This window comes from Vibrio sp. 1580 (genome assembly GCF_033340055.1).
In genome coordinates this window covers 346,029-403,699 of the sequence record NZ_JAWOVT010000001.1, presented here as the reverse complement: position 1 = coordinate 403,699, position 57,671 = coordinate 346,029, and the positions used below count along the sequence as shown (strand labels likewise).

The window sequence follows — 57,671 nt, the reverse complement described above, 5'->3', positions numbered from 1 at the left end:
ACTTTATCTATTCGAGGCGAGTTAATGAATAATGAAGCTCAAGAAGTAAATGATTCAGGTTTAGACAGTCGTAAGTCAACCAAACCTTGGTTAAGGTTAACTAGGCACATAGTAGGACAATATATCACTTGTTTGGTTTTTTTTAGCTCTAGCACAGTATCCAACCCAATTGGAGCATTGGCAGAAATATTGGGGAGCGCATTTGGGGCAGCTTTGATCATTTGGGGCATTGGTAGTCTTGTGGTTGGTCTTGTGACGTTATTTTTCACCAATTGGTCAAAGCATAAAAAAGTCTCAATATTTGTTATTACTTCATGGGGATTATTATTTTTACTTGTTGTGGCTCAAGGAGCACACAACAACCCAGCATATAAATCTTGATCACACTTTATTACACCAATTTCTAAATTAGAGGTTAACCACTAGTAAACCTAAGTTTTTAGACATGCCTCTACTGTGAAAAGCATGAAACTCAACTACTTAGGAATAATTGCCAATAGAGTAAACTAAATCAATGATATATACAGTAACTGAACATAAACATCGCTTCTCTGCATGGGCAGCTTCTAGAGCGTCAAGTGTTAAAGGGGCTAGGTTTACGGTAGAACAAGGTAAGCAACTTATCGAGTCTATAGGTCTAGACACACTGGTTGACGATCCAGATAAACTACCAGCAAGAGAAGACATCAATAAACAGCACCGCCAATGGCGTGAACAGCTTATTGCTGAAGCGAGTAAAATAGGGTTGACTTTTACTCATGGGGTCGCAGCCAAATTAATCAACATGTACTTAAAATCGGCTTTGGTTTGCGGGGGATATGATTCGCACGTAAAGGTCGCCGACTTGCACCCTCCCATAGATGCCGTGTTGTTGAAAGCTTTACGCCGAAGCAATACCGGAGGACTGAAGTCTCGCTGGAAAGAGGCTGAGCTTGCAAAGTGGTCTAAATTTTCCTCAGATCAATATGAACAAGTGATCCAATCAATCAGAGAAGTAATGGGCAGCCGCGCGCTATGGGAAATTGAAGAGTTTTGGCAAGGGCACCAGTAATGAATGAACTAAGGCGCTTTTGTCCCTGAGGAACGATAGAAATCCCTATAGGCCACTTCTAAGTCTTGATTATGGACTGTTGACATCCCCCATTCGAAGAGTACTCTTGTAATGGGGCGTCCGCCTTACTTGCGTATGAGTAAAAACAGACATTTCAATAAATGATTATCTATTAATGAATTAATTTAATGACCTTTGGCTGATTAATATCGACTCAAAAGGTTTAAACGTGCGCCCGGAGTCGATCTAAAAGTCGGAGCATTAATCATGTTAGATAAGCAACTCGTACATGCCTTTCATCAATCATTAAAAAATTACTTACCGGATCTTAAATTAGGTCAATCCAGAGAAGTGGTTGCATCTTTTTATGGATTTAAATCTGCGGCTAGCTTGATTAAGGCTGGTTTCGTGCTATCTAAGTATGACCTTGATAGCCGACAAGCAGATTTTTATGACGATGAATTTAACCAACACAATGAAACACCATTATTATTCACCAACGAAAAAAACGTTCGACATCGCCTTAGAAGGCTGTCTAAAGCTGTACTAGCAGATGCAAGATTAGAAGAGCAAGTCCTTCTACATATACGTAATAACCTGTTTCTAAAGAACTGTAAGTTCTACAGTTGGAATGAGATCGAACCATGGATGGTAGATAGTTTAGGTGAGAAACTAGTTGAAAAATTGAGCCATGAAGGTAATGCAGCCGCTGCGTATTCATATGCTGTTCATCACTTCGATGGGATTGAAATAGACGATAATGCAGGCCCGCACGAGGACTACTGGTATAAGAAGTACATTTCTGGCGAAGTCTTGGAAGGGGGCGCTCTCCGCTTTGCAAAAGAATACGAAGAAAAACTATCTGTTCAATCCGAGTATCTATCACTACTAAAAAGAGCGGCTGAGCTAGGAAGTAAAGAAGCAATGATGCAACTCGCTGAAAACACTGATGACGTAGAGGTAATTCGAGAGTTGGCTAAACAAGGTTACTACCCAGCAATTGAGTTTGCTTATGAAGTCTATAGTGACACTCAATATGAGGAATTGCTTGCATTTAGCGGAAATACAGCAGCTATTCTTAATCTCATGGAAAAATACGAACATTCCTCAAAAGAAAGTGAACAATATAAACTCGTTTTTTTGAACGAGCTAGCCAACCTTTATGGTTATTACCCGACCCAATCGATTGCTGATAATGATGAAGATTATGGGCCAGTATTCATCCTTTATGCAGGCATATCTCTTCCTAAAGTAAGCAAAGAATTGGAGCAGAAAGCGAAGACAGAAGCTCAAAAGTTTTTCAACCAACATAACTACTAGTTAATGGCAAAAGCAGCTTTCGAACTTTGTACGGGGGCTGCTTTATCCCCTAAGGCAGCACATTCGAAATATAAACATTTAGGCTACAGACTCTAAGGCGCTTTTGTCCCTGAGTAAGACTACACACCGATTAAGAGAAAAGAGGACACGTTCTCATTGATAGCGAGTTCAATGAGTGTTGCCAATGTGTTTTTTTCATTAAATAGACTTTCAGTAAATTTAGGGTGAGCGAAAGCGTTCACCCAGATTTTAAGGTGAGTCGAAAAACAATATTTAACAGGAGTTTATGTTAGCGCTTGTATCGTGCTGGATACTTATGAACCCACACACGTAATATCTGTGGGTTGCATCCAAAGGTTACAAATTCGACAGCTTTCGATCAAGATGGATACCAGTAACCGACTGTATCGCAAGCAGGGCAGTGATACCTAGAACCCGCCCAAGCATCTTCGACAACCTCACCACTACCAAGACAAACTGCAGCGTCCGCCCAACTATCAGTTTCGATTACTTCCGTGTCGCAATGGTCGCAAAAAACAACGTCACCATCATTCACTTTGTAAGAGCAATAAATATTTTTCATGGAGCTATCGTCTTTATAATACCCGTCAAGTTCATTGAAATTACCGTCGAAGTATTCATCGTGGCGATCTGGTATCGCTACCCACTTTCTAATGCTTTTGCTCATTGAACTTCACCCTTTATGTAGCAACGAAGGCAGGCTCCAGTGTCCCAAATGCTACGCGCATCGCTTGTGTAATCGTAAAAATCAGTACGGCACTCGCGACACGTTACACAGTCTGGCTCTGGTTCTGCGTTGTAATAGTCATGTGCATTGAACGTTTTTTCTTTTTCTTCCCAGATTTTTTTCTTCGCTTCGAATAATTCCATTATTTTTTCACGTTCTTCGTCTTCGGTAAATTGGCTACGCTCCGAGAGATCTAATGCATAATATTCAGCAAGGGCACCCCGCTGCGCAACATGCTTAACCAATCCTTTGATTAGATTGTTAGTATCAATTTCCTCACAAAAAACTGACTCAATCACATCAATGACTTTCTGCTGAAGTTGACCTTCGAGGTAAGCCCACATTTCGCTCACACTTTCGACTTTCTCAATTCCAGTGCCCTGAATTAAACGGCTTGAAAAAGCCTCGTTCGTACTGCCACCGCCAAGCAAACCCTTGATGATAATTTTTTCGTAATGTTCCATTTTTTTATAACTCATGGTGATTTCTTCACTGTGCGGAAGTATTTGGTTGTAATACTTACGCTCACTTTCTCAGCTATGTCGAATAATGGTTCAGCAATGTCAACGTAATTCTTATCAATTACTCACTGGTACTGAAGCGATAGTCACAGAGATTAGTAGGTATGGGAAGTGGCAAAATAATGGCATACAAGTCGCGAGTTGATTTCAACTCATTGATTTTATGCTTTTTGTGTGTTTTTTCTTCAGTCTAAAGTGTGATCTTTGTCATTAAAATACTTGTTGTCAGCTATTCCAATATATTGGTTACTTTCGGTACATCAATTACGGGCTAGGTGCTAACTCCGCTTTATAACTGGGTTGTTAGATGCTAATTCTGAGTTAGAAGGGATAGATTAATGCTAATTCCGATCTAAGAGCGCGGGTGAAATACAAATTCCGATCTGGAATGATGAGCTAAATACTAATTCTGATCTCAAGGTCTTGGATTGATAGTTTTGAGGTTAAGGGTACGGCCACCTTTAGCCACGTTATCCAAGCGTTCTTCATAGTTAGCATGAATCTTGCCTTTCGCTGATCATTTTTTAATCCAGTATTTAATTGTTAACCAAACTCTCTATTGATTAATATATAAGCATCCTTAACAAAAAATAACAGCTTTTGAGCTGAACACCGTTTCTCATCATTTGATAAATTGTTTTCTTGATTATTTAGATTATTGTGCTCTAAACTAAACTAGTTCGGTACATCATTGGCCTCATGTGCGTGATAACAAGCATGAGGCTGTTGATTTTGTTTTCCCAAAGCTCTAATTGCATTGAGCTTCTGCTACTAGCTTCAGTAACTTAGCAGCCAGATCCGCAGAGTTGTCCTGCTTGTACACGGTAATGCTATCGCAATACTGTACTACGACATTGCCGTTCTCGCCCATAATCACAGAGGCTAGCGCCTTCTCCTGTAGGATTGTTTGCATAAATCTGATGGAGCCTTCTTCAAATTCTTCTTGTTGTTTATCATCATTCATAACTTTACCTGTTCGATAGCTCGGATTTGACGTAATAGTTGTGGTGTTACCCCCTTATTCGATGGGCTTTTTAGATGGAGGTTTCGAAGATGATTCAATTCCCAATAAAACAAATCTCCACAACTGCGCCACTCACTGACACGAGCTATCTCAACGTGTTTTCGTATGCGTGCAATATGGTTGTTGCTCCCCATTCGCAATACACCAGTCCAGTCGATATCGGGCGCTATGGATGCCTTATTGAATATCTGCATATTGATAAGCAGGTCTCGGGCTCCTCTAGGCTCTACTGGATAAATTAACATTCCTACCGATAGGGCTGCTCTTTCTAGCAATTTTGCTGACAGGGTATCGTGTGGTATCGACTCCATGACATCTAGGGTGGTTTTATAGTGACCGGATCGGTATGCATTGCGAACTGATTCATTGTTATTGATATAACGCTCTGAGTATAAGAGAGAAAAAGCGTTTATATATAAAACCCTCATAAATTACCTCCTATTCGATAATATAGTCCTACTGTGTAAATAAATTTACTTCGTTATTTTTTATTCATAATCGTATGCACTAATATAAATAAAAGTATTATTTTTACCCTATAAAACAATATGTTGTCATTTTTATCTGATTCTGTATACTCATGTTTGCCACTCATGGCAATGGTGCGTCTGCTGTAAAAATGAGGGTACCTATTTGGTAATAATGAATCCATGCTGGGGTATGCCGTATCAACAAAATCAGACGCGTTCGGTAAATTAGCCAGCTATAAGGTGATTATGTTAACCAATGCATATGCCTCTTTCTCTGAGGTATCGACCAAGATTCTATCTGATCTTTTTAAGACGGAATTTCGTACTATCCCACTAGAAAATAGGCGATGTTCTCTAAATCAAGGATTTCAGCAACTTGCTAGAAACGCTGGATTCAATTGTTACCAGTCCATGCAAAAACAAGAGTCGGCACTGATCAGGACTGAAGAGCTAATTGAGGCGCTCAAATTTGCAGGACTAAGTGACGAGTTAGCAAGCAACGCGCGTTATTCTAGACTCCTAAAATGTGATGTATTCTGTGGCTCTGACCAGCAGTTAAGTGCTGCCGTTGATCCTGATGGCATAGTATTAAATACTCCATTCCTATCAAAATCATCACCATATATTCCAGATTTTGAGTTTTATGCTCTTAATGTTCATGGTACAGATGGCATATGGATGACCTTGAATGAATGGGATAATTTTGTTGAAGATCTGGAAGATAATTTAGATTTTAATGGTGACCTCGAATATCAGATTGAGGAAATCTGGAACAAAAACACTCCTGACAGTTGTGGAGAGTTGTTTCTGAGTTCCAATCCAGATTGGGATGAGTTAGCCGATTGCACAGAGGGAATGCTGCGAGCTAGAGTGTTAGAACATGCGGGGCATACGCCACTTGATTTATTGTATGACTATTTCAGTTCCGAACGTCGTGCATAGCTGATGTTTAAGGAGAGTGACTTACCTGACTCACTCTCTGTCACAGAATGCGTTTATTATAATAGTGACCTATTCCAACCTGACTGGGCACTTCATCAAGCGACATGTTGCTTGATGAAGTGAACTGGGCTTAAATAACTAAGCGCACTGAGCCTACTCGTAAGAATAAAATCAACCTCAATGAACTCGAAGACCGTTTGGCGCATCTCATCTTTGGTCATGATCGGCTCGTATTGGATCTCTTTAACTTTCACACAATGGAAAAAGCTCTCAATACAGCCAGTCTCCCAGCAGTTTCCTTTTCTAACCACGTGCTACTTTAAATTATAATTCGTTATTCAGCCTCGATAGTCTTTTGAGTAATATGGGTTATTTCGAACACTATGAACAAGCCTACTCAGGGGAGCCTCGACGGAACTGGGCCATAGATAGTACATCACAGGCTAGCGTAGCCATCATCCACGTATCCATAGACCAACCGATCACTTGTCGTGAGTAAAGATCAAAGATGACAGTCAAGTACAGCTAACCTTCGCTTGTGGCAAAATATCTGATATCACCCGTCCATTTTTGATTCTGAGCCGTGCGGTAACGACTAGAGACAACTGGTGCTAAGCGACGGACATTTTATGTTTGCTGCAATAGTTTTGCATTAAGGCTATTACCATTCTCTGCCAATTCTTTACGGATGCACCTTTAACTATCTCGGCCTTTGCTGTTGTTGAAAGCTTTTCCGTCCTTTGTATCCGTTTCCTCGCACTGGAAGGCTATTCTGATGAATAGCACTTTTAGAGTTTATCTTGGTTTTTATGACACTATCGACATGAATATGTATAGTACTCAATGATACAATTTGTGATCTTTCCCAAAGAAAGTTGATTGTTTTTAGTTTGATAAAAAGGGCTGGCCAAGCGGCGAGCTAGGGGATTTGCTCAAGCTATGTTTAGCGCTCAAAATTGAAGGCTTAGATAGTGTCGTGAAGCCTTTGAAGCGCATGTAATTAGCTACAGAAACGCCCACTCTTGATGAAAAGACTTATTATGAATTTTGATATCGATGCACTGAAACACCACCAATTGGTCGAAGATGGTAAATTAGAGGGATGTTACATTCATCAGCCAGCTCAAGGTAGCCAGCAAGATGACAAAGCTGTTTTGGCAGAGCGCCAAGCGTTGGAAAAGTTGGGATATAAGGTAATACAGGTTAAAGCTAAAGGCGGGACAACAACGTTTGCCGAGGCGATGCAAAAGCTAGCGAAGGAAACTGGTCACCTGCCTAAGGAGTAAGTGAGTGTAACCTGCCACAGCCTTACAAGTTCTCCCACCAGACTATTTTTTCATTCAAAAGAGCCAGACCGTTAGGCTGACTCTTTTTTGCCCCAAATGAGCTGAAATCAATTTCGAAGTGGATAATAGAGTTCAAGATTTTAAAATATTTAATCTAATGGAAGGCAAGACCACACTCCTACGGTTATTGACAACATAAGGGGGGGAGAATGTCTATTCCTTTGCTTTAAATGTATTTAAAAATCAATCGTTCAACTTGTGCCATACAAGCTTTTTATCGTCTTCCTCAACCACAAGATTTTAGGATTCTGGTTATTGCGCTTGTGCCAAATCATGGTAAATGGAATCAGTAGCTTGTGCTGATAATCTTCGGCAATGGGGATAGGCAACGCTATTAAGTTGGGGTGAAGCTGTTCGCAGTATCGCTGACAATATTTTGGTGCTGTGGTTAACATTTGATGGTCGGGCTTTTCTGCAACAAATAAAGCTTGCTCGAAACTCGCCATCGTTAGGCTAACGTTTCGAGTATATCCCTGTTCTGCCAAGATCTCATCCAATGCCCAACTGTCATTTTTCTCCCATGCTACATTGATGTGGGCATAGCTTAAGAAAGTATCCAAATTCCACTCTTGCTTGAGCGCAGGATGATCTTTGCGGACATACACCATAGGTAAATCCGAAAACAGCACTTCGAAATTAATAAAATACGGGAGCAGTTCTAACGACTCTTTGGAGCGAGGATGGCTTTCACGGCCAGTAAAACCAATATCCACTTCACCGCTGGTAATGGCGTCTAACGAGTCGTAATCCCAGTTATGGAACTTTACCGTTGAGTCTGGATAAAAATCATGGATTCGTTTGGTCAGTTCATCCGCCATGATGAGTGACAATGGCGACTCTACTCCAAGATGAAATTTAACTCCGCTTGGAACATCATCACCTCGGTGTGAAACAATCAGGTTACCGATCTGCATCCAGTCTGACAAAAGCACTTGCACGTTTGTCGCGAGATTTGTTGGCTTTAGGCCTTGCGGCGTATTCACAAAAAGCGGGTCATCAAACCAAGCGCGCAATTTGCCTAAAGACTTACTCACGGTTGAGGGAGTTACATTAAGTTTTTTCGCCGTTTTAGTAACACTCTGCTCTTGCAGTAGCAATTGCAGAGTGAGCAGTAAATTAAGATCAAGTCGGGCAAGAGATTTCTTCATGAGGCTCACTAACGTTATGATTTGGAAATAATAATATGATGGAGAGTCCAATAACGCCACTAGCAACCAACGCTATCATTAACATCATCACGGCCGACACACCTAACGTCGCCATCAACCAAATGTAAAGTGCAGACCAAGAAACCTGACCTATGCCAAGCATAGAGCTTGCAAGTCCAGCTTTGCGTGAGAACTGGCTTAACGCTTGACTCATCGCCACACCAAACCCCATTGGAAAACTCATGCTGAGCAGAGTGAATCCTACCATATAAAGTGTCGGACTATCGCTATTCAAGTGAGCCGCGAGAATAACGATAGCCGACAGAAAATTGGTCATTTGTGCAGCGAACATCAATGTGGTTTGTTTGAAGCAAGAAAGAGCAAATGGAACTGAAAACGATGTCGTCATACCTACCATCGCGAGTAGTGCCATCGTTGTTGAATATTCGCCTCGAGTAAAACCAATTGAATCCATTATTATCATTGGTGACGTATTTATATAAGAGAGAATAGCTGTGACGCCTAAAGATGTATAAATAACGCGCGATATGAAAAAGCGGTTAGATAGTGATTCGTCGGAAGCTTCACTCACATTTAAAGTTGTGCGCTTGGTTTTAGGCAAGGTTTCTTTCAAGACAAAGCAAGCAATTAAACCTATCACAACACCCATTATCGCCATGGCAGTGAATAACACGGGCCACGGAAACTTGATCATAATCAGATTGCCGATCACGGGGGCAAGTACTGGAATAGAGCAGATATTTCCATTGAGCATCGATAGAACCTTAGCTCGCTCTGGGTCCCCTAGAGTGTCACGCAAAATGGCAAAGGCCACTACATAGCAACATGCGGCACCTACGCCTTGGAAAAAGCGCATTATTAGGAAGCTATTACTGGTCTCAGCAGAGCCCGCGAACATTGATGCAAGGGTAAAAATCACTGCACCGCAAATGGCAACAGGTTTGCGTCCTAAACAATCAGCAGTTCGCCCAACAAAAACCATAGTCGATGCTAGACCAGCGAGGTAAATAGAAAAAGCAATATGAAGTTGTGATTCGCTGGCAGACAGGTCATGGGCGATTTGTGGTAAAGCAACCAAGTAGAGATCTATTGCCGTAGGATAAAGCAACACAAAGGCGAAGCTACATATCAGATATCGGGATAAATTAATTTTTTCCATTACTACCTCGTGAAGGAATTGGGCTTACGAGGATGATATGCAACATTACTCATCTTGGCGCGTTACCTTTCTGACAACAGGTATTTCCATATACGACATCAGTAACGATTGTGGCTATAGCAGTCAAATTTGCCCTAAGAAGAACCGTGGTATTGGGAGAAAGTAATCTATACAACCGAGTCCACTACATTAGTTAAATAGACAACGATGGACATTAGTGACCTGGAGTTTTCTCAAGCTATATTAAGCTCTCAAAACCGCAGAGCTTAAATAGTGTGGTTAAGCCTTTGATTCGGGTGTGGCCTGCCTTTGTAATCTCTTTCCCCAAAATACAATGTGTTTTGCTTTACAGGAGTCAGAATGCCTGGCTCCTTTTCCCTTTGCTTGTCGCGAACGCTACCATCTTGGTCGTAGAGTATTGGTTATCGAAACCATTAACTCATGTTAGTGAAAGGAAATTCCTGAACTCTATAGTGCTTCTTTCACCAATCTTCTGTTTGGGCCATTATCTCTAACATCCAGACGCGAAATAGCATAAGATACACGGCCTTTACTAGCACTGAGCCACTCATCGTAATGACAGATAAAACACAGCAAGCGACATTTGCCGATCTTGGCCTGATTCCAACATTAGTCGAGCGACTAGAAGCGTTGGAATACAGCCAACCGACGCCCATTCAATCCCGTTCTATTCCTGATATCCTTGAAGGGAAAGATATTATTGGTGGTGCCAATACGGGGTCTGGTAAAACCGCTGCTTTTTCGCTGCCAATCTTGCAAAAAATTGTTCAGCAAGACGAATCAAACAAACGCCGTGGCAACTTCGTTTCCCACCTGATTTTAGTACCAACTCGTGAGTTGGCATCACAGGTGGCATATAACGTCAAATCTTACTCATACCATCTCAGAGATAAGATCAAAACGGTTGCCGTATTTGGTGGTGTATCGGTGAACCCACAAATGCTAGCGCTTCGCGGTGGCTGTGACATTATCGTAGCTACGCCGGGTCGATTACTTGATCTGGTATCCAGTAACGCGATTAAGTTGAACCAAGTAGAAACGCTCGTCCTTGACGAAGCCGACCGAATGTTGAGCCTCGGATTTACCGAAGAACTGAATAAGATTCTTGCGTTACTACCAGAGAAGAAACAGACGCTGTTATTTTCTGCTACTTTCCCTGATAAAGTCACGACGCTGGCTCAGCAGTTGCTCCGCGACCCTGTTGAAGTTCAGTTGCAGAGCGCAGAAGCCAGCACTTTGGTGCAGCGCGTGTTTAGTGTAAATAAAGGTGAGAAGACGGCGGTACTCGCGCACTTAATCAAACAGCATCAGTGGCGACAGACTTTGATTTTTGTGAATGCTAAGAATGCCTGTAATCATTTAGCTCAAAAGTTGTCAAAACGCGGTATTACCGCTGAAGTTTTCCATGGTGATAAAGGGCAGGGCGCTCGTACTCGTGTCCTTGACGGTTTTAAGTCTGGCGAGATTCAAGTTCTTATTGCCACCGATATCGCAGCACGCGGCCTTGATATAGAAAAACTTCCAGTGGTGATTAACTTCGATCTTCCGCGTAGCCCTGCTGATTATATGCATCGAATCGGTCGTAGTGGTCGTGCTGGTGAAGTAGGTTTAGGGTTATCTCTTATCGATTACGACGACTACCACCATTTCAAAGTGATAGAAAAGAAAAATAAGTTCCAACTTGAACGCGAGCAGGTAGTCGGTTTTGAAGTGGAAGACGATCAGAGTGAAGCCTACTTTTTACCAATGAAGCCGCGAGCGAAGCCGGCAGGTACGGGTAAAAAGAAGAAAAAGCGTAATCAATAGAAAACGTAAACTACATGTGAGTTTACTTACGGGAGTTGTTAGAGAAAAGGAATGCTCACTAGCTTGAGTCTTCGCTTCTAGCCATTCCTTTAAAGAACAATAGAGCCCTGCTGGAGCTACCAGTAGGGCTCTATTGCTTTTCAAGATAGTGTTATTGGCGACGAGCAGGGCGTCCGCGAGGTGAACGCTTTTTAAATGCAGACGCTGCTTTGGCTTGTGACTTAAGAATAGAGTCAACGGTTAGCGGCATTGGCTCTTTAGGTTCAAGGCCATGAGGGAAGGTACGAGCTCTTGGTGGTAAGTTGTATTCTTCTTCGCTCGCGCGTGGCATGCGCTTAAAGCGATAAAGGTAAAAGTTTTCTAATTTTTCTCTCGCCCATTCGGTTTTCTTTAAATACTTCACGCTACTTGCAATCGAAGGCTTAGTGTTAAAGCAATTAAAACGCATTGCTGTATCTAGAATGTCCCAGCCGTAAAAATCCACTAACTCTTGCAACATAGTCTCTAGCTTTAATCCGTGCAGTGGATTGTTCTGTTGCAGCTCGATTCTCTCTTCGTCAGTCATCATTTTTAAGGGCCTTACTCATTAAAGGGCGGAGTTTAACAAAGTATACAATGTAGAGATATCGATAGTTACTTTGCGATGGATGCGAGCACAGTGCTCTCTACCTTGAAAGTATAAATCGGAATTGGCCGCTCTACTTGGCTCTCTGCTCAAAAATGACTCTTAAAAGTTCAAGCGTCCCAGCTCGATGTTAAATTATTGTGTAATAAGTGAGATTTTTGTTGTTCTTTTACTAATGTCTAATATTCCTACCCATAGCAACACATGCTTAATAAGCTCAAAATCAAAATTGGTTCATGCCGCTTTCTTAGTATGGCCTAGAAGTTTGATGTGGGTGTTGTCTCGTATTGGTCGAAGGCCTGTCTACCAAGCGAAACTCTAGTTGACGTAGTTCAACGTTGAAACATAAAAGGATGACTCAATGTCTGACAAAAGTAAGACTTTTTACAGGGATGTGCGCAAAAAACCGCATGAATTTGAAAACCGAGAAGACTTTCTAAATCATGATTTAACCGTCATGAGTTTCCGTCGCTGGGGAATTCATTTGCCCTCACGTGATTACAGTATTGAAATCGAAGACTGGGTACCGGCATTAGCAGCAACCATTGGTAAAGTGGTTATGGTCACTGCCATGGTTTCCGCTTTTGCTGCTCAGTTTGGTTTATCTCCGGAATTCATTGCAGAAAACGTGCGTTACGAATTACTTATCGCTGGAGCCCTGTTCGTCATCCTGTTTTCTGCCATCCTAAACCCGAATGCAAACTTAGCGGGAACCCATGGCCCAATGATACCGCTGATTCCTATGATTGCAGCTGCAGGAGGGCACCCTCTCGCGCTAGGTTTGATGGTATGTGTTTTTGGGTTAATTCTCGCCTTAACCAAAGGTGGCTCTAAACTCATGACTCTGACTGGTATCGGGGTTCGAGGAGGGTTGTTGATCTACCTTGGTGCCGTTGGGTTGCTCGGGCAAATTAATAAGACGGAAGCGTGGGCTGCAAGTACGGACCAAGGTTACATTTCGTTTGTGGTCATAGGCCTAACCGTTATGGTTTACGCTTACTTAGCCAAGATCAATAAACGTTGGCTCGCTATCCCATTGTGCTCTGCACTCGCGGGTATTGTTGCTTATTTGATGGGCGCTGAGTTTGCCTTTACCACAGAACCGGGCCTGCCTAATTTCAGTCCATTCTACTGGTGGGGTGAAGATACAGGCTGGCAGCTAGGCTGGCCAACCCTAGAGCACTTTATTGCCGTGACTCCATTTGCTCTACTGGCAGTCGCTATGTGGTCCCCTGATTATCTCGGCCATCGTGTGTTTCAAGAACTTAACTACCCAAAAGAAGCGAAAGGTGTACTCATGGATGTCGACGACACGATGGTCGGAGCATCTGTTCGTCAGGGGGTTGGTTCACTCTTAGGGGGCGGAAACCTAGCTTCTTCTTGGGGAACGTACATGATTCCTGCCGCAATTGCCAAGCGTCCTATTCCAGGTGGCGCTCTGTTGACGGGTTTCATGTGTATTGCGGCGGCGGTAATTGGCTACCCAATGGATCTAGCAATGTGGGAACCTGTTCTGCGCGTTGCTTTGATTGTGGGTGTATTCTTACCACTCCTTGAAGCGGGTATGCAGATGATCCATAAGCATAAAGATTCACTCAGTGCAGGTATCTGTATTTTTGCCTGTGCATTCGTTAATCCAGTCTTCGGTTGGGCAATCACGATGCTGTTGGATAACCTCGGGCTTATCGGCGACCATGAGCGTGCTAACGAACTATCGCGCAAAGATAAATATCTGATTCCTGGCACTGCGTTTATCGTTTGTGCAGGCTCCCTTGCTATTGTTGGTCAGCTTCCAGGCATTCCAGCTCTTATCGGTTAATCGAATTATGCTCTAAAGGTATAGTGAGAGCAGTGAGTAAAGGGACTTGCTTCTTAAAATAGTAGACAAAAACAAAAAGCTACCTAGTACCAGGTAGCTTTTTGCATGTAGGGTTAGGCTACGGAGTTAGGCTATATGAGTGATTCAATGCCGTATTTTGCGCCGTAGTGTTCAACGACAAAATCAATGTCTTTGTCACCACGGCCTGATAAGTTGATCAAAATCGAGCCGGTTTCTCCTTGCTGTGCGAGTTTAATTGCGTAAGCGACAGCGTGTGAGGATTCAATAGCAGGGATTATTCCCTCTTCACGAGACAGCTCAAAGAAGGCATCAATCGCTTCGTCATCACTGATTGAGCCGTAATTGACACGGCCAATGTCTTTTAAGTAACTATGCTGAGGCCCAACCGATGGGTAATCCAAGCCACTTGCTACAGAGTACACTTCCTGAGGTTCGCCTTGCGCATCTTTAAGCATGTAAGACTTAAATCCGTGCATGATACCTGGCTCACCGAGTGTGAGTGTTGCAGCATGCTCGCCAACCTTTTGCAAAGAGCGGCCCGCAGGTTCAACGCCGTGAATGGCGACTTGTTCATCCTCTAAGAAAGCAGTAAATAGCCCCATCGCGTTAGAACCACCTCCAACGCATGCGACGAGATTATTGGGTAACTTGCCGGTCATTTCTTTGAATTGAACTCGTGCTTCGTTACCGATAATTGATTGGAAATCTCGTACCATTTTAGGGAATGGGTGAGGGCCAACGACAGAGCCTATCGCATAAAGTTGTGTATCAGGATCTTTCAGATAAGCTTCGAATGCAGAATCTACCGCTTCTTTGAGGGTTTTGCGCCCATGAGTGGCAGGAATGACATTAGCACCAAGGATTCTCATGCGGACGACATTCGGATGCTCTTTGGCGATATCAACTTCACCCATGTAAATATCGCATTTCAAGCCAACCAATGCCGCGGCTGTAGCAAGCGCAACACCGTGTTGCCCTGCGCCAGTTTCAGCAATCAGTTTCTTCTTACCCATCTTTTTAGCGAGAATGGCTTCCCCTAAGCAGTGGTTAATTTTATGTGCGCCTGTATGGTTTAAGTCTTCGCGCTTTAGGTAGATGTCTGCTCCGTATTTTTTAGACAAGTTTTCCGCATGGAAGATTGGGCTAGGTCGTCCAACAAAGTGCTTATATAGGCGAGCGAGTTCCGCTTTAAATTCAGGATCTTTGCTGCATTCCTCATAAGCTGCGTTGATGTCATGCATGATTTGTTCAAGCTCAGGTGGAACAAAGCTACCACCGTATTCACCAAAGTATCCTTCTTCGTTGGGCATAGTGAGATCAAACGAGTTTTTCATTATTTACATCCTAGTTAACGAAAGTATTGATACTTTATACCCAAAATTTGGAAGAGGTTGTGTGATCAGTTGCTTAAATAACAATTGTAGATCTAGTGAACTAGTTAAAAAGTACAGCTTGGGTAGGGGATAATAGTTGGGATGTAGAATCAGGTGGTTTGAATAGGTGCAAAAAAGCCTCGAGAGATCCTAGGCTGTCATAAGAACCTCTCGAGGCAAACAGAGTGCTGGAAATACACTCTGCGATGGTGTCTGGAAACAAAAATTAGATTCGTTTCCTTTGTCAGATGTTAGGGTTTTAGAATGAGTCGATGTCAGCGAAATGTCACAAGTTAATTGCGGTATTAAAAGCTTATTTTTTATTTTTGATTAATGGATTAGAAAGTAACCTAAAACAGGCTAACCTACCGAGTGTTCCGCGTCTTTTAAGTTGAACATGATCTTTCTTTGTCTCGAATCGGCGTCTTTAACCAACACGTGCACTTTGGTCCCTAAAGTAAACGTGGCGCTCTGGCTGGAAATTTTTTGTTTGACTACATCAAATTCGAACTCACCATTTTGGAAAGTTGATAAAGGAATGAGACCTTCGGTTCGGTTCCTCTAACTCAACAAATACCCCGAAGTGTGTGACTCCACACGCTGTCCCTATGAAGTGTTGTCCGATAAATGGCTTCATGTAATGACATTTCAGTGCAAACTCAATCTCTCAGCTAGGGATTATGTGCTCGTAGTTATTAGAATTTATTGATTGAGCAGATATATTTAATTTCATTTTTTCTCTTATATTCGCCAATCGCTTTTATTTTATAAACTTTATTTTTATGAGCAAAGCATGAGGCGAAGTGATTCAGATATGAATGAGATTAATTTAGTTCCAAACTGGAATTGCAAGGTAGACTGTGTGATTACCTAAAGATGTATACCAAAGTGACTTTATTGAAAGTGATTAATGATGGTGTGGGAGAGGTAAGTGATTTGGGTATATAAACTCAGATAGAGAATAGTAAGGGCAGTAATAAGTGGAAGGGGATTGTGGCACCAACAACATTGATGCCACACAAAGAATTACAGTGCAGTTACTTCAGCTGCTTGTAAACCTTTGTTACCTTGTTCAACAACGAACGATACTTTTTGGCCTTCAGTAAGAGTTTTGAAGCCTTCAGAAACAATAGAACGGAAGTGAACGAATACGTCATCACCGCCATTGTCTTGAGAAATAAAACCAAAACCTTTAGTTTCGTTGAACCATTTTACTGAACCAGTTAATTTATTAGACATAGATACCTCTATATTTGATTGTTTTAAATATTGAATTTTTAGCTAATATCAAGTGCTACTATATGATTTTAGAGATAACTATTTTGTCGCAGGAACGTAAACGAGGAATTCGATGTGGAACTGAGAGAAACTTTGATCTTTAATTACATTAATAGCTCTTTCCGTAAGAGCTGATGTGCAGTATACCGACAAAATTAATAAAGGCTAGCCTTTTCTTTTTTATTTTTTGAGTACACCAAGCGCATTGCTTTCAAAGCATACGCTTGGTGTATAAGACGGCGTGATGTTATAGGTGGCGTCGAGCGCTTAGTGTTTTCTGGTTGGGCCGTTACGAACGATGTCTTTACCATTGTCATATACGTGCTGCGAAACCCAGCGGCCAAGGAGCAATTGGTGCTTTTCTCCTAATACGGCAACAAATGGACGGCCATCGGTATTAGAGGTGGCTAGCGCAACGCCAGTGACACCTTCAAGACCCAGAGCGCCGCTTTCTACTAAATGCAGAAATGCCTCCAACTCTTCAATCGTTTCGATTACATGGTTATCAATATTCATTGTATTCAATCTCTTCGAATTGCATTGCGGTCGCGTACTCTACCTAAGTTAAGCGTGGAAACCAAGCTTCTACGTGCGTCATGTAATGAGAGAACCTTGCCCTGCCACTAATCATCGATAGTTAGTCTCGATAGTCCGGAACTTGTCTAGATTCAATAAAGTGAAAACCCTCGCTGGTTAGACATGAGTCACATAATGTTGTCTGGTTTATCTCATCAATACTTTTGCTATTGGATGGGGTGAAGGGGAGTGCAATAATTTGTAAAACTCTTTTCCTAAAGGCTGTTATGAAGAAAGTCCTGATTACCGGTTTTGAACCTTTTGGTGGTGACGCCATTAACCCCGCCTTAGAAGCGGTCAAGCAATTAGAGGCTGTGGCCATAAAAGGCGGTGTGATAGTTACTTGCCCAGTCCCCGTAGTTCGATATGACTCGGTGAAAGTCGTTATTGAAGCAATAGAAGCGCACCAGCCAGACTGTGTGATTACTGTAGGGCAAGCGGCTGGACGTGGCGCGATCACCCCAGAGCGTGTCGCAATTAATGTGGATGATTTTCGTATTCCAGATAACGCTGGTCATCAGCCGATTGATGAACCCGTAGTGGCGGACGGCCCAGATGCTTACTTCTCGACACTGCCGATAAAGCGTATTGTTCAAACGCTGCAAAAGCAGGGGATACCTAGCCAGATTTCTAACAGTGCCGGAACATTTGTATGTAACCACCTTTTTTATGGCATCCAACATTATCTAAAAGACAAACCTGTTCGTCATGGGTTTGTTCATATCCCATTATTGCCAGAACAAGCAGTAGATGGCAGTCAGCCTTCCATGTCTCTGGAGATGATAGTCGAAGGGCTAAGGCTGGTGGCTCAAGTTTGTATTGCCAATGAAAACGACATATTGGTCAGCGGCGGGTCGATTTGCTAGTAAGTGTTTTACAGTCCACTAAGTGTATGAAAGCTAGTAATAAGTTCATCGTTTGATGTTGCAATAAATGTTAGCTTTGTCAAATTTCACAAGTAGCGAAAGGAGTAGCATTGAATAGTCAGGTTGGATGTTGTTCAAACTGGCACTCCCCTAATACAGGAGGTATTAGGGGCTACCCTTACGAAAGGCGAGTTATCATGAAAAGCAACAAAAGTAAGTCTATCGCACTTATCTCTGTCGTTGTTTTCGCATTGGCTATCGCTGCGCTTAAATTCGAAAACACACTCGGAGTTCTTCCCATCGTAGTCGCTATTATCGCGTTTTTTTCCTGCGTCATTTACACCAGTATGTATCTTTCTGATATGAAGCGTTCAGAGTTGATAAGTCACTCTGATCATTCTCAAAAAATGTGTACCCACGCATCACGCAATGAGCTTGATGAGCGCGATAAAAAGCGTTGAAGCGAGTCACATTCTCCGTATACTTTGCTGGAGCATTAATGCACTAACGTGTCGGAGATAAGCATGTCAAATCGAGTACCAACCAACATACTGACCGGATTTTTGGGTGTCGGTAAAACGACCACGATTTTAAATCTACTGAAGAACAAACCGGAAAACGAAAACTGGGCGGTTTTGGTCAATGAATTTGGTGAGATTGGCATCGACGGTGCATTGATGACCGACCAAGGTGCGCTGATTAAAGAAGTGCCGGGTGGTTGTATGTGTTGCACGGCGGGCGTGCCAATGTCGGTCGGTATTACCGCATTACTGCGCCAAGAACCGGACCGTTTATTGATTGAGCCGACAGGCCTTGGCCATCCAAAACAAGTTATCGCGACGCTTACCTCAGAACAGTATGAACCTTACGTTGATCTAAAAGCGACGATCGCTCTGGTTGATCCGCGTAACTTAAGTGATGAAAAGTACCTTTCTAACCAAAATTTCGTGGACCAGTTAGATAGCGCAGATGTGGTTATAGGCAGTAAGGTTGACCTTTGTACCAGTCACGACATTGATGTGTTTAATGACTGGGTGACGGACCAATCTCCCTCAAAAGTATTCAGTAAGCTTATTCATGATGGTGAGTTACCGATAGAAGTCTTGGATATCGAACGGGTTTACGGCAGCGCTTCTTCCCATATCGAGTCACATCATCATGACCATGCTCACCAAGAGCCTCAATTCCAGTTGCCGCCAGGTGAAGCCTTTGTGCGTAAAGAGAACAAAGGGCAAGGGTATTTTAGTTGCGGGTGGTTGTTTGGGGCAGAGTACACGTTTGATTTTGATAAACTCTTCTCAATGCTTTCGGACTTAACGGCTGAACGTGTTAAAGCGGTGGTCAACACGGATCAGGGGTGTTACGCGTTTAATGTTGCCAACCGAGTCGTGTCGGTGAATGAAATCAGCTTAGAAGGGTTTGAATCACGATTAGAAGTGATAGATTCTCAGCTGTTGCCATGGGATGAACTTGAGCAAATTCTCCTTCAGTTGTCTGGCATCAAGCGTTAAATCGAACAAATGTTAAACGGAAACGCTGAGCCAGCAATCTGTCTGCGTTCGCCGTTTTTGCTTTTGTAGCGTTTCAATGAGAAAAGTGAGATAAATCACTCAAATTCGGGTATAGTGCACGGCTAAATTTTTAAAGCTATTTTTAGTGGTTTGTTTAAGGAATACGCTCAATGTCATTTTCATCTCAAGGTTTTGCGCCAGAAGTGGTTAAAGCACTGGCAGAATGCGGTTATGAAAAGTTAACGCCAATTCAACAGAAGGCGATTCCAATGGCTCGCAAAGGCCATGATATTTTCGCTACAGCACAAACAGGTACTGGTAAAACGGCTGCGTTTTCTCTGCCTATGATTCAGCAGTTGTTAGACAGTAACCGTAGCGCTTCTCGTAAGACTGCTCGTGCACTTATCTTGGCTCCAACTCGCGAGCTTGCTGAACAAATTGCTGACAACATCAAAGCTTACACGAAGTACACCAATCTGTCGGTGGCGGCGATTTTCGGTGGTCGTAAAATGTCTTCTCAGGTTGCGGCACTGGAAAATGGTGTTGATATCCTTGTGGCTACACCTGGTCGATTGGAAGAACACATCGAACAAGGTAATGTCTCGGTGGCACACTTAGAGTTTTTGGTGTTTGATGAAGCAGACCGTATCTTGGATATGGGCTTTATTCATGCAGTTCGTAAGATCATGCTGGATGTGGATACAGACCCACAAATCATGATGTTTTCGGCAACGACTTCAAGCCAGCTAAATCTGTTAGCGAAAGACATTCTGCGTAAACCAAAACGTATCGAAGTAGAGCGTGCAAATACTACGGCACAAACAGTTGTTCACGTGCTATATCCAGTTGATCAAGAGCGAAAAACGGAACTGCTTTCAGAGCTAATTGGTCGCAAAAACTGGAAACAAGTGTTGGTATTTGTGAACTACAAAGAGACCGCAAACGAAGTGGTAAAAGAGCTGAAACTTGATGGTATCAAAGCGGTGGTTTGTCATGGTGACCGTGCTCAAAGCGCTCGTCGTCGTGCGCTAGAAGAGTTCAAGTCTGGCAAAGCACGTGTCATGGTGGCTACCGATGTCGCTGCTCGAGGTCTAGATATTGAAGACTTACCTCACGTTGTGAACTATGACATGCCTTTCCTAGCGGAAGATTACGTTCACCGAATTGGTCGTACGGGTCGTGCAGGTAAACAAGGTCATGCTGTTTCATTTGTAAACCGAGATGAAGAGCTCACGGTGGTTCAGGTTGAAAATCTAATCCAGCAACGCATTCGCCGTATTGAGCTTGCAGGCTATGAACCAAAACAGCGTGAATCTTACATTGAAAAGCTGCACTCAAAACCAGCATTCAAGAATCGTCAAGGTCGTCGTAATAATCCGAACCAGTCGGCAACAGACCAAGGGTCGGCAGAGCGTCGTCTTGCTATGGTGAAGCGCCTGAAAGCGCGTCGTGGCGCAAAGTAAATTACATCAGTTTGTGATGAAAAGAGCCCCTCAATTGAGGGGCTCTTTTTGTTTGCCGTTTCGCGTTAATTTAGGCCAAGCATATTGGGTTCACCACGATAAATAATGCGATCGTTTCCTCGGTGAATACCAAACGTAACAATGACGGGTGGGTTTTCCTCTTCACTTGTAGAGCTATCCCAATCGTATTTCAGCCAAGGGATGCGATTACCTGAGCCGTCTAAATCCAGGTGGAATTGTATTTGCTCGCGTGCTGAGTCAATTTGGCTTGCAACGATATCGGTCATCCTGCCAACATGCATTGTCCCAACTCCAAAAAGCATGGCGTTGTTTGCAGGCGCATTCGACCAAATTGGCGTGCTGAAGTAATATTCACCATTCGCCGTTGTTGAGCTGTCATCGAAGTTAGTCATAAATCGACCGTTTTGCCAAGTTTCTACAGCAAGTGGCACTTTGATCACCATGCCTTGGTTGCCACCTACATCTTGAAAGTTCAAACGACCGAATCGAATGTCTGGTTGTTTTGTGAGTACTTCGATATCGTCGAAGAAGTTTACCTCATCAACGGCTTTAGTCGTGACTATACCTATTTTGCTGCTGTCACTGTTAGTCCCTTTATTAAATGGGCCATCAGGGTATTGTTTATCTGTCGTGTTCTTTTTCCAACATGGGCTATTGTTACAAGTCGCATTGGTCGAGGGCCTCTCTATAACAAACGTTCCAACACTCGCGCTACCCAGTAGTTTCCAGTCTACCTTCTTAGGCTTAGGCGGCAAAAACCGATCGGAGTATGAGCTTAGCTCGCCTAAATCGAAATGTTGTTGAAGGTTAGACGAAAAGTGGACGTAATTCTTCACGTTTTCCTTATTCGCATTGAGTGCGACAACATCGTAAGTGACTTTCTCAAAAGGTTGATTCATGTAAGCAAAAGTTTGGCCATGTGGGTAGTGCCATTCTTGGTCTTGCACTTGAAAATATTTTGGGTAAAAACGACCGATGTAACGATAGCTTTCGTTAACAGTCATACCTAGATATTTACTTTCTAGGTTTGCTTTTACTCTCAAGCTCCCGACTTCTTCCCAATATAATCCATTAAAGACGAATTGATCATTCTTGGCTGAATTATGCGCCTGAGCCAGTGAGTCACTACTTTTTAGCAATTTTGAGGTTTGGTTCGCTGTCTCTGATGGCGTATGTTGCTCACTCGACAAGACAACCGATGCTGCTGGAGCGTCATCAAGCATAAAATTACGGGTGATAGAGGCATCACAATAACGTGCTGATTCAACAGAACCACTTACAGAGCCGTCAGTTTGCCAAATGATCGGCTTCACTGTTAGAGAGAAAAGTTCTCCGGCGGCAATAAACCCATCTCCTTGTTCAGAGGTGCCAGAAGGCAAAGCACGTTGGTTGTCACAGATAGCGAATGTCCATGGTCGCGAGTGCACATTAAATGTCCCTTTCACTTCCACTTTGCCTTCTTCAGGGCACTCTTCAAATCCCTCACATTCAAAATGATCGGACAATGTCACTTCAAATATGCCGGACTCGTTCGTGACAAGACCATGTTCAGACAAGCCGTCTTTAAATTCCGCTGAATAGCTAAAGTTTCCTTCACTTCCTCCTAATGGTTGAACCAATGGATGAAAAACCTTAGGAGTACCATTGTAGTTGCTTGCGACTACAGGTTCGCCGGTGGAAGCACAAGCAAGCAATCGCGTATGCACGTTTTCTGGTTTACCTGCAATAACGCGTATTTCATTTAAAGTGGCGCTTTTCGTCTTTGAGTAGGCCTCAAACATAAATGGCGTAAACATAAAGCTAACCGTTTGATGCTTGCTGGTGTCTTCTGCCATAGTGAAAGTCAGCGTGTAGTTAGTACCTAACGCGATGGTATCAATATCGTTCGGGACCATTCGAACAACGAGCTCACCATTGTCGTCAGACATAAATTGGTTTGCTTTTAATGTCTGCTGACCTTTGATCACCTCTAAAGTGAACAAGTCAGGGTGTGATAGGGCTGCACTGACTTCTGCGCTTACAACTTCTCCATTATTGGTTGTCATTGCTGTAAATTGCGGAAGATCGTCGCCGCACATCAGTGCCATGTCGTCCGATGGTGTGACGCTGAGGTCGAAGTCGTTCTCTGATGGAGGCGTAATTTTACATTCAGGGATATAAGAAGGAATAGGGCAAGTTGTTGGTGTTTGATTTGCGTAACTACAATTGGGTTCATCAATGCCACAATAGTGGTTGAAATTTGAACTTGATTCTAGGGTGGCTGTCACACTACCACAAATAGAAGTATTGGAGTTATTAATTGAAAAATGCATTGCCGAAATAGCTTGCTTATTCGCATATATTTTGGTCGTGCCAAAACCTGTATCTACAGTATGTCCCTGAGATGTCAAAGAACCAAAAACTGTCGTATTATTAAGATTTATCCCCGATAGAGCATTAATGTTGCCCACAACTATTGGTGTATTAGAAAGCGACGATTCCAGTTGATTAATTTCTACTTTTGTTCCTTTTGATTTGATATCACCGCAGAACATACCAGATTCGATGTACACGTCACTTTGAGCAATGATGTTGCCATTAAGGACGTTGTGCTCTCCGTGAAACTCGACAGAACGGCCATTTCCACCAACACCATTGGTTTCTATATCTCCTTCGATTTCACTATCAGTTATTTTTATAGAACCTAAAGCAGAGACATTACCTAGTACGTAGCTATTACCATTAATTTTTAACCAAGTTCCTTTAGCTTTGATGTTTATAGGGCTTTCCTTTGAGCCTATGACATTCTGCCCACGGAGTGTTATGGAACCATGAGCGGTTAAAGACGATGAGCTTTGACTACTATTTATAATTTGATCGCCTTTCGGGAGAACAATATTTGTAGTGCAATCGTAAGTAGAACCCGTTACATGAATGGTTCCGTTTTTACAAAAGGCAACATTAGTGTTTGACTTGATATCTGCTAAGTCATAAGTGGTGGCGTGTGAGGTTAGCGGTAAAAAAAGAACCGCAGTGAAAATACTGCAAAGACGCATCATCAAATGTCCTAATGAGTGGAACAAGATGGCATCAAGCGAGCGTGAGCAAATGCTCACTGAAATTGGAATAGCTGCGGTACTTTTTGTTTTGAAGCCGCTTAGTTATTGAACTTTGGTTATTTTTTATTTCGTATGTCATTCCAAAGTTTAGCGGCCTTATTACAACGTAAGTGTCAGGTTAGTTCAAGAGGTAAGTGTGATGTGTGTCGCTTTATATGTGTAACTATTTGTTAGTTAAGGATAATGAGTAAGCATGTTGGTTCAGAATCAGGAAGGACGCGATCCTGATTCTGAATGTTTATAACGCTAGGCAGCGTGAACGATGAGTGGAGCCATCTGATATAACTCTTCTAGTATGGCTTTCGTTTGTCTCGAATAGACCAAGCAATCTCGATCGCCAACGAGCTGAATTGCTCTCACTTTACCTGCAACCAGACATTGCCTAATCGTGCGTAGAACCATTTGGATATCAATTTCTGACGCGCCATCAAGGCTGTTTTTGGTTTTTAGAGATCCAAGGTCGATACTAATGATTATTTGGTCGCAGTGGTCTAGGTAATTGCCGATCTGTTGCTTAACGTTATTGCGATGACGAAAAGAAAACTCTTTCTCGGTCACCCAATCACAACCTTGATCTTCCGCGTATTCCCACGTTTCCTGCTTCGTCTCTTGCTCACTGACGCCAGCAAAAAACAATCGTACGTTTTGATAGCGAGAAAGAGCAAAATGGAATGCAGAGCCTAAGCGTGGCTCAAGTGTCGGTTTCAAGTTCATGTTATGCCCGATATTTACGACACCCACTTCGTCTCGATAGGATACGACCACAGGTAACATGGACAAGATTGCCTCGGTACAGTTAGTGACTAAAACCGGAATTGAGTGACGAGAAAGCGAAAGACTTAACGCTTCCTGAAACTCGCCATTCTCCAGTTTGTCGTGGTTGAAGTGCCCATAGTTTTCAGCGGTTTCATGATCATGTTGTTGGTAAAGCCAATCACTAGCATTTTCCAAACTTTGATCAGCTAATTCAAACGCGCCCTTAGACATGGGTGGCAAATACTCACACACTGTCATAAAAGAAAAAGGGTAATGCTGCGGCTGTTTCACGGTGTGATGGAGTTTATAGCGTTTGAAAAAGCTTAACATGATGAATTACCTTTCTGGTGGTAGTGCCCTTGCCGCTTGCAGTACATGTAAAATAATGCGCTGCTTATCCTTTTCGACTCGGTGGGCCGGAGCCATCACTGAGACTGCGCCAATCAGTTTGCTTCCTTTCATTACCGGTGCGCTAATACCTGAAACACCCGGGTCAATCTCAGAAGTACTGACGGCATATCCGTGTTTACGGATGGTTGTGAGCTCTTTTTCCCACTCGTCGCGTCGGTGATCTTGATTAAAATATCTCAAGATTTTCTCGCATCGACTTTGAGGCATAAAAGCGAGCATCACTTTAGATGAGGCACCGCGCAGCAGAGGTTGACTTTGACCCTGGACGAAGCTGCAACGCAGCGCCTGCATACTTTCTTTCTGTCTGACACAAAGCGCACGATAACCCGCTGGTACCATATAAGCGGCCATTTCCCCGGTTTGTTGTACCAACCTAGCCAGTATGGTTTCGACCATGTCGAGCCCATGTTGCGCGGTCTCATAGCTGTGCATGAGTAATAATGCCGCCGGACCAACGACAAATGTCTTGTCGTGAACGCTTTCTTCGATCAAGTTCCACTCTTTAAGCAGTTTTAAGTGTCGGTAAAGGCTGCTTAAAGGAACGTTCAATTGCTCGCTTAGCGTTTTCGCAGAAACTGGGAACGGACTAACTGCAACTTGCATTAACAACTGCAGTGATTTTTCGTTTACCTGGTTAGCATTAGCTTTGTTTGTCGTCATGAGAGTGTTGTAACGTGTTGTAGGAGTTACGACAAATATAATTCTTAATCACTGAGAAAAGAAAAATAATTTTAATGGGTAATTCTTACATGATGAGAAACAGACCGGTAAAGACTTTCGCAAGTACCGATAGACATAACATGGTGTCGAATTAAAGTCTCAGGTTTGAGGCGCTTGATACTAAATTGGAACAGGAGTGAATAAGACATTGTTTAGTTTGCGGTATTACTCAGCGTTTCGCATACTGAGTTAATCCAAACAAATAATGTTAAAAAACGTGAGTTGCTAGCGGGTATCGGAATCGAGGTACCATCTCAGTAAATCGGTTTTATAAAAGGTTACTTTTATATGCTGAATAAGGCGATTTTTAAAAAAGCCATCATTTTCCTTCTGCCTATTCCCTTGGTTATTGGAGAGGTTTTGTATTTAGCTCGTGAAAGCGTGCAAAACAATCTCAATCATTTATTAGAAAAAAATGTGCAAATTGCAGATGAAATTTTATTCCAAATAGAGACAGAAAACCGCACGGCGCTGCTACACCCTGAACGATGTGAAGAGCTCCAGCAAAGCTTAATGTTTGAACGAGATATTGAAGAAATGCTCATTGTGAAAGAGGGAGTCATTACTTGTTCTTCGAAATTGGGAAGTATCTCTAAACCGTTAGCTGAGCACATCGCCTTTCCCAAGGGACAAACGCTAGCGCTTGGTAGTGTTGATAGCTTGTACGATCAGTTCTTGCTAGTGGTAACGGAAGGAGAGCGGGGTTATCAAGCCGTAACGATTATCGATCATGACTACTTTAATGCGACAATAGGGTTTAACAACGATTTACGCCTAAAACGCTCTGCGCTGTTTATCCATGATCAAGTTTCACCAGAAGGAGCATTAAGAGCGGGAAGTAATCCTATCGGTATCAAATCGTCGCAAATGTTTGAGTATGAAGCTTTGAGTGAAGCCAGCGATCTTTTCGTCAAACAGAGAACACTTTCCTATTTTTTGTACTCAATTCCAATTATTTTCGTGATCTACCTTTGCTTGTATGCGTTGAATAAGTTTATTGATCCTCATCGCAATTTGATACTGGATCTTAAAAGAGCGATAAAAAGAGGAGAGTTGACCCTGTATTACCAACCGCAAGTTAACGTTGATACCGGTCAGTTATTCGGGTTTGAAGCGCTAGTGCGATGGGAGCATCAAAGTAAGGGGTTCATTTCTCCGGATGAGTTTGTCCCTGCGGCAGAGCAAAGTGGATTGGTTTTTTTACTTACTGATTTCGTTCTGGATAAAGCGGCAGAGGACTTCAGTAAATTAGGCTTTGATCTGCCTGTCCACCTTGGTATTAACGTGCCGCCTGGCTATTTAGTCGGACCAAACGCGATCAGAAAAATTCAATTGCTCGACAGACAGTTGAGCCGAAACAAAGTCTCATTAGGGGTAGAGATAACGGAGCGTCAGCTCATTGATTCAGAGGCGAGAAAATGCATTGCAGCGCTGCGAGTGCATGGTATTGATGTGCTGATCGATGATTTTGGAACTGGCCAAACCTCGTTGGCATTTCTACAGCACATGCGCATAGATTACTTAAAAATCGATAAGTGCTTTGTCGAAACCATTGGTATTCCTAGCCTTAGTGCTTCTGTCTTAAAAGCGATGGTTCACTTCGCGGAAGAATTACAAGTACAATTGATCGCTGAAGGCGTGGAAACCATAGCGCAAGCTGAACACTTAAAGCAGATGGGAGTGAGATACCATCAGGGATACCTGTACTCCAAACCATTACCTTATGAGCAGCTTGCGCAGCGAAGTCATTATGATTGGTAGACGTTAGCTCTATAACACTGAGCATTTTCATCAAACACAAACTCTAACTCATTTTTGATGCTATCTAAGCGGTCTTCTTGGTAGTGAGACACATACAATAGTTGGCTTAAATTCTCTCTAGCGATGAGTTCAAGTGTGTTCTTAACTAACCGTCTACCCAAAAAATCTAACCCTTGATACGGCTCGTCCAAAATCAATAATGTGGGTTGTTTCACGATGGCTCTTGCAATCAGTAACAGTCGCTGCTGACCGTACTCTAATTGCTTAAATGAGGTTTTTTTGTACTGGCTCATATGTAAGATATCGAGCCACTCGTTTGCAATATCCATTTCTTTGCGAGTTGGCTGGTTATACAACCCAATCGAATCGTAAAATCCTGACAAAATGACTTCTAATGCGCTGCAATTGACTCGATATTGGAGGTGTAGCGCTGAAGACACCATACCGATATGCTGCTTAATTTCCCAGATTGTCTCGCCAGTACCACGCTTTTTACCAAAAATATCAATGTCATTGCTGTAGCATTGCGGATGATCGCCAAAGATCAATCCAAGTAAGGTACTCTTTCCACAACCATTTGGACCTTTGACCTGCCAATGTTGGCTCTTGTCTATGCGCCAGTTCAAGTCAGTAAAAATCTTCTTATCGGTGTATTCGACAGCCCCATTCTTTAGTTCAAATATTGGGTTGTTGAATGGCGTCGAGTGCTGATGCTGACGTATCAAGCTCATCATTTCTTCACTCTGTTGCTTTGACTGAGATTTAATTTGTCCAATGATTGGATGATTATCCCAACTGGACTTATCCATTGTACTATCAAGTTTTCCTGCACTGAAAAGCGCGATGCTATTGATCCACTCAGGCATGTCAGATTCGCGAGAGAAGGTTATGAGTAGTTGCACATTTTGAGAAAGCGAGTGTAAATAGCGAGCGAGAGCAGCTCGGTGCGCAATATCTAAGCCAGTAAATGGATTATCGAGTAATACTAAGTCAGGTTGTGTGGCTAAAGCTCGGGCGAGCATTACTCTTCTGGTTTCTCCGGTAGAGAGAACACGGAAGCCACTATCTCTAAGATGACTTAGGTCGAGATCATTAACTAGCTGTTCAGTTAAGTTAGTGTCTTGGCTCTGTTCTAGGATTAATGAATAAACAGTGCTCCCTTGGTCGATACGATCAAGAAAATCCGTATCATCCTTTTCTAATTCTCTTTCCAGTAATCGCTGTTGCTCTGATAACGACACTTGCGCAACGGACAGCCCATTTAGCTCAATTTCCCCACTATCTGGTGACATTTCATCACAAATAAGGTCTCCAAGCAGAGAGCCAATATCTCCATCCGCGCTGAATATCCCCCAAGACTGCTGAGTGTTAATTTTCCAATCGTCAATAAACAAGTGTGTCGTGTTTCTCTTAGCTGCAAGCTGACGAAAGTGAATAGTCATTGTGTTTGTCTTCCTTGTTTTCGTTTTAGTGGATTACTTATAACAATTTACGAACTCAGTACGGAAGCGCTTTTGTGTATTAATTTTGAACAGTGCTCAGTCTTGTGCATATCAACGAAGCCTTGTATTAGAGGATAAAAATGCGACTAGAGTCATTAAGTAACAAGTAAGCTTGTCAATAATTTTGTTTTATTTTTGAATCAACCTATCATTATGCATGTAAATGTTATGCTGATAAATTCATATTTGCCGTTTGTTAATTAATCAATGTAAGGACACATGTTTATGAGTGAAACGGAATACGATTACCCTTCGAGTTACAGCCTAGTTTCCATTACCGATACCTCCAGTTACATCAAATATGCCAGTGAAAACTTTAATGAAGTCGCGGGGTTTGATGAAGGGGAGCTTATCGGTAAACCCCACAATGTTGTGCGTCATCCTGATATGCCAAAACAGGCTTTTAAAGATTTATGGACTCACCTGAAAACTGGCAAACACTGGATGGGAATGGTCAAAAATCGACGTAAAAACGGCGGCTATTATTGGGTTGACGCGTTTGCTTCTCCTATAAAATCTAATGGTGAAGTTGTGGAATACCAATCAGTGAGATTTAAACCTGAGCGTATACACATCCAGCGAGCGGAAAAAGCGTATTCGAAGCTTCGAAATAATCGTAAGCCGTGGAAAATGTATCTTCCTCGTACACGTTTGTGGATGAGATCGGCCTTCTTCCTTTTAATTTCAAACCTTCTTGGCTTACTCATTCTACAAATGAATCAATCACCAGTGATAGCGTTTGGCGTTGTTGCGTTACTTTCCGTTTTCTCTATTTATGTATTAACCAGACCAGTTGAGAAGCTCGCTAAACAGGCTAGGCAAGACTTCAACAATCCACTCATGGAATATATTTATTGCGGAAGAATCAACGATCTGGCTGAGATTGAGCTGGGTATGAAGATGCGTAAGCAATTTGCCAATGCGCTATTGGGGCGCGTTGGCGTGTCTGTAAAAGACTCTTGCGAAAAAACGCGCGCAAGTGCTAACAGTGCTGCGACAAATAGCCAGCAAGTGACGGAGAACTTAAGCGCACAGAAAGTGGAGATTGACTCGGTCGCAACAGCGGTCAATGAGATGCAAGCCTCTTCATCTGAGATATCAAATAATGCTCAAGCGACCGCCGAGGCTACGTTAGAAGCGCAAAATACGATGATAGACAGCCGTAGCGTTATCGATAATGTTAACCAATCGGTTTTAGAGTTGGTGGGTGAGCTCGGCGAAATATCTAAAGTGGTCATACGTTTGAACCAACAAACCGAGCAAATTGGAACCGTTGTTGAAGTCATCAATGGTATTGCCGAACAAACTAATTTATTAGCGTTGAACGCTGCAATTGAAGCCGCGAGGGCAGGCGAACAAGGCAGAGGGTTTGCCGTTGTAGCAGATGAAGTGAGAACCTTAGCTAAAAGAACTCAGGAATCGACAACAGAGATTAAATCGGCCATTGAAGGAATTCAAAATGGGAGCAAATCAGCGGTTTCTGCGTTAGAGAAAGGTAACGAAATGTCGACCGGAACGGTAACATTGTTAGGTACTGCTTTGGATAGCATTCAACAACTGGAATCCCTTGTTCAAGACGTTGTCGAACGAAACCAACAAATTGCGGTCGCGATAGAAGAGCAGGTTTATGTAACGGATGAAATAAATGAAAACATCCAGTCGCTTAATTTAAAGTACAGTGAATCGTATGAACTGATGACTGAAACGAATCATATGAACACCAAAGTGCAAAATTGCACCAATGACCTGTCTGAAATGATTAAAAAGTTTGCTTAAACTTTAGAAAATCGAAGTTAAAAGCCCGCTAAACATTAGCGGGCTTTTAACTGGAATATAGTGAAGTGCCGGATTCGTTTACGAGCGAGGATTTCTAAATCTCGTTTTTTAAGAGCTAAAACGACGAAAGCTCGCAATAAATGCGAGCTCTCTAAATAAGTGGCGGAGAGATAGGGATTTGAACCCTAGATACGCTATTAACGTATGCCGGTTTTCAAGACCGGTGCTTTCAACCACTCAGCCATCTCTCCGTTGTGGGCGGTATAATAAGGAGCATAGTCCGACTTGTAAAGTGCTGAATTATAATAGAAGTACTGTTTGCTTGTTTTATGATCACTGATGTGATGTTGGACAGTTTGAAAGCGGAGTGAAAAAGGGACAAAAAGTACCAATTTATAGAGTTTTTACTTTATATTGGCGCACGTCAATAAAATGGTGTTTTATTGTTATCTTGCTGATATATAAGACATAACATGCTTTTAGGGTACATGTGTTCGCCCGAAAGTATTTGCAAGACTTTGTGAACTAATTCAAAATTAACTGGTATAGCCAGTTGTGCTTAGAATTCTTAAGGGTGTTTATGAAGGTCACAAATCTATTTAAAGACAAAGTTGATGCGATTTCTGCTCATCAATCCGAGTTTATGAATTGGATGTCTCCAACGTTACGCGATTATTGGAGTGACTTTTTGGGGAAAGCTCAAAATAGCTTTCTTTTCTCAAAAGTTCGTGATCACCAGCAGCCAGCCGTCAACGAAGAAGTTGCACCTCAACCTGCACCGATCGTAATGGCACCAGAGGCTCAAAAGCTTTATGACGAGTTAAGTGAAAAAATTGGCGAAGTTATTCACACTGGTGATTGGGTTCATGTGTCTCAAGAACGTATTAACCAATTTGGTGCGGTAACGGAAGACATGCAATGGATTCATACTGATCCAGAGCGTGCTTCAACTGAATCTCCATTTAAGACAACTATCGCTCATGGCTTTTTAACATTAGCATTGCTGCCTAAACTGACGGATTCAGTTGATCCAGAAAAGCCAATGTTCCCAACAGCTAAAATGGTAGTTAACTTGGGTTTAAACCAAGTTCGTTTCCCTTACCCTGTCAAAGCAGGCAATAATGTTCGTGCAGTCAGCACGTTAACAAAAGTAACGCCAATCAAAAAAGGTTTGGAGATTGAGCGCGAAATTAAAGTGGAAATTGAAGGTATTCGCCGACCTGGTGCGGTTGTGGTCTCTGTAATTCAACTGCATTTCTAATTCCGAAACCGGATAGAACACGACATAGGAAAAGAGAGCATCAAGGTGCTCTCTTTTTTATTTTTACTGATTAAAGTTTTTTACTGGCGTATAACCGTAATCTGCAATCGCTTTTTGTCCCTGCTCTGAACGAAGGAAAGCGATAAAACCTTTACCTGCATCGCTAATCTTATCTACTTTGTATAGCACTAGGAATGGTCGCGCCAACTTGTACTTATGATTGCTAATGTTTGTCGAGGTTGGGTCAATACCATCTAACTGAATCGCCTTGATCGAGCGATCTACTGACCCTACAGAGATAAAACCAATGGCGCGAGTGTTATGGTTAACAATGGTTTTTACCATGCTGTTACTGTTTACAACCAAGTTGTTTGGGCTGATATCCGAGACAAGGCGATCATTAACGATTTTGGTCAGTCCCAGCAAGCTTTCGAAGCTGTAACGTGAACCTGAAGACGCTTCTCTAGTAACCACCGCGATAGGCTGATCTGCGCCCCCGACCTCTTTCCAATTCTTAATTTTACCTTTGTAAATATCAAATAGTTGTTGCTGAGAAAGGTTTTCTACAGAGTTGGTACGGTTTACAACAACAGCGAGGCCATCATAAGCGATAGGGTATACATTGAGATCTTCACCTTTTTCGCTTTCAGTCAGATAGCGAGAGCTCATGCCTATTTCGGCTACTCCTTTATTGACCATGGTGATACCAGCACTCGAACCAATGCCCTGAACAGCAACGTAATCGTCTGGGTGTGTTTTGTTGTATTCCTCAGCAAGTACATCCATCACACGAGCAACCGACGTTGAACCTGAGATGTTGATTTCTTTTGCAATGGTAGGGAGGGAGACTGCTATGGCCAATAACGTCGCCACAGTAAAACGTAACATATTAAACTCCATATACGGGATAAAGCAGAGTTTATGATATTGCGTTCAGGTTACACTTTTGTGAACTGTTAGCGCTAAACAAAGGAATTGTTTCTAGTCAAGAGGTGATGGAGCTAGCGTTTCCAAGTGGATTGAGATGATAATCTGGGCAAATGATAATATAGCTATCTTATACTTGAGTTAGGTAGATAACTACCATCGGTGATGATGTAAAGGTTATATACTAGGATCGACAGCTCTAACTATCATCCATCGGGAGAACGTTGATGTCAGTGTCCCAAATGGCGACAAGTCGTCTATACAAATCAGTTCAATCGCTCTGCTCTGCGCGTAATGCTAACTTGCCTGTCGAACAGGGCAAGTGCCTCTATGAGCTAGTAGAAAATGGCGTTGAGCTTCATCGGGCGCATTTTCTCCTCGACTCCCAGCATAGCGAGTATACTTCTCCCGTCGCGAAGATCATGTTTGATGAGGACAACCAACTTTGGTATTTCTATGTTCCCACATATCACAACGAGCTGTTAAGGTGGGTGCCTTATAAGCCACTTCCATTTAGCCGAATGCTTGAGGACTTACTCAACGAATTGGAGCGTGATCCTCAAGCGTGTTTTTGGGAATAGGGTGAGCCCAACGGATGCGAATGCCGACATGATTTATACTTTAGGCTTAACGACTTGGTTTCTAAAGTCTTTGGGGGTCATGTTGTAAACGGATTTAAATGCTGTACTGAAATGCGCTGCACTTTTAAAACCAGACTCAAACGCTATTTCTGTTATTGATTTTTCTGACTTGCGCAGTTGGGTTGCTGCGAAGTTTATCCGTTTCACCTTTAATATCTGAGAAAACGAAAGATCATCTGCGGCGAGGCGACGTTTTAAGGTTGCGATGGACATGCTCATATGAGCCGCTAAGCCTTCTAGCGTGATGTCTTTTTCAATATTACCCTCAATGTACTTAATGGCTTTTTGAGAGTCGCTCAGGCTACTTGCGTCATCTATGATAGATAGGATGTTTGGCTCTACCTCAACCATCAACGACAGCAATGCCATTGCGATATGGCTTTGTGTGTAGTCTGGAGCGTTGCGACTCGCTAACTTAACCAACATGTCCTTCAATTGTGCTACTTCGCCACTGGATTGCGTTGAAAAAGGATAGAAGCGCCTTTCTTCCGTTTTGGAACGTAGCATCGGGTGCGCTTTCTTAAAGTCACAGAATATATTTGGATTGAAGACTAAAGCCAGTGCTTTAAAGCCTCCGTCACTAGAGACGGCTTCTGCATTGCTCAGATCTGCGGAGTTATAGAGTGTGAAATCTCCGGCTTTAAGTTCAAATTGCTCACCATTAGGTTGATGAACTAATAGGGCACCTTCTTCAACAATATATAACCCATTATGTGTTGCAGTGTAACGCTCACTTTTGCGCGCAGTGAAGTGATTAAAGCGAATGATCTCAATGTTCGGCATACTCGTTCTTATCGTTTTACATAACAAATAAAAAAAGGCGCTCAATAGAGCGCCTTTTAACTTCATTCGGTATTATTCACTTACAGTCTGTTCTGTTTGTGCTGCTGGTTGTTCAGCGAATACCTGGGTTGGCTTTGCAACTAAACTGCGGTTTTCTTGGTTTACGTCCGTAAGGACAATTTCCAATGTATCCCCAAGTTTGTATACGACCTCTTTATCGATAGAGATGGTACCGTTGTCGCCATTGCACTCAATTCTTTCTTTATTATCAAGAATTAGTGCACCAGGAATAAAGGCTGCTGCGCCATTTTCGAGAAGTCGGACACGTGCGCCTGCACGATTAATATCGAAAATCTCACCTGTGAAACAAGTTTTCTTACTCGGCTCATCAGCAAGCGTGCGTGCATATAGCCAATCTGAGACATTTCGCTCAGCGATTTTATGATGTTTACGATGTAGAGCTAGCTCTTCGCCTACTTGGTCATCTGGTTTTTGTACGGGTTCTTTACCAAGGATGACGGCCTTCAACATACGGTGGTTGATCATATCACCGTATTTACGAATTGGTGATGTCCAAGTTGCATAGATGTCTAAACCCATTGCGTAATGAGGCAGAGGCTGATTACCCACCTCACTGTATGCTTGGAACTTACGAATGCGGTTATCTAGATAAGACGTTTCTTGAGCTGCCAACCAGCGGCGCAACGCAGCAAAGCCTTCTAGCGTAGCAATAGACTCCGCTGTGAACTCCAACTGGCCTTCTGGATTGACAAGTTGAACCACTTCTTCAATCTTCTCGTTCTTGATACCTGCATGCGTATTGAAGACACCTGTTTCAAATTTATCGCGTAATGTACGACCTGCACAGATGTTTGCGGTAATCATGGATTCTTCAACAAGACGGTTTGCACTGCGGCGCATGTCTGCGTGGATAGCGATTACATCGTTATCTTCACTGAGCTCAAAACGGTAGTCAGGACGATCAGGGAAGACCACTGCGTTTTTCTCACGCCATTCAGCGCGAGCAAGAGAGAACTCATAAAGATCACGAACGATGGTCGCGATCTCTTCAGATGGCGTCCATGCTTCAGAGCTGCCGTTTTCTAACCAATCAGACACGTGATCGTATGCTAGGCGTGCATGTGATTTGATGTTTGCCGCGAAGAATTTAATATCGTCGCCAATCACACCATCTTTACTTACCGTTACGGTACAGCAAATAGCAGGGCGGGTTTCACCTTCAATCAGAGAACATAGGTTGTCCGCTAAATCGCGAGGTAGCATCGGGATGTTGCGTCCTGGAAGATAGATAGTATAGCCACGCTCACGCGCTACTTTATCCATTTCATCTTCAGGTGTGATGTAAGCGGTTGGGTCCGCAATAGCGATGGTGAGTTCGAAATCGCCAGATACGGTTTTCTTCGCGTACAGCGCATCGTCCATATCTTTAGTCGATTCACCGTCGATAGTGACGAATGGAACATGAGTCATGTCTACGCGTTCTAGCTCCGCGTCGTCTTTCAGTTCCCAGTTATCGATGCCTGCTGGCTCAGAGTTTGGTAGATCGTTTTGAGCAAGCGTTACCCACCAAGGCGCAATTTTATCATTCGCGTCAGTGATTTTTTCAGAAATTTCTACGAAGAAAGAGTTATCGCCTTTTAGAGGGTGGCGAATAAGATGTGCGACAACCCAATCACCTTCGGCGAACTCGTCAGGTTTTAGACCTTTCTTTAGTTTCGCTTTAAGAGATAGCTTTTTAAGCTGTGGGTGATCAGGTGCTACGTTGAGCTTGCCTTTGAACATTTTTACTCGACCAATAAAGCGAGTCACGGCTTGTTCTAGCAGCTCTTGTGGCTCTGCAACTTCGCGTTCATTTTCGGTGCGGATAATGGCGATGACTTTGTCACCGTGCATGCACTTTTTCATGTACGCAGGCGGGATGAAGAAGCTCGTCTTACTGTCCACTTCCAAAAAGCCAAAGCCTTTATCTGTGGCTTTTATTGAGCCTTCTTTTTTAGGCAGGTTTTCTTGGATTTGCTGCTTAAGCTGAGCGAGTAGTGGGTTATCTTGAAACATCTTTTCTTAAATTACCTATGGAGTTGGGCACACTATAATCATTGCGAGCTATTATTACTACCTGTGGAGCGTAATTTCGCCGTGAATTTTGCCAATTTAACCACGAGAAATTGGCTTAAATATTGATGAAATTCTCATCTGTGAGTTACGCGAATCTACGGGGAATGGTAGGGTTGGTGGAAAAATATGCTAAAAATACCATTGTTGAGAATAAATTGTGATGTAATTCAATTTTTTCTGGATTTTTTTATGCTTTTAAGGAATAATCCGCCTCCCTTAGTCGTCCCTAATGGCTTATCGCGGTTGTGTACTGTGCTGTGTTCCCGTCTGAATGGAATCAGTATCTGGATGGATCAGTATCGAATTGGAAGAGCATATGGGACTGTTTTTTTGTTTAATTAAGTAGGATCCCAATGCAAGATTCTGTTATTCAATTCAGTGATTTATCTCTGAATGATTCTATCCTTTCTGCTCTAGACGGAATGGGTTTCGTGTCACCAACTCCAATTCAGGCTGCGGCAATCCCACACCTATTGGAAGGTGCTGACGCGCTGGGTAAAGCTCAAACAGGTACAGGTAAAACAGCAGCGTTCTCTCTGCCTCTTCTCAACAAACTCGATCTAAACCAACGCAAACCGCAAGCGATTGTACTTGCTCCGACTCGTGAGCTGGCAATTCAGGTTGCAGCGGAAATGAAAAACCTTGGTAAAAACATCAAAGGTTTGAAAGTTCTAGAGATTTACGGTGGCGCATCTATTGTCGACCAAATGCGTGCTCTTAAAAGTGGCGCTCATGTAGTTGTCGGTACTCCAGGCCGTGTTCAAGATCTTATCAATCGCGAACGTCTACACCTAGACGAAGTTAGTACTTTCGTTCTTGATGAAGCAGACGAAATGCTAAACATGGGTTTCGTAGATGACGTAACTGCGATCATGGAGCACGCTCCAGAGTCAGCACAACGCGTTCTGTTTTCTGCAACTATGCCTCCAATGCTGAAGAAGATCGTTGAACGTTTCCTTCGTGACCCTGTAACGGTTGACGTTGCTGGTAAAAACCACACTGTAGACAAAGTTCAACAACAGTTCTGGGTAGTGAAAGGTGTAGAGAAAGATGAAGCAATGTCTCGTCTTCTTGAAACTGAAGAAACTGACGCGTCAATCGTATTCGTACGTACTCGTCAAGATACTGAGCGTCTGGCTGACTGGCTATCTGCACGTGGCTTCAAAGCAGCTGCACTGCACGGTGACATTCCTCAGTCTCTACGTGAACGTACTGTTGATCACATCAAACAAGGTGTTATTGACATCCTAGTTGCAACTGATGTTGTAGCTCGTGGTCTTGACGTTCCACGTATTACGCACGTATTTAACTACGACATCCCATTTGATGTTGAGTCATACATCCACCGTATCGGTCGTACTGGCCGTGCTGGACGTAAAGGTAAAGCGATCCTTCTAGTTCGCACTAACCAAATTCGTATGCTTCGCACTATCGAGCGTGTAACTAAGTCATCTATGGAAGAAATCCAACTTCCTCTACGTGACCAAGTTGCTGAAGCTCGTCTAGCTAAGCTAGGCGCTGAGCTTGAAGCAGAGAAAGAGCACAAAGCACTAGACAAATTTGCTGAGTTGGTAGAGAAACTACAAACTTCTCTAGACATCGACCCTGCAACACTTGCTGCTATGCTTCTTAAGCGTCAGCAAGGCAAACGTCCTCTGTTCTATATTGGCGAAGACCCAATGGTTGAAGCAATTGAGCGTGACAAGCAACGTCGTAAAGAGCGCCGTGAAGGTGGTCGCGACGGCGGTCGTAACTTCAACAACCAAGACTGGGATACTTACCAGCTTCAAGTTGGTCGTGAGCAAGGCGTTCAAGTTAAAGACATCGTTGGCGCTCTAGCAAACGAACTAGGTCTAGGTAAAGGTTCTATCGGTGCGATCAAACTAGCTCAAGGTCACACATTCGTACAGCTACCTAAAGCAATGACTTCAGACGCGGCGAACAAGCTAAGCAAACTACGTATCCGTCAACAAGATGTTGGTGCTGTAGTATGTGACTTCGATGATTTCCGCGAGTCTCGTGGTGGTCGCCGTGACGGTGGTCGTCGCGATGGTGGTCGTCGTGATGGCGGTGGTTACCGTGGCAACCGCGAAGGCGGCAATCGTGGTGGTGATCGTCGTGAAGGCGGTCGTCGCGAAGGTGGTTTCCGTGGTAACCGTGACGGCAACCGCGATGGTAATCGTGAAGGTGGCGAACGTCGTTTCGATCGCAACCGTGGTGGTGATCACCGTGGTGCACATCGTGGTGAACGTGGTCACGGTCGTGGCCGTCGTACAGACGCATAATCACGAGTGATTAAAGCGACGGTTTAAGTTGCTACAAAAAGAATTGAAAGCCGAGCAAAGCGCTCGGCTTTTTTATGCGCGTCTAATACGGTTTTGCTTTTCATCGTGTTTGTTTACCCAACTTATTACTTCGTCTAAGGGCAGGGCAGAACAAGTAACCCTGAATGATGTCACAGCCTCGACTTCTCAAAAAATGCAGTGTGTCCATGTCTTGAACGCCTTCTGCTACGACCGAATACCCTAATCCATGTGCTAGCGCAATCGTGTTCTCAACGATAGAGCGGGAGCCTTCAGTGCGGCTTGCTGTGAAAAGAAATTAACCAGCTTACCTTGAAACGTATTATCAATCTTTCGACGTTTTTGAGGTTATCTCATAATTTGAATCAGTCATTGGCCTTCAGGTTGTGTCATGTCTTCGATAGACTCAAAGTAGTATTTACGATAAGGGAGCCCAGTAAGAGCGTCATGGACGGCATTGCGCTTCTCTCTTTCAGCAACAGTATGAAGCTTTAATATCGAATCGTTGCTCCACTTAATCACCAGCACGACAAAGATACTGCCGCCAAAAAGTATAAGAGAAACCCCCGTTTCTAAGAGAGAAGTAATAGGTTTTTGCATGATAGCGTGCAAAAAAACGGCATAAGCAAAAATGAAACAGCTGATTAACAATAATAGGAAAGTCCACCCGGTTACGTCAGTTTTCGAGCAGATGTTTTTTGTCATCTGCCATCCCCAGCAGAGCAAAATCAAACCTAAGATCACTAATAGAAATGCAATAGTGGGCACATTATTACCCCGATTTATTGATTGGTTTGTTATTTTTGTTCACCCAATAAACAACGTAGCTTATATATCTGACTTTGTACAAATTGACCTATTCATAAATTATGTTTAACAAGTGATATTTTTTAGTCTTCAAATAAAATCAAAACTTGCTACAGATCAACAAAATTTGTTCAATCAAATCGCTTTTACTAAAAGATTGTTGAAAGATTAAAAAATTATTGAATAATAGAGGGACAAACAAGAAGTACGCAGCGCACAAGCGCTATTACAACCTCTGCTCTACAACAGGATAACTATTTCATGTCTAATTCGTTTGTACTGGTGATCAACTCTGGTAGCTCTTCATTAAAATTTGCTGTTATTGATTCTGAAACCGGTGAAGCTTTGGTATCAGGTATTGGTGAGTGTTTTGGCCTACCTGAAGCTGAAATCAGTTGGAAATATCAGGGAGAAAAAACCGTTGAAGCAATTCCAGCTGGTGGCAACCATCATCAGTACGCTGTTGAGCGAGTGGTAAAACTACTCGATACTCTAGGTTTGAGCTCAAAATTTGTCGCTGTAGGCCATCGCATTGTCGCAGGCGGTGAAACCTTTAAAGGAACTGTGAAAGTTGATGAAACAGTTATTCAAGAAGTAGAGCGCCTTGCTGAACTTGCACCACTTCATAACAAAGCGAACGCTGAAGGCATGAGAGCGGCAATGGCGGCGTTCCCTTCACTGCCTCAATTTGCTGTATTTGACACTGCTTTCCACCAAACAATGCCAGCCAAAGCCTTTATGTACGCACTTCCTTACGAGCTTTACGAAGAGCATAAAGTGCGTCGTTACGGTGCTCACGGTACAAGCCACTACTACGTAAGCCGTGAAGCAGCGAAAATGCTAGATAAGCCGGTTGAAGAAAGCAGCTTTATCACTGTGCACTTAGGTAACGGTGCATCAGTGAGTGCGGTTAAAAATGGCGAATGTGTTGATACAAGTATGGGTTTGACGCCGTTAGCTGGCCTAATGATGGGCACTCGCTGTGGTGACCTTGATCCAAGTGTTATCGAGTTCCTTTTCCGTAAAGGCTGGGAAAAAGACGAAGTGTTCGAGATGATGAACAAGAAGTCAGGTTTCTTAGGTGTATCTGGTGTGACAAGTGATGCTCGTGGCGTACTAGAAGCAATGGAAGCGGGGAATTCACGTGCGAAGTTGGCATTTGAGATCTTCACTTACCGCGTTGCGAAATACATTACTTCCTACCTAGCGGCTCTGGATTCATTAGACGGCATCATCTTCACTGGTGGTATTGGTGAAAACTCACTACCAATTCGTCGTGAAATCTTGAAAAACCTAAAACTGTTAGGTTTTGTTGAAGATGAGAAAGGTAACGAAGATGCAAGATTTGGTAACGCAGGTGTTATTGCAACATCTGAGTTATTAGGTGCCAAAGCTCTTGTTATTCCTACTAACGAGGAATTTGTGATAGCTAAACAATCGGTTGAGCTATTGTAATATATAACGAAAACAGAAAGTTAAAAGCGAGCCTCGTGCTCGCTTTTTTACTTAAAGCAATTTGGTAATTACTCTTTGAGTTTCAGAGCTTCGCGCTTTTCGATTAAAAAATCCATCAAGACGCGGATTTTTTTCGGCATATGCTCTCGTGAAGGTATATATAAATAAAACCCAGGAAACTCTTTGCACCAAGGTGTCAGAACTCGGGTCAATCTTCCCTCATTTATGTGCTTTTCCACCCATAAATCAATATGCTTCACTAAACCCACACCCTGTATTGCAGCTTGTAACATACTATAGTCATCATTAAAAATAGCATTGCCTTTAGGCTCGAAAACGAGGGTGCGCTTTGCAACATCTGGAGAGGTTAGCGACCAATGATCAATTGTTCCGCTAGAGGTAAAACGATAAGCAAGGCAATTGTGACCTTCTAAATCCTCAGGAGTTTGAGGTAGTCCATTTTGCCTAAAGTATTCAGGAGAGCCCACTATTGCCGTTGTTAACGGCGGAGTAATAGGGACCGCAACCATATGTTCATCTAAGCTTAATCCTAAGCGAATGCCAGCGTCAACGCCTTCTGCGACGATGTTAGAAAACCCATCATCCATGATTAGCTCTAGGCGTATTTTAGGATAACGAGAGAGGAACTCACCTAGATAGGGCTCAATAAGCAGCCGAGCAGCGGTTCTTGATACACTGATACGGATTAATCCCGAAGGCTCAAGATGAGAGTCGTTCAATTCGTTAACGACCTGCTCAATGTTCATCAATGAAGGTTGCAAAATATCAAGCAGACGTTGGCCTTCTTGAGTCAACGACATACTTCTGGTGGTTCGATTAATTAACCGAACTTGTAGCTGTTGTTCTAACGCTTTTAGGTGTTGTGATAAGGCAGCACGGGTTACCCCCATTTCTAAGGCTGCTTTAGTGAAACTGCGATGGCGAGCAATATGTGCAAACCACGTCAGTGATGAAATTAAAGAAGGTTCTATTCTCATTTGTTAAGTATAACTAAACAGTCATGTAGATAAAACGATATTTATCCGAAACAGTGTGTTGACTAATATTACATCGAAGCTTAGGTCAGCCTGAGATGAACAGTTAACCTCTAATGGAGAATGTCGCTATGTCTAAAGTCACTTTCAAAAATCTCAATGGTCAAGGTATTGAGATTTCAGCGGTTATCAACTTCCCTACAGATTTTGATGCAAGTAAACAATATGCGGCGGTTGTTGTTTCACACCCAGGTGGTGGCGTAAAAGAGCAAACCGCAGGCCTATATGCGAGTAAACTTGCAAAAAGCGGCATAATTGCCATTGCGTTTGACCGTTCGTATCAAGGTGAAAGTACAGGTGAGCCTCGCCAAATGGAAAACCCTTACACGAGTACTGAAGACGTGAGCGCAGTCGTCGACTATCTGACAACGTTAGAGTACGTCGATAACGATAAAATTGGCGCAATGGGGATTTGTGCTGGTGCGGGCTATAGTGCAAATGCAGCGATCAATGATCGTCGAATCAAAGCACTGGGTATGGTTAGTGCCGTAAACATTGGCCAAATGTTCCGTAATGGTTGGGATAATTCGGTTAACGATGCTGACGCTGTTGGTTACTTAGAATTTGGTTCGAATGCTCGCACAACCGACACGAATGGTACAGAATTCGCGACTATTCCTCTAGCTCCGATGCGTGAAGAAGATGCCTCAAATGCAGAGCTACGCGAAGCTTGGGAGTATTACCACACACCACGTTGTGAACATCCAAATGCGCCGGGTTTTGCTCTAACTCGTAACTTAAACCAGATCATTACTTACGATGCGTACCACAAAGCGGAAGCATTCCTAACTCAGCCAATTCTTGCTGTCGTTGGTAGTGACGCAGGCAGCAAATGGATGAGTGATGACCTGATAGAACGTGCAGCGAGTTCAGATAAAACCTTGTATGCCATTGATGGTGCAAACCATATGTCGCTTTATGATGTTGCCGAATACGTCGATGACGCAGTATCCCAACTCGCATCTTTCTTCCAACGCACTCTTTAATATTCCCGATGAAAGGCTCAATTGCTTCGAGCCTTTCTGCTCTCAAGGCTTTTTACTCTTAAGGTATTGATTATGAATATGCAAAAAATCACTTTTAGAAATGCTGATATGGCTTGGGATATGTCTGCATTAATTTTATTTCCAGAAGGCTTCAATGAATCGAAACGCTACCCAACAATGATAAGTGTTCATCCTTTTGGTAGTTGTAAAGAACAAACATCCAGCGCTGTCTATGGTAAAGCCCTTGCTGAGTTAGGTTACGTCGTGATCGCATTTGACGCGAGCTTCCAAGGAGAATCGGGGGGATTGCCTCGCTACGTAGAAGACCCAAGTCAACGTGTTGAAGATATCAGTCGCGTTATCGACTATGCAGTGACTTTACCTTATGTCGATGAGAATAGAATTGGTGGACTCGGTATCTGCGGCGGTGGTGGTTACATGATCAATTCAGCCCTAACCGAAAAGCGCTTGAAAGCTGTCGTAGGTATTACGCCTGTTAACTTAGGTCGCTTGTTCCGTGAAGGCTTTAGTATGTACGACCCTATCGCCAATCTTGAAGCTATGGCTGCACAGAGAACAGCCGAAGCTCGCGGCTCAGAGCTGAAAATCGATGAACTTCTTCCTCCAAATATTGAATTTGCAAAAGAAAATGGATTAACAGAACGAGACGTGTTCGAAGCTACTGAATACTACAAAACATCACGTGGACAAACCGAAGGTGGTGCAACTCGTATGCTGTTTTCACATGCACAGAAAACACTGAGCTGGGATGCCTTTGCATTTGCCGAAACGTTATTGACTCAGCCTGTTATGGCCGTGGTAGGGCAAAAAGTCGGGGCGTTTGGTGCTTATCGTGATGGGCAGGAAATTTATGGCCGCTCTGTTCAATCAAAAGACCGACAGCTGGTTAATTTGGGAAACTGGTCTCACTATGAACTGTATGACCATCCAGAAGCAGTCGGCATTGCAATGGACAAGGTTTCTGCATTCCTTGAAACACACTTAAAATAATCTAATAAGTTAGAAGCGTTTTGTAGAGTTGCAAAGCGCTTATTTTTAACAGCGTAAGATGTAGTTCGAAGCGAGTAGGTCGGTAAATCTTCGTGCGAATAACCTCATCTACAGGCTATTGGCTAAATACCACTGCCAAATACTGTTTAAGACAATGTACACTGAAACCTAATTAAAGGCTTTAGATAGGAATGAAGTTTAATTTATGCGCAAATCAGATAAGAAGGTCGAGAATCTAATTAGAGAAGTGTTGACCGAAGTTTGTGAAGATACGCTAAAAGGCTACGATGGCTTTCTTTGGGTGACTCATACCGTCAAATTCTCTTCTTTTCCACAAAGTTTAGAAATAGTCTGCGTATTCGAAACGAAGCAAGATCGAGCTAACTTTTTTGAAGGAGAGGGCCGCCAGCATGTTTCCACAACTATTCAAAAGGCATTTAATAAGGCAGGAGTGCAACTAAAGAACGTCAGTAAGCAAATCAGTTACGATACAAAACAAAAGCATTAGCCGCGCAGCAATGGTCCGTAATAAAATGGTGCTTGGCTACCTTGCTATAAAAATGCAAAGGGCACTGGATGGGCAATGAAGCTTCAGCTCACTTAGATATACATCGGTGTAACTACGAGTTATGGAGTTATGGAGTTATGGATTGTGAATACGGTTGGTTTTCTAATGTTGCCTTAAGAGGCAATGATTAGTCGTTTACAATGAGTAAAGTACAAACTTCTGCATGGTGGATATCCGCAGAAAATTATTGAAAAGAAAGGCTCTAGCTGGAGCGGTCTATCATTTTCTTTGGGTTACCTCGACTATGAATAGCTTAATTGCTATGTTTCGCAAAATATATGGATATTCTTCTGCTCGTTATCTTCAGATTCCGTGCAGAAGAATGTGTTTGCCGGCTGAGGGAAAAATGAAAACCAAAATAATAATGTCTTTTCTACTCGCTACATTGTGTGTCAGTGTCAGCGCCAGTACGAATGAGCCGAAATACCATTCTGCGCTAACAGTCAAAACGGGATTCAGTGAAGACAGAGACAAGCCTGTGGAAGTCTATTATTGGTATCCCACCACGAACGAAAAAAACAACTTCTCGTTTGGTAGGGGGAACATTTTTAAATCAGTCGAAACGCAGTTAGATGCCCCTTTAGCAAGTGGAAAATTTCCCGTTGTGCTTTTGTCGCAGGGCGGAACACGGTCAGCGTTTTCCCACAGTGGTTGGATAGCCTCGAGCCTGGCGCAACAAGGTTATGTCGTTGTGGTACCAAAGCCTCCTGCACCGAACGAAATCAATGCAGAAATGGCTGTTGATGAAATCACATTCAGAACCAGTGATTTGGTGCTTGGGCTGAACGAATTAAGTTCGGTCGGGATACTGTCCGGAGGCGTAGATACTGATGCAGTGCAGGGGGTCGGCTTTTTTCTGGGCGGCACATCTATGCTGATGCTCTCCGGAGCGAAAATAAGCCCGGAGAAATATCGAACATCGTGTCACAACGCCACCAATGTAGACTGTCATTGGTTACGTGAAAATAACGTTGATATTACCAGCATCCCGGATCAAAAATTCCCCCGATTTCAGTCTGAAAACAAACTGAAATCGGTCGTCGTTATCAACCCTGAGCTAACGAAAACTTTTGTCCCTGAAACTCTGGCCTTGATGAACAATGCTATCACCGTGGTGACGCTTTCTGATCGGCTACATCCCGCACTGACACCAGCCGAATCACTTGTTGCTCTTCCCAATGTAACATTTCAAGAGATCCCCAGTGCGAGTCAGTTTAGTGCGTTCGCAGAATGTACTGAGCGTGGCATTAAAATTCTCGCATCAGAAGGGGAGGAAGCACTTTGCCAGGAGCGTGACGAGGTTTCCAGAAAGGACAATCATCAGCACATTTTGGATGTAATTCTGGCCAGGTTAACAAAGTCATAAGAGTGCAACAATGAGGAGCTTTCTTACACATTGTGTGCTTGGACCAGCAAAGCGAGAAGTAAGTTTTTGCAGGCTTATCCTTTCACCATAGTGCAAGGCCTACTAGTGACCGTGTTATTTGCTCTAACTAAGTACTTGTACCAACATTTTGAAACTTAGAAGAACACACAAAATACCAACGATTTTCTTAAGAACTTTATTTGGGAAATACTCTGCACAACGCACGCCGAGGCTAGTAGTTAAGTAGCTACTAATGGAGAAGCTGAGCATTGCAGGAAGGTATATGTATCCTAATACTAAGTTGTTCCAATCTGTGTTTCCCCATCCGTTTAACATGTAACCGAGGCTTCCTGACAGCGCGATAGGGAAACCTATCGCAGCAGAGGTACCAATAGCACGTTTTACCTCAAAATTTTGCTGGACAAGATAGGGGATGATCAACCCCGCACCGCTTATAGAGACAAGTGCTGATACAGAGCCAATCACCGAGCCTACAGTGATATTACCGATAGCCCCATGTGGGTTAGGGTTGTACTCATTTTCAGTGTTGAGAAACATCTTATAAGCAACATACAACATGAATACGCTGAAAAAGCCTGCCAGATAGACTCCTTGTAGATACGATGCTACGAATGTGGCGCAAAATGTTCCGACTAGAACTCCGCTCAACATTTTTACTACCATTGTCGAGTCTACATTCTCTTTTTTGTAGTGAGCGCGCATGCTGCCCAATGTTGTAACAATCATCGAAGCCATTGATGTCCCTAACGCAAGATGCACTACTTCCGTATCAGCTATTCCCTGTAGTGAAAATAGAAACGCAAAAATAGGGACGGCCATTCCACCACCACCCACACCAACGAGTCCTGCGAGAAAGCCAATGCCCAAGCCTGCTGTAATGTAATAGATAATAAAGATAGGTTCGTTCATGATGGTTCTGCCTTCGATAAAATGATCGTTGCTAAAATGTTACTCGAACGCTAACTTGCTATGGTAACGTTAAGAGGACAGAAAATAATGAATAATGGCCAAAATGGAATTGAGTAAATAAAGTGACAAACTCTGATTACAGCGAATGGAAAAATGGTGCCGCACTGATCGCTAAGGAGTGGCAGCATGAAAGGAGCGACTTCAACCATTTGGATCAACGGCCACATAATTGGCACAGTCATCATCGAGGCCAGTTACTGTGTATAGATGAAGGGCTAATTCAGGTCAAAACCGATGAAGGAACGTGGATACTACCACCTCACCGAGCTGGTTGGATCCCCCCGGGTGCGATGCACAGTGTTTATTTTTGTGGTTCTCTGAAAGGTCGTTCATTACTGTTTACTCCAGAGAGTTGTGAGCGGTTTCCAATGAGACCTTGCGTGATCCAAATGAGCGATGTGTTGAAAGCCCTATCGGTTAGAGCATCGATATGGAGTAAAACAGACGATCTATCCATACAGTCTTTACGTATTCTTGCCGTAATATCCGATGAAATCGTCAATAGCCCTCATGAGTCACTCCACATCCCACTGCCCAGTGATCCGAGACTGCAAAAAGTTACTCAAGCAATTTTAATAGACCCAAACAGCAAGCATTCTGTGGAGCATTGGGCCAATATCGGGGCAGTCTCATCTCGGACGTTAAGACGATTGATTCGTAGTGAGTTAAACATGAGTTTTAGTGAATGGCGGCAACAAGTACTGCTAATACATTCATTAGAAATGATAGCTCGAGGGGAATCGGTGGGAGATATTGCACATGCTTTAGGTTATTCGACGCCCAGTAACTTTATTGCGATGTTTCGTCGGGTCTATGGCGATTCACCCACGCGTTACTTTTCTAATCGCGGAATATAATTTCCGTGCTCGCATGCTCATGATGTTCCCCTAATTATCTTTAATCAAAAAAGGTAAATATTGAAAAGATTAATTGTTATGTTATAACATTTCCTTGTTTGGGGCTCTACAATTTGTTGTTTAAAGAATTGATCTCACAACCAGTAGTCTCCTATTGAGAGAGAGTAAACGTTGATTTCTTCACAAGCGCTGTCTGACTTGACTCTACATGGGGTGGGACTGTGTCAATATGTCCGTGAACTAGAGCGAAATCGTAACGATTACTAGGTCTCATAGCCCTAGAAAATCAACGTTATTAAAACCTTTACCTGACCTTTTTAACGCTTGGGAGGAAGATATATGAGCATTGATGTAGTTGAGAACCCGCTTCGTGTCCAAACAACATCATCGTTGGCGATATCGACATCAGCGAACATACTTAGCGACATCTACAAACCAGAGCACAATATTGCCATATGGCAGCGAACGCTCTCGAAAGAGTTGACGAAGGACATTAATCTGATGCTGGCTCAGGAGCCTAGATTGGCACTGGTACAAAGTGTCACGCCAGATGATGCTGCACAATGGGTACGAAGCAAGTTAGAGGGCTATGCGTGTGCTGATGCGCTGAGTGAAGATGTTGCTTTAATCGTCGATATGTTCTGCTGTTTGTTTGAGGTTAAAGAAGCAGGTTTGAGACTAACTCGCCTAGACAGCCCGATGTGCCCGAAATTTCACTTTGATCGTGTGCCTTGCAGACTTGTCATAACTTATACCGGCCGAGCGACCGAATGGTTAACCAACGATACCATTGATCGCACTAAACTCGGTGCCGGTAGTCTTGGTCAACCTGATCACCTATCGGGCTTATACGACTCTGAAAGTGCCATACGACGAATGCAGCCTGGCGATGTTGCCCTGCTCAAAGGAAGTGGTTGGGAAGGCAATGAAGCCACTGGACTTATACATCGCTCTCCACATGTTGCAGATAATGAACGTCGCTTACTACTCACATTGGATTTCATCTAGAGATATGAGAAAGCTCAAAACGGTAGATGACGTCATGAAGCAGGTAGAGAAAATCTGCCTGCTGCGAGGTAAACAACTCACTACTAAACGGAAATTGATACTGACTTCGCTGCTATATGCGGAGAAGCCGCTTTCTGCCTACGAACTAGTTGACTACTGCAATCACAACTTTTCTCAAAACATTCAAGCGATGTCGGTTTATCGAATACTCGATTTCCTTGAAGCAGAGCACTTTGTCCATAAGCTCAATACATCTAGTAAATACGTCGTTTGTTCTCAAATCGCGTGCGATCAGGAGCATGGCGTTCCACAGTTTTTGATTTGCTCTCAGTGTGGAAAGGTTAGTGAAATAGCGGTTGAAGCCAATGTTATTTCTAGCGTATGTGCGAAAGCCATACAAGAAGGCTTCACCGTTCTTAGCCCACAATTTGAGATTTCCTGTGTTTGCGATGAATGCGCAAACCGCCCCCTATGAGGCAGACACACGATCTCCCCTTATAGCTTCACAAGGTGACCGAGTATTGGCCACCTTTTCAAATTATCTAAAAGAATGAATTATGTCAGCAACATTGATTAAAAACGCTCGGGTGGTCAACGAAGGAGCCATTACCGAAACAGATTTACGTATTGTTGATCAAAGAATTGACAAGATTGCTACTAATATATCCGTACAACACGGAGATATTGTAATTGATGCTAAAGGGGCTTATTTACTGCCAGGCATGATTGACGATCAAGTGCATTTCCGAGAACCTGGGCTGACACATAAAGGCACAATTGCAAGCGAGTCGCGGGCAGCGGTAGCCGGCGGTATTACAAGCTACATGGAAATGCCCAATGTTAGTCCGGCTACAACGACTATTGACTCGTTAGAGCGCAAGTTCGCTCTCGCTAAAGAAAGCTCGTTTGCGAATTATTCTTTCTACCTCGGTGCAACCGAAGACAATCTTGAACAGATTAAACAACTTAACCCCAAACAACATTGTGGTGTGAAAGTATTTATGGGGGCATCAACAGGAAATTTGTTAGTCGAAGATCCGCAAGCGTTGGAGTCAATTTTTCGTGACTCTCCAGTACTCATTGTTACTCATTGTGAAAGTGGGACTGTTATTAAACAAAACCAGCAAAAGCAAAGGCTTAAGAAGCCAGGTTTCACTATCGAAGACCATCCCATTTTGCGTGACGAAGAGGCCTGTTACGCTTCATCTTCTTATGCGGTAGAACTTGCCAAAAAGTATCACAGCCAACTGCATGTGCTGCACATCACAACGGCGAAGGAGCTAGCACTTTTTGACGAGGGAGACATTCGAGATAAATCAATCACCGCGGAGGCTTGTGTTCACCATCTTTGGTTCAGCAACAAAGATTATGGCGCTCTTGGTAATTTGATCAAATGTAATCCTTCAATCAAGTTTCCTAGTGACCGCGATGCGTTGTTAAAAGCGTTAAATACGGGGCAAATAGATATCATTGCAACAGATCACGCTCCTCACACTTGGCAAGAAAAACAAGTGCCTTACGAGCAGGCTCCAGCCGGACTGCCGTTAGTTCAGCATGCGTTACTTACTCTCTTCGAGCATGTCCGTTTAGGTCATATGAGTTTGACTCAAGTAGTCGAAAAAACTGCGCACAACCCGGCCATTCGCTATGGCATTCAAGGCCGAGGTTTTATTCGTGAAGGTTACTACGCCGATTTGGTGTTGGTTGATGCTCATACCCCAACACGAGTTAGCAACGAAAACAGTTTATATCACTGTGGTTGGTCGCCTTTTGCTGGACATGAATTTTCAGCTCAAATTCAAAAGACTTGGGTCAATGGCGCGCTAGTTTATGCCAATAACAAAGTCATCGATAAACCAGCTGGAGCGATGCGTTTATCCTTCAATCGTTAAGTCGCTGACCGCAAAGAAAGAGCCATAAACAAACTGGAAGCATTATGTTAAGAAGAAACCCAACGGGCCATATGCCACAGGTGTCCTCAACAGCCTTTATCGATCCAACCGCTATTATCTGTGGCAAAGTCATTATTGAGGATAACGTTTTTATTGGACCCTATGCTGTTATTCGAGCTGACGAAGTTAATAACCATGGAGACATGGAAGCTATCGTCATCAAACGTGACACCAATATCCAAGATGGTGTCGTAATTCACTCTAAGGCAGGGGCTGCGGTGACCATTGGTGAGCGCTCATCCATTGCTCATCGTTCGATTATTCATGGTCCTTGCCAGGTTTGTGATGATGTTTTCATTGGCTTCAACTCCGTCGTGTTCAATAGCGTCATCGGTGAGAGGTGTGTTATTCGTCATAACTGTGTCGTCGATGGCCTCGATTTACCCGCTTATTTCCATGTACCACCGATGACCAATATTGGTGTCGGTTTTGATTTAGAGAGTATCTCTAAAGTGCCGCCAGAATATTCAGCTTTTTCCGAATCCGTCGTTTCTGCCAACCATGAACTAGTCCAAGGCTACCGGAGAATTGCCAATGAACTTTAATAAGCCACTGATTTCGCGAGTGCCGACTAACATCATCACTGGCTTTCTCGGGGTGGGGAAAACATCGGCAATAATGCACTTATTGACCCATAAACCGAGTCATGAACGTTGGGCTGTATTGGTCAATGAATTTGGCGAAGTTGGTATTGATGGCAGCTTGTTACAAGGCCAAAAAAAACAACAAGACCAAGTGTTTATTCGAGAGGTCCCCGGGGGATGTATGTGCTGTGCAGCAGGTCTTCCGATGCAAATCGCCTTAAATCAATTATTGTCTGAAGCAAGGCCAGATCGATTGTTGATTGAGCCTACAGGTCTTGGTCATCCTAAAGAAGTACTGCAAGTGCTATCGACCGAGTATTATCGTCAAATTCTCGCTTTGCAAAAAAACATTACTTTAGTCGATGCACGTAAACTATCGGATCCTAAGTACACTGAGCATGAAACGTTTAACCAGCAAATCACTATCGCAGATACAGTGGTAGGTAATAAGCGCGATCTCTATCAAGATGAAGATGAGCAAAAGCTGACGGCTTATATAGCAAAGCTCGGTCTGCGGGAAACAAAAGTGATTTTCGCTGAACATGGCGCTATCCCTTTTCATGAATGTGAGGGAGCGACTCGTATTGACGTGCAAAAAACGCCCTCTGTTCTTTATCGTGAAAGAGAGAAAAAGTCACTTGTTCCTGAGTTGCCTATGCCTGAGAGCGGCATTCTAAAAGCAACCAATCAGGGGGAAGGTTTCTACAGTATCGGTTGGCGTATATCCGCTGAAAACGTGTTCGATCATCAAAAGCTGAGATTATTGCTGCTCGACCTCAAGGTCGAACGAATGAAAGCGGTTTTTATCACGGGAAGCGGTATTTTTGGTTACAATCTAACATCAGATGGACTCACAGAGTTTGAACTAGACGAGTGTTCAGAAAGCCGCCTAGAACTGATCTCTTCCGGTCTAGATGACCAATTTGAAGATAGATTATTTCGATGTTTGGAGAAGGCATCATGATAGAAAAGAGAAAACTCTCCTTTTAACCATAATGTCTTACCTCCTTAAAATTCTAGTGGGGTTTCTTTTAAAGCTGCGCTTAGGGCACTTATGCTGCCGTATTAGGGTGGGGTTAGTACCCGTATTTTCTGCCTATGCGGTTCAGGCACAGTTTTATTCATGGGGTGAGGTATCCACGTTACACGTGGCCTAATTACTTGCTTTAAGTTACACGGAAGAAACACGTCTTTTTTTAGCGAGGGCCATTGCTATATTTGCGGTACTGTAGGCGCTCTCATTGATAAAGTGCGGGTAAATTTCCCCTTTGCCATTCCAATGGATATCATAACCAGCGAAAGTCGCTAATAAAGGTGCTCCTGGTTTGACCGCCTCAAAATCTCTGCCACAAATAGTAGGGTGTACTAGTGCTTGCCGCATACCCTCTTGATCAAGTGGAACCCTGATTTCTTCGGTGTAAAAAAACGCCTCATAATCGCTCAGTAAGCCTATTTGGTTGAGGTTGTGCTTTTCAACATAGTCCAATACTGCGGTAAGCATCTGTTTCATCAACTCCAACGTACTGTACTCTAGCGCACCATGTGCTTGCGCCCCGACCTCAATCATTATTCCATATTGCCCAGCAGTACAAAGGTAAGGTTGCTCTTGCCATTCTTTTCGCTCTTCGAAAAGGATATGTGCTGATGGCATTCGTTGTTTGACGTACGCGCCCAGTTTCCGATAAAAAACATCGTTAGAAAGCAAAATCAACGTCGCTCCCATATTGCTTGTTGTATTGTGCAGGTCAACAATCAACAGTTTTTCTTGGTTTGCATATTTTTCGATAAATTGATGTGCAATCTTGCTTTCATGCAAATCAGGACAATGATTGCTATTCATTGCTGAGAACTCGCGATTTAAGTCTGTATCGATGTATCGGACGTTGTGTTTTGCTGCTTCGGAGTTTGCGATGATCGAGCAGGCTGAAAAGGTTGATCTATTGACAGAGTAACGTTTTTCTTTGATTAGTTTATGTAAATAAATACCAGAAAGTTCGTTTCCGTGTGTTCCTGCAACGATAAGTGCTGAATTGAATGTGTTCATTATTGAGCCTTCTCAAAGAGAATGGGTTGAATGACTGGTCTTCTCTTAGCCAATCCAGTGAACTGAATAAACGTTTACTAAACTGAGTAAAAATAATCCTAGATATGTTATAACATAACAATCGTTATTATTGATACTTAGTTTCTCATGAGTCAGTTTAAATTTATTGCTTTAATCGTTGCTGTGTTTTGTTTTTCGGTCGCTTTGCTTCTACCTACAGAGGATGAGCCAAATCAAGATAGTCACAGCGTTCAACTGAATCAAAGCAGTGATTCGTCACCACCTCCATCATCAAAGATAGTGGTTCCCTCAGATGTCAGTTTGACTCCGTTGCCTAAACCTAAACAAATACACTATATAGTTAAAGTGGGAGATACGCTCAGTGGTATCTTCGCTCAATTGGGTCTCCCTTACGGTATTTTGCAGCAAATTCTCTCAGTTGATCTTGATCACCTGCAGCTAGATATGATTAAGCCCGGAGAAGAGCTTGAATTAGTGATGGATGACATGGGGCAATTGAGTCGACTAATTTATCATATGAGCCTTGTAGAGAAGGCTATCTACACTAGAGAAAACGATGGCTCCTTCTCTTACGAATTTCAGGAAATTTCAGGGGAATGGCGTGAAACCTTATTTTCGGGAGAAATCAAAGGGAGTTTTTCAGTCTCGGCACATCGAGTAGGATTGGCATCAGGCCACGTCGCAAATATTACGCAGGTGATGAAAGATAAGATTGATTTTGCGCGATCTCTTAGAGCCGGTGACCGTTTCGATATATTAGTGAAACAGCAATATTTAGGTGAACACAAAACTGGCAATAGTGAGATTAAGGCTATTTCTTTTAACTTAGCGAGGGGCGAAGTCGCTGCATTTCTAGCCGAGGATGGACGGTTCTATGATAGAGCTGGTAACAGTTTGGAGCGAGCGTTTAACCGTTATCCTGTCGATAGGGCATACCGCCGAATCACCTCTGGGTTTAACCCCAAGCGTAAACACCCAGTGACGGGAAGAGTCACCCCGCATAACGGAACGGACTTCGCGACACCAATCGGTGCGCCAGTTTATTCTACTGGGGATGGAAAAGTAATTGCGGTCCGCAAGCACCCTTATGCCGGTAATTATTTAGTGATTGAACATAACAGTGTGTACAAAACTCGTTACCTACACTTGAATAAAATCTTGGTTAAAAAAGGTCAAGTTATAAAGCGTGGGCAAAAAATAGCCCTCTCTGGGAATACTGGTCGTTCAACCGGACCACATTTACATTTTGAAGTTTTAGTTCGTAATCGTCCGGTTGATGCAATGAAAGCCGACTTACCTATCGCGAAGTCGCTTCCTAACATCCAGAAACCTTCATTTTTGGCGCGAGTATCAGAGTTTGATTATCTAGTAGAAACGAAAAACTGAGTCCCGACAATTTGTTAGGGCTCAGTTATGCTATTTTGTGTTGTGAGGTTGGAGCAATAGGTGAGTGTCAATATGTGTTCCTAGAAGAATAATGACTGCGATTTTTTCTTTTACGTGTGCCCACATCCGCAACATCGGACGCTTTGCAACAACCTCCGCCTTTGATCGGCCTACGTGAAAACATCACACCAATTGCGAGCATCGCAATACAACTTAGGAAAATAAGAACGGTAAGAACTAAAGTCATAACACCACCTCCTATAAATCGCTGTATTGTCATCTTTCTCCAATTTTATAAACAAAGCAATGGTCGTTTTGTAACCACTTATTATTTTTATCAATAGTCAGACCTTTGCTTGTGATGAAACGTGATGAGAAACGAAGGAGAGTTCTGAGAAATCAGCCCCTGTGATCTTTACCGATTCTTAAGTTTTGCGTCTAAGACAGCAATTGGATTCCTTCTATAACTCACTAAGTTGTTATGTTATAACATGCGTTCATCCAGAGTTTGTAGGTCAAAAGTATGCCATCAATTCCAGTCACCATTTTGCATGGGTTTCTCGGGTCCGGGAAAACCACGTTTTTACGCAACATTCTTCAACAAGCCGATTCTTCTGGTATTGATCTGTCCGTTATTGTTAATGACATGAGTGAGTTAGACGTCGATGGCGTGCTTATCTTAAATACCGATGCGGTGAGTGAAGAGCAGGGCAACTTTGTTACGATCAGTGGAGACAGCATCAGCAGCCTGAGTGGTGTAAAGCAGCTCGATAAAGCCCTTAAAAAGCTCTGCGCAGAAAAATCGCCAGAATGGGTTGTGATTGAAACGTCGGGCAGTAGTCATCCTTTACCTTTGGTCGAGTACTTCAAAAGTAACGCACAATTCGCACTCAAAGACGTAATTACGTTGGTGGATGCGACTTGGTTGCGAGATGACTATCGACAAGGTTCTGCCTTAATCCCTAAGTGGCAGGAGAACGTGCAGCAGGGTGTTCGCGGCGTTGAAAACTTGTTGGTAGAGCAAATCATGTTCTCAAACCGTATCATGCTCACCAAGACGGACAAAGTGGACGACAATACCGTTCGCAACATCGCACAGGCGATTCACCCGCTTAATGTTTACACCGAGATAATCAAAACGTCATGGGGAAACTTGGATATCCGCATGTCGAAAGGTGAGCAAGACTACAATTTCTTCCTTGTTGAGCAGCTAATCGCAGAACTTCGTGAGACGGTGAATGAGCCGTTGAATCTCTCTGATAAAGACGAACAAAGCCTTGTCGCCAAAGTGATCAAAGACGATCGGCCTTTTCATCCTGCGCGTTTGTGGAATACCTGCCATCAGTATTTAACTAAAGGTGTGTTCCGTAGTAAAGGGTTCTTTTGGTTCCCAACTCGAGACGATGTTTCACTGCTTTGGAGTCAAGCAAACGGCAACGTGGGGCTTGAAATTACAGGCTTTTGGCGTGCTTCGATAATCAATGACGAATCGCAAAACTTCACTGAAGAGCATCGTCAAATCCTGCAAGATAAGATAGACAGTGTTGAAAGCCGCTTTGGTGATCGTCGTTGTCGCTTAACGGTGATTGGGCAAGAAAACGAAATCGATGTGTTTATTGATGCGCTGGAAAACTGCTTTTTAACGGATGCGGAACTGGAGCAATGGCAACAAGGGGCAACATTTGAAGATCCTTGGCCAAAGAAAATAGCTAAGTTGAGTCAGAAGAAGACGCTTTGAATGCACTGGTGAGGATTCCCTCGCTGCATGTTTGCTCGGGTTGTTTCGAGAACGGACTTACTGAATTGGCTCGGTATACCAAAATTGGCTCTGTGTAACGAGAAAGCCTCCCGAATGGTGGGAGGCTTTTTGTATCTCAGTCGTTTACTGTTCCCATTCAGGGAAAGGGTCTTCCAGAGATAACCAATAGTCGAGCCCTTGCTCCATCTCAACTTCTGTTAACAAGCATTCGTTGAGACGAGCAATCAACTTCTCTTGCTCTAATCCCTGACCAATAAACACCAATTCTTGTCGCATATCGCCGTATGGTTCTTGCCAAATGTCGTTTATAGCATCGAGGTAATCTTGATCCGTCGGCCATTCCTCCTTCGGAATCGCTTTCCAAAACATACCCGCAACACCATAACGTGCGATGCCTCCCGCTTGGCTCCATTGACCGACAAACTCTGGTCTGGTTGCTAGCCAAAAATAACCCTTGGAACGAATTAGTTTGCCGTAATCTTTCGCATTGTGGAGGAAGTCGTAAAACTTCTCTGGATGGAAAGGGCGTCTCGCATGATAGGCAAAGCTAGAAATGCCGTATTCTTCGGTTTCCGGTATGTGCTCGCCTCGCATTTCCTTCAACCAACCTGGGGCTT

General features: G+C 43.1%; 50 protein-coding genes, 1 tRNA gene and 4 pseudogenes (1 of these 55 only partly in view). 30 read left to right on the top strand and 25 right to left on the bottom strand.

Features of this window, described 5'->3' with window-relative positions; all coding sequences use genetic code 11:
* Window positions 1-24 precede the first annotated feature (24 nt).
* The 3 genes from R7093_RS01895 to R7093_RS01885 all read left to right on the top strand — a co-directional run bounded on the left by R7093_RS01895 (window position 25) and on the right by R7093_RS01885 (window position 2,371).
* Complete coding sequence (locus tag R7093_RS01895) at window positions 25-381, top strand: hypothetical protein (protein ID WP_318111996.1); 357 nt, start codon at window positions 25-27, stop codon at window positions 379-381.
* 133 nt (window positions 382-514) lie between these two features.
* Window positions 515-1,051, top strand: a complete 537-nt coding sequence (locus tag R7093_RS01890) for a hypothetical protein (RefSeq protein ID WP_318111998.1) — start codon at window positions 515-517, stop codon at window positions 1,049-1,051.
* 267 nt (window positions 1,052-1,318) lie between these two features.
* A complete protein-coding gene (locus R7093_RS01885) occupies window positions 1,319-2,371 on the top strand; it encodes a hypothetical protein (protein WP_318146475.1) in 1,053 nt (350 codons plus the stop codon).
* A 379-nt stretch (window positions 2,372-2,750) separates the two neighbouring features.
* Here R7093_RS01885 and R7093_RS01880 read toward each other — a convergent pair whose 3' ends face one another.
* The 3 genes from R7093_RS01880 to R7093_RS01870 form a co-directional block, all read right to left on the bottom strand.
* A complete protein-coding gene (locus tag R7093_RS01880) occupies window positions 2,751-3,059 on the bottom strand; it encodes a hypothetical protein (protein ID WP_262641475.1) in 309 nt (102 codons plus the stop codon).
* A complete protein-coding gene (locus R7093_RS01875) occupies window positions 3,056-3,598 on the bottom strand; it encodes a hypothetical protein (protein ID WP_318112001.1) in 543 nt (180 codons plus the stop codon). Before R7093_RS01875 ends, R7093_RS01880 begins: the two co-directional genes overlap by 4 nt.
* 790 nt (window positions 3,599-4,388) lie before the next feature.
* Window positions 4,389-4,604 carry a hypothetical protein gene (locus R7093_RS01870; RefSeq protein WP_069497429.1) on the bottom strand — a complete coding sequence of 72 codons (216 nt, stop codon included), beginning with the start codon at window positions 4,602-4,604 and terminating at the stop codon, window positions 4,389-4,391.
* A gap of 776 nt (window positions 4,605-5,380) precedes the next feature.
* On the opposite strand from R7093_RS01870, the gene R7093_RS01865 reads away from it, so the two are divergent.
* A complete protein-coding gene (locus R7093_RS01865; protein ID WP_318146474.1) occupies window positions 5,381-6,076 on the top strand; it encodes a hypothetical protein in 696 nt (231 codons plus the stop codon).
* Window positions 6,077-6,171: 95 nt separating this feature from the next.
* Here R7093_RS01865 and R7093_RS01860 read toward each other — a convergent pair.
* A pseudogene (locus R7093_RS01860) lies at window positions 6,172-6,805 on the bottom strand (DDE-type integrase/transposase/recombinase); the annotation flags it as partial.
* A gap of 160 nt (window positions 6,806-6,965) precedes the next feature.
* Between R7093_RS01860 and R7093_RS01855 the strand changes: the two are divergent.
* Both R7093_RS01855 and R7093_RS01850 read left to right on the top strand, forming a co-directional pair.
* Window positions 6,966-7,076: pseudogene (locus R7093_RS01855) on the top strand (putative quorum-sensing-regulated virulence factor); the annotation flags it as partial.
* A gap of 40 nt (window positions 7,077-7,116) precedes the next feature.
* Window positions 7,117-7,362: a hypothetical protein gene (locus tag R7093_RS01850; protein ID WP_017821096.1), complete on the top strand. Its 246-nt coding sequence runs from the start codon at window positions 7,117-7,119 to the stop codon at window positions 7,360-7,362.
* A 251-nt stretch (window positions 7,363-7,613) separates the two neighbouring features.
* Here the strand turns inward: R7093_RS01850 and yidZ are convergent, their stop codons facing one another.
* Entirely contained in the window at window positions 7,614-8,570 is a 957-nt protein-coding gene (gene yidZ, locus R7093_RS01845) for an HTH-type transcriptional regulator YidZ (RefSeq protein WP_047101555.1), read from the bottom strand.
* A complete protein-coding gene (locus R7093_RS01840) occupies window positions 8,545-9,750 on the bottom strand; it encodes an MFS transporter (protein ID WP_047101554.1) in 1,206 nt (401 codons plus the stop codon). Before R7093_RS01840 ends, yidZ begins: the two co-directional genes overlap by 26 nt.
* Before the next feature lie 576 nt (window positions 9,751-10,326).
* Here R7093_RS01840 and R7093_RS01835 point away from each other — a divergent pair.
* Complete coding sequence (locus R7093_RS01835; protein WP_047101552.1) at window positions 10,327-11,577, top strand: DEAD/DEAH box helicase; 1,251 nt, start codon at window positions 10,327-10,329, stop codon at window positions 11,575-11,577.
* 151 nt (window positions 11,578-11,728) lie between these two features.
* On the opposite strand, the gene R7093_RS01830 is transcribed toward R7093_RS01835, so the two are convergent.
* Window positions 11,729-12,145 carry a VF530 family DNA-binding protein gene (locus R7093_RS01830; protein ID WP_005375544.1) on the bottom strand — a complete coding sequence of 139 codons (417 nt, stop codon included), beginning with the start codon at window positions 12,143-12,145 and terminating at the stop codon, window positions 11,729-11,731.
* Window positions 12,146-12,563: 418 nt separating this feature from the next.
* On the opposite strand from R7093_RS01830, the gene R7093_RS01825 reads away from it, so the two are divergent.
* Complete coding sequence (locus tag R7093_RS01825; RefSeq protein WP_005375642.1) at window positions 12,564-14,021, top strand: DUF3360 domain-containing protein; 1,458 nt, start codon at window positions 12,564-12,566, stop codon at window positions 14,019-14,021.
* Between the two features lie 131 nt (window positions 14,022-14,152).
* Here the strand turns inward: R7093_RS01825 and trpB are convergent, their stop codons facing one another.
* The 4 genes and pseudogenes from trpB to R7093_RS01805 form a co-directional block, all read right to left on the bottom strand.
* A complete protein-coding gene (gene trpB, locus R7093_RS01820; RefSeq protein WP_005375643.1) occupies window positions 14,153-15,376 on the bottom strand; it encodes a tryptophan synthase subunit beta in 1,224 nt (407 codons plus the stop codon).
* 399 nt (window positions 15,377-15,775) lie between these two features.
* Window positions 15,776-16,082 (bottom strand): annotated as a pseudogene (locus R7093_RS01815) (S1 RNA-binding domain-containing protein); the annotation flags it as partial.
* Between the two features lie 359 nt (window positions 16,083-16,441).
* Window positions 16,442-16,654 carry a cold-shock protein gene (locus tag R7093_RS01810; protein ID WP_005375644.1) on the bottom strand — a complete coding sequence of 71 codons (213 nt, stop codon included), beginning with the start codon at window positions 16,652-16,654 and terminating at the stop codon, window positions 16,442-16,444.
* A gap of 306 nt (window positions 16,655-16,960) precedes the next feature.
* Window positions 16,961-17,209 (bottom strand): hypothetical protein, encoded by a 249-nt coding sequence (locus R7093_RS01805; protein WP_005375646.1) that lies wholly within the window; start codon window positions 17,207-17,209, stop codon window positions 16,961-16,963.
* 287 nt (window positions 17,210-17,496) lie between these two features.
* Between R7093_RS01805 and pcp the strand changes: the two genes are divergently transcribed.
* The 4 genes from pcp to R7093_RS01785 all read left to right on the top strand — a co-directional run bounded on the left by pcp (window position 17,497) and on the right by R7093_RS01785 (window position 21,109).
* Window positions 17,497-18,135: a pyroglutamyl-peptidase I gene (gene pcp, locus R7093_RS01800; protein WP_262634902.1), complete on the top strand. Its 639-nt coding sequence runs from the start codon at window positions 17,497-17,499 to the stop codon at window positions 18,133-18,135.
* A 197-nt stretch (window positions 18,136-18,332) separates the two neighbouring features.
* Window positions 18,333-18,596 (top strand): hypothetical protein, encoded by a 264-nt coding sequence (locus R7093_RS01795; protein WP_047009320.1) that lies wholly within the window; start codon window positions 18,333-18,335, stop codon window positions 18,594-18,596.
* Window positions 18,597-18,659: 63 nt separating this feature from the next.
* Window positions 18,660-19,646, top strand: coding sequence for a CobW family GTP-binding protein (locus R7093_RS01790; RefSeq protein WP_047101544.1), 987 nt, complete (start codon window positions 18,660-18,662; stop codon window positions 19,644-19,646).
* A gap of 170 nt (window positions 19,647-19,816) precedes the next feature.
* The gene (locus R7093_RS01785) at window positions 19,817-21,109 is read left to right on the top strand and encodes a DEAD/DEAH box helicase (RefSeq protein ID WP_318146473.1); all 1,293 of its coding nucleotides are present in this window, start codon (window positions 19,817-19,819) and stop codon (window positions 21,107-21,109) included.
* Between the two features lie 65 nt (window positions 21,110-21,174).
* Here R7093_RS01785 and R7093_RS01780 read toward each other — a convergent pair whose 3' ends face one another.
* From R7093_RS01780 to R7093_RS01770, 3 genes are all read right to left on the bottom strand, one after another.
* Window positions 21,175-24,165, bottom strand: a complete 2,991-nt coding sequence (locus tag R7093_RS01780) for a DUF6701 domain-containing protein (protein WP_047101838.1) — start codon at window positions 24,163-24,165, stop codon at window positions 21,175-21,177.
* Between the two features lie 309 nt (window positions 24,166-24,474).
* Window positions 24,475-25,314, bottom strand: a complete 840-nt coding sequence (locus R7093_RS01775) for an arginase (protein WP_005375657.1) — start codon at window positions 25,312-25,314, stop codon at window positions 24,475-24,477.
* Between the two features lie 6 nt (window positions 25,315-25,320).
* Complete coding sequence (locus R7093_RS01770; RefSeq protein WP_005386192.1) at window positions 25,321-26,055, bottom strand: IclR family transcriptional regulator; 735 nt, start codon at window positions 26,053-26,055, stop codon at window positions 25,321-25,323.
* 348 nt (window positions 26,056-26,403) lie between these two features.
* Between R7093_RS01770 and R7093_RS01765 the strand changes: the two genes are divergently transcribed.
* On the top strand, window positions 26,404-27,876 hold the full coding sequence (locus tag R7093_RS01765) for an EAL domain-containing protein (RefSeq protein WP_149191570.1): 1,473 nt from the start codon (window positions 26,404-26,406) through the stop codon (window positions 27,874-27,876).
* On the opposite strand, the gene modF is transcribed toward R7093_RS01765, so the two are convergent.
* Window positions 27,864-29,318, bottom strand: coding sequence for a molybdate ABC transporter ATP-binding protein ModF (gene modF, locus R7093_RS01760; protein WP_149191569.1), 1,455 nt, complete (start codon window positions 29,316-29,318; stop codon window positions 27,864-27,866). The genes R7093_RS01765 and modF overlap by 13 nt on opposite strands.
* A 285-nt stretch (window positions 29,319-29,603) precedes the next feature.
* On the opposite strand from modF, the gene R7093_RS01755 reads away from it, so the two are divergent.
* Window positions 29,604-31,154 carry a PAS domain-containing methyl-accepting chemotaxis protein gene (locus R7093_RS01755; protein ID WP_025768974.1) on the top strand — a complete coding sequence of 517 codons (1,551 nt, stop codon included), beginning with the start codon at window positions 29,604-29,606 and terminating at the stop codon, window positions 31,152-31,154.
* Window positions 31,155-31,314: 160 nt separating this feature from the next.
* On the opposite strand, the gene R7093_RS01750 is transcribed toward R7093_RS01755, so the two are convergent.
* Window positions 31,315-31,405 (bottom strand) — tRNA-Ser (locus tag R7093_RS01750).
* Between the two features lie 329 nt (window positions 31,406-31,734).
* Between R7093_RS01750 and R7093_RS01745 the strand changes: the two genes are divergently transcribed.
* A complete protein-coding gene (locus R7093_RS01745) occupies window positions 31,735-32,415 on the top strand; it encodes a MaoC family dehydratase (protein ID WP_005386198.1) in 681 nt (226 codons plus the stop codon).
* Between the two features lie 63 nt (window positions 32,416-32,478).
* Here the strand turns inward: R7093_RS01745 and R7093_RS01740 are convergent, their stop codons facing one another.
* Window positions 32,479-33,303: a phosphate ABC transporter substrate-binding protein gene (locus tag R7093_RS01740; protein WP_017635752.1), complete on the bottom strand. Its 825-nt coding sequence runs from the start codon at window positions 33,301-33,303 to the stop codon at window positions 32,479-32,481.
* Between the two features lie 266 nt (window positions 33,304-33,569).
* Between R7093_RS01740 and R7093_RS01735 the strand changes: the two genes are divergently transcribed.
* Window positions 33,570-33,923 carry a DUF3024 domain-containing protein gene (locus tag R7093_RS01735; RefSeq protein ID WP_017635751.1) on the top strand — a complete coding sequence of 118 codons (354 nt, stop codon included), beginning with the start codon at window positions 33,570-33,572 and terminating at the stop codon, window positions 33,921-33,923.
* 33 nt (window positions 33,924-33,956) lie between these two features.
* On the opposite strand, the gene R7093_RS01730 is transcribed toward R7093_RS01735, so the two are convergent.
* Both R7093_RS01730 and rnb read right to left on the bottom strand, forming a co-directional pair.
* Window positions 33,957-34,766: an AraC family transcriptional regulator gene (locus R7093_RS01730; protein WP_318146472.1), complete on the bottom strand. Its 810-nt coding sequence runs from the start codon at window positions 34,764-34,766 to the stop codon at window positions 33,957-33,959.
* A gap of 72 nt (window positions 34,767-34,838) precedes the next feature.
* The gene (gene rnb, locus R7093_RS01725; protein WP_017635749.1) at window positions 34,839-36,842 is read right to left on the bottom strand and encodes an exoribonuclease II; all 2,004 of its coding nucleotides are present in this window, start codon (window positions 36,840-36,842) and stop codon (window positions 34,839-34,841) included.
* A 413-nt stretch (window positions 36,843-37,255) separates the two neighbouring features.
* On the opposite strand from rnb, the gene R7093_RS01720 reads away from it, so the two are divergent.
* Window positions 37,256-39,187: a DEAD/DEAH box helicase gene (locus R7093_RS01720; protein WP_005375680.1), complete on the top strand. Its 1,932-nt coding sequence runs from the start codon at window positions 37,256-37,258 to the stop codon at window positions 39,185-39,187.
* A 72-nt stretch (window positions 39,188-39,259) separates the two neighbouring features.
* Here the strand turns inward: R7093_RS01720 and R7093_RS28655 are convergent.
* Both R7093_RS28655 and R7093_RS28650 read right to left on the bottom strand, forming a co-directional pair.
* Window positions 39,260-39,503: pseudogene (locus R7093_RS28655) on the bottom strand (EAL domain-containing protein); the annotation flags it as partial.
* Between the two features lie 71 nt (window positions 39,504-39,574).
* Entirely contained in the window at window positions 39,575-39,805 is a 231-nt protein-coding gene (locus R7093_RS28650; RefSeq protein ID WP_224721257.1) for a hypothetical protein, read from the bottom strand.
* A gap of 468 nt (window positions 39,806-40,273) precedes the next feature.
* On the opposite strand from R7093_RS28650, the gene R7093_RS01710 reads away from it, so the two are divergent.
* Complete coding sequence (locus R7093_RS01710) at window positions 40,274-41,467, top strand: acetate/propionate family kinase (protein ID WP_005375697.1); 1,194 nt, start codon at window positions 40,274-40,276, stop codon at window positions 41,465-41,467.
* A 68-nt stretch (window positions 41,468-41,535) separates the two neighbouring features.
* Here R7093_RS01710 and R7093_RS01705 read toward each other — a convergent pair whose 3' ends face one another.
* Window positions 41,536-42,465, bottom strand: a complete 930-nt coding sequence (locus tag R7093_RS01705; protein WP_047104466.1) for a LysR family transcriptional regulator — start codon at window positions 42,463-42,465, stop codon at window positions 41,536-41,538.
* 128 nt (window positions 42,466-42,593) lie between these two features.
* Here R7093_RS01705 and R7093_RS01700 point away from each other — a divergent pair, with 128 nt between their 5' ends.
* From R7093_RS01700 to R7093_RS01685, 4 genes are all read left to right on the top strand, one after another.
* On the top strand, window positions 42,594-43,508 hold the full coding sequence (locus R7093_RS01700) for an alpha/beta hydrolase (RefSeq protein ID WP_017821078.1): 915 nt from the start codon (window positions 42,594-42,596) through the stop codon (window positions 43,506-43,508).
* A gap of 72 nt (window positions 43,509-43,580) precedes the next feature.
* Window positions 43,581-44,519, top strand: a complete 939-nt coding sequence (locus tag R7093_RS01695; protein WP_047104468.1) for an alpha/beta hydrolase — start codon at window positions 43,581-43,583, stop codon at window positions 44,517-44,519.
* Window positions 44,520-44,724: 205 nt separating this feature from the next.
* Complete coding sequence (locus R7093_RS01690; protein WP_042521903.1) at window positions 44,725-45,027, top strand: hypothetical protein; 303 nt, start codon at window positions 44,725-44,727, stop codon at window positions 45,025-45,027.
* Between the two features lie 223 nt (window positions 45,028-45,250).
* Window positions 45,251-46,453, top strand: coding sequence for an alpha/beta hydrolase family protein (locus R7093_RS01685; RefSeq protein WP_252306312.1), 1,203 nt, complete (start codon window positions 45,251-45,253; stop codon window positions 46,451-46,453).
* 123 nt (window positions 46,454-46,576) lie between these two features.
* Here R7093_RS01685 and R7093_RS01680 read toward each other — a convergent pair whose 3' ends face one another.
* Window positions 46,577-47,383 carry a sulfite exporter TauE/SafE family protein gene (locus tag R7093_RS01680; protein ID WP_047104470.1) on the bottom strand — a complete coding sequence of 269 codons (807 nt, stop codon included), beginning with the start codon at window positions 47,381-47,383 and terminating at the stop codon, window positions 46,577-46,579.
* A 122-nt stretch (window positions 47,384-47,505) separates the two neighbouring features.
* Here R7093_RS01680 and R7093_RS01675 point away from each other — a divergent pair, with 122 nt between their 5' ends.
* The 6 genes from R7093_RS01675 to R7093_RS01650 all read left to right on the top strand — a co-directional run bounded on the left by R7093_RS01675 (window position 47,506) and on the right by R7093_RS01650 (window position 52,808).
* Entirely contained in the window at window positions 47,506-48,300 is a 795-nt protein-coding gene (locus R7093_RS01675; protein ID WP_047104473.1) for an AraC family transcriptional regulator, read from the top strand.
* 339 nt (window positions 48,301-48,639) lie between these two features.
* Window positions 48,640-49,308: a DUF1826 domain-containing protein gene (locus R7093_RS01670; protein WP_025767648.1), complete on the top strand. Its 669-nt coding sequence runs from the start codon at window positions 48,640-48,642 to the stop codon at window positions 49,306-49,308.
* A gap of 4 nt (window positions 49,309-49,312) precedes the next feature.
* Window positions 49,313-49,783: a Fur family transcriptional regulator gene (locus R7093_RS01665; protein WP_017821073.1), complete on the top strand. Its 471-nt coding sequence runs from the start codon at window positions 49,313-49,315 to the stop codon at window positions 49,781-49,783.
* An 82-nt stretch (window positions 49,784-49,865) separates the two neighbouring features.
* A complete protein-coding gene (locus R7093_RS01660) occupies window positions 49,866-51,200 on the top strand; it encodes a dihydroorotase (RefSeq protein ID WP_047104476.1) in 1,335 nt (444 codons plus the stop codon).
* 44 nt (window positions 51,201-51,244) lie between these two features.
* Entirely contained in the window at window positions 51,245-51,805 is a 561-nt protein-coding gene (locus tag R7093_RS01655) for a carbonate dehydratase (protein ID WP_017821071.1), read from the top strand.
* The gene (locus R7093_RS01650) at window positions 51,795-52,808 is read left to right on the top strand and encodes a CobW family GTP-binding protein (protein ID WP_021707804.1); all 1,014 of its coding nucleotides are present in this window, start codon (window positions 51,795-51,797) and stop codon (window positions 52,806-52,808) included. Before R7093_RS01655 ends, R7093_RS01650 begins: the two co-directional genes overlap by 11 nt.
* A 207-nt stretch (window positions 52,809-53,015) precedes the next feature.
* Here the strand turns inward: R7093_RS01650 and R7093_RS01645 are convergent, their stop codons facing one another.
* A complete protein-coding gene (locus R7093_RS01645) occupies window positions 53,016-53,888 on the bottom strand; it encodes an aspartoacylase (RefSeq protein ID WP_047100907.1) in 873 nt (290 codons plus the stop codon).
* A 147-nt stretch (window positions 53,889-54,035) separates the two neighbouring features.
* On the opposite strand from R7093_RS01645, the gene R7093_RS01640 reads away from it, so the two are divergent.
* Window positions 54,036-55,295 (top strand): peptidoglycan DD-metalloendopeptidase family protein, encoded by a 1,260-nt coding sequence (locus R7093_RS01640; RefSeq protein WP_033906942.1) that lies wholly within the window; start codon window positions 54,036-54,038, stop codon window positions 55,293-55,295.
* 523 nt (window positions 55,296-55,818) lie between these two features.
* Entirely contained in the window at window positions 55,819-57,033 is a 1,215-nt protein-coding gene (locus R7093_RS01630; protein ID WP_025767655.1) for a CobW family GTP-binding protein, read from the top strand.
* Between the two features lie 144 nt (window positions 57,034-57,177).
* Here R7093_RS01630 and zigA read toward each other — a convergent pair whose 3' ends face one another.
* A protein-coding gene (zigA, locus tag R7093_RS01625; RefSeq protein WP_033906943.1) for a zinc metallochaperone GTPase ZigA crosses the window boundary here: on the bottom strand, window positions 57,178-57,671 show its final stretch. It continues 706 nt past the right edge of the window; only the last 494 of its 1,200 coding nucleotides appear in the window; its start codon lies beyond the right edge, outside the window; the stop codon is at window positions 57,178-57,180.

Bases quoted from the DNA above. Each gene is read 5' to 3' on its own strand.
- R7093_RS01695 (WP_047104468.1), top strand. From the start codon at position 43,581: ATGAATATGCAAAAAATCACTTTTAGAAATGCTGATATGGCTTGGGAT.
- R7093_RS01850 (WP_017821096.1), top strand. From the start codon at position 7,117: ATGAATTTTGATATCGATGCACTGAAACACCACCAATTGGTCGAAGAT.
- pcp (WP_262634902.1), top strand. From the start codon at position 17,497: ATGAAGAAAGTCCTGATTACCGGTTTTGAACCTTTTGGTGGTGACGCC.
- R7093_RS01835 (WP_047101552.1), top strand. From the start codon at position 10,327: ATGACAGATAAAACACAGCAAGCGACATTTGCCGATCTTGGCCTGATT.
- R7093_RS01660 (WP_047104476.1), top strand. From the start codon at position 49,866: ATGTCAGCAACATTGATTAAAAACGCTCGGGTGGTCAACGAAGGAGCC.
- R7093_RS01655 (WP_017821071.1), top strand. From the start codon at position 51,245: ATGTTAAGAAGAAACCCAACGGGCCATATGCCACAGGTGTCCTCAACA.
- R7093_RS01780 (WP_047101838.1), bottom strand. From the start codon at position 24,165: ATGCGTCTTTGCAGTATTTTCACTGCGGTTCTTTTTTTACCGCTAACC.
- R7093_RS01670 (WP_025767648.1), top strand. From the start codon at position 48,640: ATGAGCATTGATGTAGTTGAGAACCCGCTTCGTGTCCAAACAACATCA.
- R7093_RS01685 (WP_252306312.1), top strand. From the start codon at position 45,251: ATGGTGGATATCCGCAGAAAATTATTGAAAAGAAAGGCTCTAGCTGGA.
- R7093_RS01890 (WP_318111998.1), top strand. From the start codon at position 515: ATGATATATACAGTAACTGAACATAAACATCGCTTCTCTGCATGGGCA.
- R7093_RS01885 (WP_318146475.1), top strand. From the start codon at position 1,319: ATGTTAGATAAGCAACTCGTACATGCCTTTCATCAATCATTAAAAAAT.
- R7093_RS01755 (WP_025768974.1), top strand. From the start codon at position 29,604: ATGAGTGAAACGGAATACGATTACCCTTCGAGTTACAGCCTAGTTTCC.
- R7093_RS01770 (WP_005386192.1), bottom strand. From the start codon at position 26,055: ATGACGACAAACAAAGCTAATGCTAACCAGGTAAACGAAAAATCACTG.
- yidZ (WP_047101555.1), bottom strand. From the start codon at position 8,570: ATGAAGAAATCTCTTGCCCGACTTGATCTTAATTTACTGCTCACTCTG.
- trpB (WP_005375643.1), bottom strand. From the start codon at position 15,376: ATGAAAAACTCGTTTGATCTCACTATGCCCAACGAAGAAGGATACTTT.
- R7093_RS01710 (WP_005375697.1), top strand. From the start codon at position 40,274: ATGTCTAATTCGTTTGTACTGGTGATCAACTCTGGTAGCTCTTCATTA.
- R7093_RS01805 (WP_005375646.1), bottom strand. From the start codon at position 17,209: ATGAATATTGATAACCATGTAATCGAAACGATTGAAGAGTTGGAGGCA.
- R7093_RS01665 (WP_017821073.1), top strand. From the start codon at position 49,313: ATGAGAAAGCTCAAAACGGTAGATGACGTCATGAAGCAGGTAGAGAAA.
- R7093_RS01810 (WP_005375644.1), bottom strand. From the start codon at position 16,654: ATGTCTAATAAATTAACTGGTTCAGTAAAATGGTTCAACGAAACTAAA.
- R7093_RS01650 (WP_021707804.1), top strand. From the start codon at position 51,795: ATGAACTTTAATAAGCCACTGATTTCGCGAGTGCCGACTAACATCATC.
- modF (WP_149191569.1), bottom strand. From the start codon at position 29,318: ATGACTATTCACTTTCGTCAGCTTGCAGCTAAGAGAAACACGACACAC.
- R7093_RS01775 (WP_005375657.1), bottom strand. From the start codon at position 25,314: ATGTTAAGCTTTTTCAAACGCTATAAACTCCATCACACCGTGAAACAG.
- R7093_RS01865 (WP_318146474.1), top strand. From the start codon at position 5,381: ATGTTAACCAATGCATATGCCTCTTTCTCTGAGGTATCGACCAAGATT.
- R7093_RS01740 (WP_017635752.1), bottom strand. From the start codon at position 33,303: ATGTTACGTTTTACTGTGGCGACGTTATTGGCCATAGCAGTCTCCCTC.
- R7093_RS01700 (WP_017821078.1), top strand. From the start codon at position 42,594: ATGTCTAAAGTCACTTTCAAAAATCTCAATGGTCAAGGTATTGAGATT.
- R7093_RS01790 (WP_047101544.1), top strand. From the start codon at position 18,660: ATGTCAAATCGAGTACCAACCAACATACTGACCGGATTTTTGGGTGTC.
- R7093_RS01785 (WP_318146473.1), top strand. From the start codon at position 19,817: ATGTCATTTTCATCTCAAGGTTTTGCGCCAGAAGTGGTTAAAGCACTG.
- R7093_RS01690 (WP_042521903.1), top strand. From the start codon at position 44,725: ATGCGCAAATCAGATAAGAAGGTCGAGAATCTAATTAGAGAAGTGTTG.
- R7093_RS01880 (WP_262641475.1), bottom strand. From the start codon at position 3,059: ATGAGCAAAAGCATTAGAAAGTGGGTAGCGATACCAGATCGCCACGAT.
- R7093_RS01645 (WP_047100907.1), bottom strand. From the start codon at position 53,888: ATGAACACATTCAATTCAGCACTTATCGTTGCAGGAACACACGGAAAC.
- R7093_RS01795 (WP_047009320.1), top strand. From the start codon at position 18,333: ATGAAAAGCAACAAAAGTAAGTCTATCGCACTTATCTCTGTCGTTGTT.
- R7093_RS01830 (WP_005375544.1), bottom strand. From the start codon at position 12,145: ATGATGACTGACGAAGAGAGAATCGAGCTGCAACAGAACAATCCACTG.
- R7093_RS01705 (WP_047104466.1), bottom strand. From the start codon at position 42,465: ATGAGAATAGAACCTTCTTTAATTTCATCACTGACGTGGTTTGCACAT.
- R7093_RS01870 (WP_069497429.1), bottom strand. From the start codon at position 4,604: ATGAATGATGATAAACAACAAGAAGAATTTGAAGAAGGCTCCATCAGA.
- R7093_RS01735 (WP_017635751.1), top strand. From the start codon at position 33,570: ATGTCAGTGTCCCAAATGGCGACAAGTCGTCTATACAAATCAGTTCAA.
- R7093_RS01825 (WP_005375642.1), top strand. From the start codon at position 12,564: ATGTCTGACAAAAGTAAGACTTTTTACAGGGATGTGCGCAAAAAACCG.
- R7093_RS01875 (WP_318112001.1), bottom strand. From the start codon at position 3,598: ATGAGTTATAAAAAAATGGAACATTACGAAAAAATTATCATCAAGGGT.
- R7093_RS01680 (WP_047104470.1), bottom strand. From the start codon at position 47,383: ATGAACGAACCTATCTTTATTATCTATTACATTACAGCAGGCTTGGGC.
- R7093_RS28650 (WP_224721257.1), bottom strand. From the start codon at position 39,805: ATGCAAAAACCTATTACTTCTCTCTTAGAAACGGGGGTTTCTCTTATA.
- R7093_RS01840 (WP_047101554.1), bottom strand. From the start codon at position 9,750: ATGGAAAAAATTAATTTATCCCGATATCTGATATGTAGCTTCGCCTTT.
- rnb (WP_017635749.1), bottom strand. From the start codon at position 36,842: ATGTTTCAAGATAACCCACTACTCGCTCAGCTTAAGCAGCAAATCCAA.
- R7093_RS01640 (WP_033906942.1), top strand. From the start codon at position 54,036: ATGAGTCAGTTTAAATTTATTGCTTTAATCGTTGCTGTGTTTTGTTTT.
- R7093_RS01895 (WP_318111996.1), top strand. From the start codon at position 25: ATGAATAATGAAGCTCAAGAAGTAAATGATTCAGGTTTAGACAGTCGT.
- R7093_RS01745 (WP_005386198.1), top strand. From the start codon at position 31,735: ATGAAGGTCACAAATCTATTTAAAGACAAAGTTGATGCGATTTCTGCT.
- R7093_RS01730 (WP_318146472.1), bottom strand. From the start codon at position 34,766: ATGCCGAACATTGAGATCATTCGCTTTAATCACTTCACTGCGCGCAAA.
- R7093_RS01630 (WP_025767655.1), top strand. From the start codon at position 55,819: ATGCCATCAATTCCAGTCACCATTTTGCATGGGTTTCTCGGGTCCGGG.
- R7093_RS01765 (WP_149191570.1), top strand. From the start codon at position 26,404: ATGCTGAATAAGGCGATTTTTAAAAAAGCCATCATTTTCCTTCTGCCT.
- R7093_RS01720 (WP_005375680.1), top strand. From the start codon at position 37,256: ATGCAAGATTCTGTTATTCAATTCAGTGATTTATCTCTGAATGATTCT.